This is a genomic window from Cellulomonas chitinilytica, from assembly GCF_016862675.1.
Lineage (GTDB): Bacteria > Actinomycetota > Actinomycetes > Actinomycetales > Cellulomonadaceae > Cellulomonas > Cellulomonas chitinilytica.
In genome coordinates, this window is the sequence record NZ_BONK01000008.1 from 1 (window position 1) to 57671 (window position 57671).

The following is a 57671-nucleotide window of genomic DNA, read 5'->3' on the forward strand; positions in this document are numbered from 1 at the left end:
CCGCACGCCGACCCGCACGCCGACCCGCACGCCGACCCGCACGCCGACCCGCACGCCGACCCGCACGCCGACCCGCACGCCGACGCGCACGACGGCCGCGCCCCGGCTGACCCGCGCGCCGGGCTGCCCGACGTGCTCGACGCCTCCGAGCGCGCGCAGCTGTCCCGGTTGCGCCCGGCACGCGACCGGGCTCGCTACCTGACGGCGCACACGGCGCTGCGGCTCGTGCTCGCGGCCGCGCTGGATGCCGACCCGCGGGCCCTGCGGTTCGGCCGGCAGGCGCACCCGCTGCGCCGCGGTCCGCGCGGCCGGCCCGTCCTCGTCGACGGCGCGGACGGCACGGCCGCTGCCCCGGGTCGGGTGTCAGACCGAGCGCCCGCGGGCTGCGGCCCCGTGGTCGAGTTCTCGCTCTCGCACGGCGGCGGGCTGGTCGCCGTCGCGGTCGCCGGCCGCGGGTTCCCTGTCGGCGTCGACGTCGAGCCGGTCGTCGGGGCGGACGCGCTCGTCGTCGTTCCCCGCCTGCACCCGGCGGAACGACGGCTCGTCGAGCACGCACCTGAGAGCGATCGCCCGGCCGCCTTCACCCGCCTGTGGACCCGCAAGGAGGCCCACGCCAAGGCGGTGGGCACGGGCCTCGACGGCAGGCTCGACGCCGACGACCTGACCGGCGCCCCGCCGGGCTGGACGGTCGTGGACCGGGCGGTCCCCGGTCACATCGTGGCGCTGGCCGTCCGCAGCGGGTCGGCCTCGAGCGCGAGCGACGGCTGATCGGACGACGTCGCGCTCGGGATCAGCAGCACGAGGCTGAACCCGCCGACGCACGTGAACTGCAGCGTCACCTGCTCGAACAGGTGGATCTCGGTCGGGTCCGACCGCATCGCCAGGGCGCTGCACGTGCGCGACACGTTCTGCGTGTCCCACATCTCGGCGAAGTCCACGCACTGCTCCCGCAGCTCGCGGATCAGGTCGCGGACGTCGGGCGCCTCGATGTACCCGGCGGCCTGCGCCTGGAACCGGGCCAGCGTGTTTGCCGCCTCGCTGCGCCAGTCGACGTAGCGGTCCTGGACGGAGCGGTCGGTGAACAGCAGGCGCAGGTAGTTGCCCCCGTCGAGCCGCGGGCCGAAGACCTCGACGGCCGCGTCGTTGGCGCACACCACGTTCCAGCACCGGTCCACGACGTACGCCGGCTGGGGCATGTACCCGAGGGCGACCGTCTCCATCAGCGGGTGGTCGTAGCTCGGCAGCGAGGAGTCCGCCTCCGAGAGGCCGGCGAGGTTCAGCATGTACCGGTGCTGCACCCGGTCGAGCTGGAGGGTCCGGGAGATCGACTCCAGCACCTCCCGGGAGACGTTCCGGGCCCGCCCCTGCTCGATCCACTGGTACCAGGAGGCGCCCACGCCGGCCAGCATCGCGACCTCCTCGCGGCGCAGGCCCGGACGCCGACGGCGTCGTGACGGCAGGCCCACCGCCTCGGGCGAGGCCTCGGCACGGCGCGCGGCGAGGAATCGTCCGAGCTGCAGCGCGGAGGCGGTGGCCTGGGGCGTTCCGTTTGTCATGGTTTGATCCTAGCCAGCGGCCGCCTCGTCCCCTCGGACCGTCGGACGGTCGGCGCGCCCCTGGCCTGCGACGACGAGCACCGTGCCGATCGACCGTCGCCGCACCGTCACCGCGGGACGCCGGGGAGCCGGCGCCAGCCGTGCTGCCGTGCGACCCGGGTGAGCGTGCTGTCCTCGCCGACGACGACCGCGTGCCCGGTCATCCGCAGCATCGGCAGGTCCGTGACGTGGTCGCCGTAGGCCGTGCAGTCCGCCAGGTCGGCGCGGTTCGTCGTCGCGGTCAGCTCGACCGCGGCCGCCTTGCGCTCGCCGAGCATCGGCGGGGCGGACAGCTCGCCGGTGTAGCGCCCGTTCCGGATCTCCGGCGACGTGCACCACACGTCGCCGACGTCGAGCAGGCGGGCGAGCGGGGCCAGGACGGCGGGCAGCGAGCACGACACCAGCGCGATCCGGTGGCCGGCACCCTGGTGCGCCAGCAGCGCGTCGAGCGCGGGGCGGTGGAAGAAGTCGCCTCGCCGCAGCTCGGCCCGGAGCCACGCCTGCCCGAGCCGGGTCACGTCCTCGACGGCCGCCCCGGCGAGGTTGCCGATCAGTGCCGAGGTCTCCTGCGCCCTCGGCCTGCGGTGGGACCGCAGCGTCGCCATGCGCTCCTCGACGTCCGGGTGCCGCGCGGGCTCGGTGGTCGCGACGAGGTAGTAGCCGAGGAAGCCCCACATGGTCGCGCGGGTGACGAGGGTCTCGTCGACGTCGAAGTAGGCGATGCTGCGTGGCGTCCTTGCCATCAGCGGGTGCCTCCGGTGGTTCGTGCGGGTGGGCCGCGACGGGTTTCCCCGACCCGTCGCGGCCCAGCTGTCCCTACGGCCCTCGGTCAGGCGTTGAACGCCTCGTGGATGGCGTAGCTGTCCTCGTAGACGTGGTAGCGCGTGATCTTGCCGTCGGCGACCGAGAAGTGGATCGCCAGGTCGTTCCGGAACGTCTTGCCGGTGGCCTTCACCGCGAAGACGGCGGTCGCGAAAGCGACAGCGTTCGCGCCCTCGGTGATGCGGCTGTGCAGCTCGAACGACTGGAAGTCGAGCGTCTCGCCGAAGCTCCCGAAGAAGGCGGCGACCTCGTCCTTCGTGGCCTTCGCACCGACCCACGGCACGTTCGGCGCGCCGTTGGCACGCAGGTCCGTCGGGCCGGAGAAGAGACCGAGCAGGGTCTCGCTGTCGCCCGAGCCGAACGCCGTGAAGAAGGCGTCGACGACCTCGTCGGTGGACGTCAGGGTCTGGGTGTTCGTCATGATGGGTGTTCCCTCTCGTTGTTTTCCTGTGCCGGATGTGGTCAGGCCTTGGCGAGCGCCTCGCGACCCGCGAGGACGATCTCGGTGAACTCCGCGACGCGGTTGCCGAGGTGCTCGGCCGTGGCGATGTCGGCGGGATGCACCGCGTCGACGGGGAGGTCGGCCGGCGTCGTGGCCGCCGCGCCGTTGAAGTAGCCGAGACGGTTGAGGTCGTCCTCGGTCTCCTTGCTGGTGTGCCAGCCCGGGTGCAGACCCAGGTTCACCCAGTTCATGAGGTGCTGGGCCCCGAGCGTCGCGAAGTACGCGAGCGTCGAGTGCTTGTCGCCGGCCTTGCACGCGGCGTTGGTGAACCCGGAGCCGATCTTGTCCTGCCACGCCTTGGTCGCCCACCGCTTGCTCGTGGACTCCGCGAACACGTGGAACTTGCCCGAGGCGCTGCCCATGTACGTGGGCGAGCCGAAGATGATCGCGTCGGCGCCGTCGAGCGCCGCCCAGTCCTCGTCGGTGATCTGGTCGACCTGGATCAGCGTCACCTCGGCGCCGCCGGACTTCGCTCCGTTCGCGACGGCGTCGGCGAGCACCTGCGTGTGGCCGAAGCCGGAGTAGTAGGCGATCGCGACCTTGGGTGTCGCCATGAGAGCCCCCTTCGTGGTGGTTGGTTGATGGTGGGTCGGACGGTGCTGGTGGACGGCCGTCACACTGCTGCGACCGGCCGGCGGTCCGGCGCGGTCTGCCGCAGCACCTCGCGGACGAGCGGGATCGCGAGGCGCGCCCCGTCCCCGAGGAAGAAGTGGTCGCCGGCGAACCGGTGGAAGCCGACGTACCCGTTGGACGCCTGCACCCACCGCCCGATCCGGTCGGTCCGGGTGAGCGGGTCGTCGTCGCTCCACAGGACGTGCAGCGGGCAGGTGAGCACCGGGGCGTGCCCCGGCGGGTCGTGCGACAGCCGCAGGTCGTCGACGAGGCGGCGCAGCAGCGGTCGTGCGAGGTGAGGCCGTGCGCCGACCTCCGGCGGGATGCCGCCCCACGCGACGGCGTCCGCCAGCAGGTCGTCGACCGAGGTCGCCCCGAGCGGCCGCACGGGACGGTCGCCGGGCGGGCGGCGGCCGGACACCAGCACCACCTGCGGCGCCGTCAGCGCCGGGTCGTGGCAGGCGCGCGCCGCGACGCGGTACGCCACCATCGCGCCCATGCTGTGCCCGAAGACCGCCCACGGGTCGCCCGGCGGCACCTGCCGGGCGACGCAGCGGGCGACGTCCTCCACGACGGCCTCGGGTGACGAGTCGGGAGCCTCGTGCGACCGGACGCCCCGGCCGGCGTAGTCGAGCGGGACCACCTCGTGCTCGGGGGCGAGCTCGGCCTGCCACGACCGGTAGACGGTCGTCGCGACCCCGCCCGCGTGCGAGAGGCAGAACAGCATCGTCACCGCGGCGTCCCGGCGAGCGCGCGCTCGTGCTCGAGACGCTTGTCGATGGCGGCGTAGTCCTCGCGCATCCGCTCGATCGCGTCCTCGACGGACATGACCGGGGTGAGGGAGAACTGCGCGGACAGCTGCTCGAGCCGCTCCTCGATCGAGCCCCGGTACTCGTGCAACGGGATGCCGAGCTCGTGCACGGTGCGCAGCAGCATGTCGTCGCAGTACGTGCGGAACGCCTCGTTCATGGGCCGGTGGCCGTCGTCCGCGATCGGCCGCTCGTTGACGAGGTGCACGACCGCGTCGTAGGTCCCCGCGACGTGCTGCCGGAAGGCGTGGCCGAGCTGGTCGGTGACCTTCTCGAAGAAGAGCATCTCGAGGTCGAGGTCCTCGCGGGCGACGACGTGCCCGGCGCCCGGGTCCATGCCGAAGCGGACGCGTGCGGAGGCGTAGATCCACTCCTGCAGGGACGTGCCGTCCGAGAGGAACGAGTCGCCCAGCCGCGCCTCGGCGGCGACGCGGCCGGCGTGCCGCCGGACCGCGAGCTGCAGGTACTCGGCCGGGGTGACCTCCGCGAGCCGCTTGCCGGGGACGGCCTCCGGCATGATCTCGCGGATGGCCGCGGCCACGGTGCGGGGCACCCCCGTGTAGTAGGACAGCGCCATCACCGTCGAGGTCTTGCCGGACGAGTAGGTGCCGGAGATTGCCAGCTTCATGTCTGCTCCAAGAGGTTGCGGGTCGTCACCGGCTGAGGGCGGCGGCGCCGACCGGGAGGTGGTGGGCGAAGACGCTGCGCTGCCGGACGGGGCCGGTCACCGCGTCGAAGGTGAGGTTGCGCCACGTGCCGTTGGCCAGCTCGATGAGCTCGGACGCCGTGATGTCGACGGTCAGGTCCCGCGCGTCCCGGCGCTCGGGGTCGAGCGTCAGGGTCGTCTGCTGCATCCAGAGCGTGTTCGACTCGGCCCGGCTCAGGCCGTCGAGCTCGTAGAGCAGGATCTGGAAGACCTGCAGCGAGCTGACGAACGCGTCGACGACCGTCACGGGGTCAGGGCGGCCCCCGAGGCCCTCGTCGACCGTCGCGGGCAGCGTCGCGGTCGTGAGGTCGGCGGTCGCGTGCAGGCGGGCCACGTCCACGACGACGTCGCGGATCGCCTGCCGGCTCGCGCGGTACCCCTCGCCCCAGAAGCGCCGCGCCGGGTCGCCGAGGACGTCGAGCACGGTCCGGGAGCCCGCGTCGGCGCCCGGGGCCGCCGCCGGGTGAGCGACGTGGCACCGCAGCCGCATCCGGCCCACCGAGACGTCGACGACGGTCGACGACCGGCCGTCGTCGTCCGTCGTGCTGCGTCGGACCGCGGCACGGACGGGCAGCGCGCCGAGGTCCTCGTCGGGCTCCGTCCCGGCCTGGACGACGATCTTCGTCAGCTCGACCGCTGCACGGCCGGCCTGCGACAGGCCGAGGCGGTTCGTCAGCAGCGCGTCCGTGAGCTGGACGGCGACCAGCAGCCCGTCCACCGTGGACAGGTGAGGGCGCAGGTCGATGCCGACCTTCTTGCGCGACCAGTCCGACGGGTAGCCGACCGCCAGGGTGCCCTCCGCCGTGTCCGGCCCGACCTCGACGTCGCTGAGGTCGAGCTCCGAGCGGCGGTAGCCGGCGCCGAAGAACCGCTCGTCCGCGGGACCGAGGTAGTCGTCGACCGAGCCGAAGGTGAGGAGCGTCATCGGGCCAGCGCGGCGGACTGCTCGTCGCCCGCCACCTCCGCGTACACCGCGACGAGCTCGCGCACGGTGTGCACGTCCACGATCGACCTGTCGCCGGTGAACGGGTCGACCCCGACCTCCGTCTCCAGGGCGATCACCAGCCGTGCCAGCATGAGGGAGTTGAGCCCCACCTCCGCGAAGGTGGCGTCCAGGGGGATGTCGTCGTGCTCGTCGTGCAGGTCACCGAGCAGGTCGATGATCGCGCTGGTGACGATGTCGGTGATGTGTGCGTCGTTCAGCATGTGAGTCCTCCGTCCACCGTGATGGTCTGTCCCGTGATGAAGGCCGCCTCGTCCGAGAGCAGGAACGTGGCGACGCGGGCGATCTCGTCGGTCGTGCCCAGGCGGCCGAGCGGGGTCCGCCGGGTGATCCGCACCCTGTTCTCGTCGGTGACCTGCGAGGTCATCGCCGTCTCGAAGTACCCGGGGACCAGGGAGTTGACCCGGATCCCCGCCGGCCCGAGCTCGCGGGCGAGCGAGCGTGTGAGGCCGTCGAGCCCTGCCTTGGCCGCCGCGTAGGCCGCGACCCCGCGGAAGCCGCGCAGCGAGTTGATGGACGAGACGTTGAGGATGACCCCACGACCTCGCACCGACATCTGCCGCGCGCACGCCTGGGCCAGCCGGGCCGGGCCCGCGAGGTTCACCGCGAGCAGCTCGTCGATCCGCTGCTCCGGCATCGTGAGGAACAGCTCCTGGTGGAGCACCCCGGCGTTGTTCACCAGCGCGTCGACCGGCCCGAACCGCTCCTGGAGCGTGCGCACGTGCTGGCGCATGTCGTCCTTCGCGACGTCGCCCGGCGTCCAGGAGAACGTGTCGGGCCAGTTCTCGAGGACCTTGTCGAGCTCGTCGGTGCTGGAGCGGCTGAACGTGCCCACGGACCAGCCGGCGGCCAGGAGACGCTCCGCCACGGCCAGCCCGAGGCCACGGCTCGCGCCGCTGACGAGCGCGACGCGCGGGGCGGCACCGGTCGTGACGGCGCTCATGCGCGGACCTTCTTGAACCGCTCCGAATGGTGGGCGCCCTCGGTGACGACGATCTTCGCGGGGATCTTGTACGGCTCGAGCCGGTCCCGGCAGTGCGCGTCGACCCGGCGGCGCAGCGCGCGGGGGTCCTCGGGCTCGGCCAGGAGCAGACCCGCCTGGACGACCTGCCCGGTGACCGGGCTGGGCAGGGCCGAGACGGTGACGTCCAGGACGTTGTCGAGCTCCAGGAGCACCGACTCGACCTCGTTCGGGTAGACCTTCTCGCCCGCGACGTTGATGATCTCGGACTTGCGCCCCAGGATCTGCACGTACTCGCCGTCGACCCGGACCGCGTCCTGCGTGTTGAAGTAGCCGTCCTCGTCGAACGGCGCCTCCGCGTTGAGGTACCCGAGCATCGCCATCCGCGACCGGATCCACAGGACGCCGTCGATGATCTTGTAGTCGAAGCCGTCGCCGCCGAGCTTGACCCAGAGGCTGTCGTTCCCCCGGGACTTCGTCGCGAGGATCCCGAGCTCGGACAGGCCGTAGGTCTGCTTGAGCCGCACCTCGGGGAGCGTCTCGGCGAGGCGCCGGAGCGTCTGCGCGGGCATCGGCTCGGTGCCGTACGTGATGTGGGTGAGCGACGACAGGTCGTACCGCTCGACGGCACCGCTGATCAGCAGCATCGTGAGGAACGTCGGCGTCGTCGGCAGCACGTTGACCCGGTGCCGCTCGATCGTCGCGAGCACCTCGTCCGGCGTCCGGTCGGGGACCGTCACCACGGTGCCGCCCTGGCCGAGCGTGTGGAACAGGGTGTTGATGCCGCCGATGTGGTCCAGGTTGAGGAAGGACAGGATCCGCTGGGCGGGTCGGTCGCCGACGTACCGCTCGAGGATGCGGGTCAGGTCCAGCACGGACGCCTTGCTGCGGCCGGTGGTGCCCGAGCTGAACAGGACCAGCCCCGGGACGCCCGCCTCGCGGAGCCGCCCGTACAGCGCGTGGGTCGCACGGACCCCCGTCGGGGCGACCGTGGGAGCCGTCGACGGGTCCGCCGCCACGCCGACCAGCCACTCGACCTCGCCGACGTCGAGGAACTCGCGGGTCTTCTCCTCGGGCAGCCGCGTCATGGGGACGCAGATCGCGCCGAGCTCGGCGAGGGCCAGCAGCGCGGCGCCGGCCTGGGCCGAGTGCTGCGCCTCCACGGCGACGACCGCGCCGGCTGGGATGCCGGCCGCACGGAACGCGTCGCCCAGCCGGGAGATGTCGGCGAGGAGCTCGAGGTAGGTCGTCGTCCCGGCTGCGTCGATCACGGCGTCCTGGGTCGGCCAGGCGGTCATCCGCTCGATGTACTTCTCGATCATGTCGCCCCCCGGGTCAGGTGGGCCCGGCTCTCGTGCCGGGCTCACGACGACGATCCTGGCGGCGGTCCACCCGGGTACCCAGCCTCTGTCGGGACCATTGCTGGTGATACTGGTGGTGGCACCACCACGGTCCGGGCGCGGCGCCCTGACCTGGTGTCCGCCCAGGTCAGGGGGCCGACGGCGACGTCAGGAGGGGCGGCGGCGTCAGCGGGAGCGGCGCCGGGCGAGGCGCGCGTCGAGCCGCGCGAGCGCCGGGATCACGACGTAGACGACCGGCGGCACGACGACCGCGGTGAGGACGAGCGTCTGCAGCACGACCGGGAGGCCGTGGATCAGCGGGCGCAGCAGGAGCAGCGCGACGGTGATCGTGGGGTACACGGCGACCCAGGTCAGGAGGGCGCGACGGTGCACCGACGGCGGCCGCGCGGGGGACGGGCCCGCGGGGGACGGGGACCCGGGCGCGGGTGAGCCGGACGACTGCGAGGCGGGCGCGGCAGGGACGGGCACGGACACGGGTACCTCCGGTACGGGTAGGACGGGCGTCTGGCGGCCGCTCCGCCCCGACGACCGGGGCTCGGACCGTCCGCCCCAACGCGCTGACCTGGGCCGACATTCCGGGGCAGAACGACGGGCCGGTCGTCCTCGTCGAGAGCTCCGACGAGGACGACCGGCCCGGTCGCCGTCAGGACGCCGTGCGGGTCGGCGTCAGGACGCGGTGCAGGTCGCCGTCAGGACGCCGTGCAGGTCGGCGTCAGGGTGCCCGCGGTGCCGGTCGCCTGGAAGCCGAGCTCGGTGGTCTGGCCCGCGGCCACGGTGCCGTTCCAGGCGGCGTTCGACAGCCGGACGGAGCCGCTGGTCCCGCTCGCCGTGGCGTTCCACGCGTTGCTGATCGTCGCGCCCGACGGCAGCGTCAGGCCGACGGACCACCCGCGGACCGCCGACGAGCCTGCCGTGACGCGCACGGTCGCGACGAAGCCGCCCTGCCACTGGTTGACCGACACCGTCGCGCTGCAGCCCCCACCACCCGAGGGGGGTGGGCTCGTCGGCGGGGGAGTGACCGGCGGCGAGGTCGGTGGCGGCGAGGTCGGCGGCGGGTTCCCTTCCGACACGGTGATGTTCGAGCTGCCGGACGACTGGTACCCCTCGGTCGCGAGGATCTGGTAGTTCTGCGTGCCGAGCTGCATGCCGTGGCTGGCCCACGCGTCGAAGAAGTTGCCGACCGTGATCGAGCCGCTCGTGCGCTTGGACTGCCGGACCGCCCAGTACTGGTTGAACGTGGCGGTGCCGATGATCGAGGGCTGGTTGGTGCGGGTCGTCTGGTAGATGTCGTACGTGCCGCCGTCGGACGTGACGGTGCCCTTGAACGTCCCCGTCGGCCGGTAGGTGCCGTAGTTGTCGACGATGTAGTACTCGACGAGCGGGTTGGTGGTCCACCCGTAGAGCGCGAGGTAGGCGTTGCCGCTCGTGCTCCACGTCCCCGAGTAGGTGACGGTGCGCCGCGACCCGGTCTGCCAGCCCTTGCCGGCGACGAAGTTGCCCGCGTTCGTCCAGCTCGTGGAGTAGTTGCCGCCGCCGTTGAGACCCATCGAGACGGCACCGTCGCCCTGGGTCCAGAACGAGTACCAGAGGCCGTCGGTGCCTGTGCCGTTGGACGTGATGGTCGCCGCGGACGCCGAGGTGGCGAGCGCGAGCCCGCCGGCGACGAGCGCCGCCGCCGTGCCGAGGGCCGTGAGGACCCTGCCGCGGCGGCCGAGCCGGCGCCGCCCCTGCCGTTGCCGTGGCCCGAAACTGTCGAACATGTTTCGCACTCCCTTGTGCCGAGGATCGGTCGAAGGTGCTGTGCGGCGACCTGCAGTCGAGGACGCCTTCGGCGGGGGCTGCGGGTGTCGCGTCCGGCATCCGAGGGACCTCGTCGATACCGTTATCGAAGCGAGTGTGCCCACGTCGGGCGCAGGTGCGGAACGACCTGGCGACCCGCCGAACCGATTAACAGGGGCCGCCCCACGGGTGCCGTCGCACCCTCCGGTGGGTCAGGACGCGCGGAGGCCGGCGGTCCGAAACTTGCGAGAGCCGTCGGGGGGTGCCGTGTGGGGCAGGACCGTCACGGCTGGGAAGCCAGTGCCCTCAGCTCGTCGGCGTCGCCGCGGAACACGTTCATGTCGACGAACGGCTCGTCGCCGTCGAACCCGTCGAGGCGTTCCTTCGCCGAGTACTGCCAGAACGTCCACGCGCGGGCGTCCGACATCGACGGCGGCACGTACACCGACCGGATCCAGATCGGGGTGCCCGGGAACGCCCCGGCCACGTAGCGCTCGTACGCAGCCTGGGTCGCGTAGACCACCGGCTCCTCGCCGTGCGCGCGCAGGGTCTCGAGGAGCGCCGTCAGCTCCGCCCGGACGGTCGCCACGTCCGGCGGGTGCGCCTGGAACGCCCCGTAGTGCTCCACGTCGACCGCGACGGGCAGCAGGCCCTCCTCGTCGGGGACCGTCTCGAGCACGTGCTCCGCCTGCGCCTCGCCGCTGCTCTCGAAGCTGAAGAAGTGGTACGCGCCGACCAGCAGCCCCGCCGCGCGGGCCTCCCGGACGTTGTCCTCGAACCGCGCGTCGACGAACGACGACCCCTCCGTCGCCTTGACGTAGGCGAAGTCGACGCCCTGGCGGGCGACCGTCGGCCAGTCGACCTCACCCTGGTGCGCCGAGACGTCGATGCCGCGGACCTCGTACCGGGCGGCGAACGCGCGGTTCGGCCACAGCACCCCCCGCGAGGCGAGCGCGACCGCGGCCCCGAGCAGGACGAGCACGGTCGCGGCGGCGATCACGAGGAGGCGGCGTCGTCGGCGGAGCGGCATCCGGGCAGTGTGGCGCACGGCGGCGCCCTGCTCGAAGAACGCCGCGCGAGGCGAGCACACTGGACACGGCGCACGCCGCGCAGAGCGACCGAGCGGACACGGGGGTGGGACGTGGCGAAGGTGATCATCCTGACCGGCGACGCGGCAGAGACCTTGGAGGTCTTCTACCCGTACCAACGGCTGCGCGAGGCGGGGTACGACGTCCACATCGCGGCACCCGAGAAGAAGAAGCTCCAGTTCGTGGTCCACGACTTCGTCGAGGGGTTCGACACGTACACGGAGAAGCCGGGCCACACGTGGGATGCCGACATCGCGTTCCGCGACGTCGACCCCGCGGACTACGTCGCGGCCGTCGTCCCCGGCGGGCGGGCGCCGGAGTTCATCCGGAACGACGAGGACGCCAAGCGGATCGTCCGGTACTTCTTCGACCACGACGCCCCCGTGGCGGCCCTGTGCCACGGACCGATGCTGCTGGCTGCGGCGGGCGTCCTGCAGGGGCGCACGTCGTCCGCGTACCCCGAGCTCAAGGTCGACGTCGAGCTCGGCGGCGGGATCTTCGAGAACGGCGGTGCCGTGGTCGACGGCAACCTGGTCTCGGGGCGGGCATGGCCGGACCACCCCGAGTGGATGCGCGCCTTCATGGCCGTGCTCGAGGCGCGCGCGTAGCGGGCTCGAGGACTCGCTGGACGAGGCCGCGGAGGCGTCGGTCCAGCGCCGGCCCGGGCGCGCCCTGAAAACGACCGCGCGCCGTGGCGCCACGCCCCACGGGCGAACCCCGGGGCACGGTCGAGCGCGCTCGGGGGCAGCTCGGGGGGACCTTCTGGGCACGGTTCGGTCGTGGAGAGCGCGCGGCGTATCAGGTGCCCGCGCTCCTGCCTCGTCCAAGGTCAGCAGGTTGCGGCAGGCAACCAGCAGACGCCGATCCGGGTCCAGCAGCGCGGCCCGGCAGTCCGCACCGGACGGTCGGTCCTCACCGGCCGTCGCCACGACGGAAACAACGATCGACACCGGCGCGACGGCCCACGGCCGTCGCGCCCACGTGTGGCCGTCCGGGGATCCGGACGAGTCCGAACGGAGGTCCTGATGAGAGTTCCGCGGTTCACGGTCGCTGCCGCCCTCGTCGTCGCCGCCATGGCGATCCCTGCCGCTGCCCGGCCGCTCGACCCGGTGCCGGCCGGCATGGTCGGCATGGGCCACGAAGGGTACGAGATCACCGGCGTGCCCGACGCCCATCGGGGAGCGGACGGCGTCCCGGTGATCACGATCCACCGCGGGGACCGGCTGAGCTTCCAGAACGACTCGCGATGGGTCCACATCATCGGCCCCGGATCGCGTGGCCTGCTCAAGGACCCGGGCCACGGTGCGATGGCCCCGTTGAAGATGCTCGAGGAGAACGACGTGTACACCACGCCGCCGTGGACGACGGCGGGCACGTTCCTCCTCACCTGCACCGTGCACCCGGAGATGAACGCCAAGGTCGTCGTCCTGCCGTGACGGGCGACCGCGACGACGCCGGCCGATCGACCGATCGGCCTGCCGGGATCGTCACCTCGAAGGGAGGGAAAGCCATGAAGTCTCTGCTCAAGAGCGCGAAGCACGTGAAGTACGTGCTGGGTTCGATGTCCGCCGTCATGTTCGCCGTCGGCGCTGGGAACGGCTTCTGACCGTCCACCCAGACCGTCCGCCCGGGTCACCGTCCGGGCGGACGGTCTCCGCCCCGCCTTCACCAGGAAGGAGCACGCCGTGTTCGAGACCGGCGTTCGCCAGCTGCGCATGGCCCTGAGCATGACGTGGGGTCGACCGTTCGACACCGGCTCCCTGACGCGGCTCGTCGCCGATGCGGTCGCGACGGTCGCCGAGTTCGGCGAGCTCGGCCTCGAGGCCCGGGAGGTCATCGAGACGCCCTTCGCGGACGACGCCGACCGGGCCGACCACGCGGACCGCTCCATCCGACGCACCGCACGGCGCCTCGCGGACCTGTCGCCGTTCTACGCCGAGCTGTTCGCCGCGAGCGGCTTCCACGTCGGGACCGCCGACGCCACGACCCTGCTCGGGCTCCCGACCACCACGAAGCACGACCTCATGAGCCGCCCGCGGGACTTCCTGTGCCGCGGCAGCGAGCCGCATCTGGCCACCCGGACCACCGGCACCACCGGTCGCGCCCTGGAGATCTGGCTGTCCCGGTACGAGCTCGAGGTCGCGGCGGCGCTCGGCGCACTGAGCGGCGTCCTGCACGACGAGCTCCACGGCGACGACCTGATGCAGGTGCACGTCAGCTCGCGGGCGACCGCGGCGGTGCAGCTCGCGTCGATGACCTGCCGGCTGGTCGGCGCGCGCTGCCGGGTGCTGGGCATCATCGCCGTCGACGACGCGCTCGACGCCCTGGCCGGCAGCGCCACGACGATGTCGGTCAACGCCAGCTATCTCGCGGAGCTGGTCGTCGCCGCGCAGGCCCGCGGTCTGCGCCCCGACGACTTCCGGCTCCGCCGCATCGACTGCGTGAGCGAGATCCTGTCGCCCGCCGTGCGCGCGGCCGCCGAGCAGACGTTCGGTGCGCCCGTCTCGGACAACTTCGGGATGACCGAGGTCATCCCGGTGACCGCCACCAGCTGCTCGGCGGGGCACCTCCACCACGACCTGACGATGGGGCACGTGGAGGTCCTCGACCTCCGGTCCGGGGACCCGGCCGCGCCGGGGGAGCTCGGCACGCTCGTGGTCTCGCCGTACTTCCCCTACCGGGAGTGCATGCCGGTCCTGCGCTACGACACCCGGGACGTCGTGCGGCCGCTCGCCGGGCCGGCCACCTGCGAGCAGGCGGGCATCCCCGGCACCAGCGCCGTGCTGGGGAAGGCGAGCCAGCTCGTCGAGGTCGCCCCGGGCCACGTCGTGACGCCACGCGAGCTCGTCGAGGCCGTCGAGGACCTGCCCAGCAGGCCGTGGCCCGCGCGCTTCCACGCGGAGCCGGAGGGCGGCCGCGTGCGCATCGACCTGCCGGCCGGCGCGGTGGACGGGATGAGCAGCGCCGGGCTGACCGACCACTTCGCCGAACGGGGCCTCGACGCTCGGGTGCGGGTGCTCGACGACCATCGGGCCCCGAGCCTGCGACGGGTGCGCAGCGACCTGCGGGAGCTCGGTTTCGTCGCCCCCGAGCCGGTGGGAGCCTGAGATGGGCACGCCGACCTCCACCACCCTGCCCACCTTCCTGGCGCTGGGCGTGGCCATCGCGGGGACGCTGCTCACCATGGCGCTCTCCGTCCTGTACCTGCGGCACGTCCGGATGGAGCGTCCCGCGATCGGCACGTTCAACGGCGTGGACGTCGTCGTCGTGTTCGGTTTCATCGTCGTGCTCCCGCTGCTGTACCTGGTCCTGCCGCTCACGCCGTTGCTCGTCGTCCTCGGCCTGACCTTCACCTCCGCCCTGGTGTTCGGGCTGCGGCCCGTCCTCGGTCCCGCCGCGACCTGGATCGTCGTGGGCGTCGTGATCGCCGCCAACATCTGGATGGGCCGGACGATGCTCGGCACGGTGGTGGGCTGGCAGCTGTTCTGGATCGAGAACGACCTGCTGGTCGTCGGCGCCGCCGTCGCGACCGCCAACCTCTACGTGCAGGGCGGGATGAGGCTGCGGCACGTCGCCTGGTTCGGGCTGGTCCTGGCCGTCTACGACGCCGTCTTCACGTTCGTCTGGCCGATCACCAACACCCTCGCCCAACGCTTCATTGGGTGGCCGTTCGACCCGTCCGTGGGATTCCGGATCGGCATCTACAACGCGACGATCGGCCTGGGCGACCTGCTCATCTACAGCCTGTTCGTGATCGCCGCGCTCAAGGCGTACGGGCCGCGGGCGGCGCGCGGTGCGGCGGTCATCTCCGTGCTGTGCGGAGCCGTCGTCCCGGCACTGCTCCCGCTGATCACCGATGTGTTCATCGACGCACGGACCGACGTCATCGTCCCGGCGCAGGCGGCCTTCGGCCCGGCCGCCTTCCTGTACTACCGCTGGCTGCGGCGCACCTACGGCGCCGAGCGCACGATGGCGGGCTTCCTGGGACGTGCGGACGTCGATCGCCAGGCTCCGACGCCGTCGTTCGCGCTGAGCGTGCCGTGACCACGCCCCCGGGCACGTGGTGGGGGCGGCATCGGGCGACGGTCCTGCTGGCCTGCGTGGCGCTCGCCGGGGGACTGACGCTCGGGCTGACCGCTCCCACCACATCGCCCGTGAACGACCCGTGGCCGGCGGCGCCCAGCACGGGTCCGGCGCCATGAGCGCCGACCGCGGAGCGGGCGACGCGGCGCTGCTCAAGGTGCTGGTCGTGCTCGGTGCCCTCCTCGCCGTGTGGCCGGTCCGCGCCTCGGCCGGTGCTCCGGGCGCGGGCATCGACGGCGACGTCGCCGTCGCGCACGTCTCGGGGATGCTCGCCGGGTACGGCGCCGTGGTCCTCGTGGCGTTGATGTCGCGATGGCCCGTGATCGAGCAGGCCGTCGGGGTCGACGAGCTCGCCCGGTGGCACGCGCGCGGCGGCCGCCTGGTCATGGCCCTCATCGCCGTGCACGCGTGCGCCGCGGTCGCGGTGTGGACCAGGGTCCGCGGCATCGACGCCCGGAGCGCCGTCGTGGAGGTGGTGCGGATGCCGGGGTTGGCCGCCGCGGTCCTCGCCGTCGGGCTCCTCGTGGCCGTCGCCGTCACCTCCGCCCGTCGCGCGCGGCGCAGGATCCGGTACGAGACCTGGCACGGCATCCACCTCGTGAGCTACCTGGCCGTCGCCGCCGCGTTCGTCCACCAGCTGGCCGGGCCGGACATGGCCGGTCACCGGGTGGTGCAGGTCGGCTGGTCGCTCCTCTACACCGCGGTGTTCGCGCTCGTCGTGCAGTACCGCGTCCTCGTGCCGGTCCGCGCCGCGATGCGGCACCGGTTGCGCGTCGCGGCCGTCGTGGCGGAAGGCGCGGGCACCGTCTCGATCACCGTGGCCGGCGACGGCCTCGACGAGCTGCGCGCGCAGCCGGGACAGTACTTCCGCTGGCGCTTCCTCACCCCGGACACCTGGCGCAGCGCCCACCCGTTCTCCCTGTCCGCACCGCCGCTGCAGGACTCCTTCCGGCTCACCGTCTCGGCGCGGGGCGACGGGACGCACGCGCTGCAGTCGGTCCGGCCGGGCACCCGGGTCGTCGCCGAGGGCCCGTACGGCATCCTCACCGAGCGGCGGCGCACCCGCCGCGACGTCGTGCTGATCGCCGGTGGCATCGGCATCGCCCCGATGCGGGCGCTGTTCGAGACGCTGTCGATCCCGCCCGGCGGCGACGTCCTCCTGCTGTACCGGACGGCCGACGCCGGGCGTGCCCCGCTCGGGGACGAGCTCGACGGCCTCGCCCGGCGCGCCGGCGCCCGGCTCCACTACCTGACCCGGCCGGGCGGAGGGGAGCTCACCGCGGCCTCGCTGCTCGGCCGCGTGCCCGACCTGGTGAACCGGGACGTCTTCGTCTGCGGGCCGCCCGAGATGACCCGCGCACTCCTGGCGGACCTGACCCGTGCGGGGCTGCCGCGGGCCCAGCTGCACGCCGAGGGCTACCAGCACGGCGGCCGGTAGCCACGGCAGCCGTCGCGGCGGCGAACCCGGCGCGGGAGGAGCGAACCGGGACGAAACGCAGTACAACTGTTCAGGTCCCACAGTCACAGTCCTGGCGGGGAGGGGACCCGGACGACGTCCGGGTCGAGGGGCCGACCGGCTGCAGGAACGTCGAGCGACCGGAGGCACCATGACCGTCGTACGAGCGGCACTCACGCAGACCACGTGGACCGGCGACAAGGAGTCGATGACCGCCAGGCACGAGGGCTTCGTGCGCGAGGCGGCCGACCAGGGCGCCCAGGTGATCTGCTTCCAGGAGCTCTTCTACGGGCCCTACTTCGGGACCGTGCAGGACGCGAGGTACTACGAGTACGCCGAGTCCGTCCCCGGGCCGACGGTCGAGCGGTTCGCGTCGCTCGCCCAGGAGCTCGGCATCGTCGTCGTGCTGCCGGTGTACGAGGAGGAGGCACCGGGCGTCCTCTACAACACGGCCGCGGTGGTCGACGCCGACGGGCGGTACCTCGGCAAGTACCGCAAGACGCACATCCCGCAGCTGCCGAAGTTCTGGGAGAAGTTCTACTTCCGGCCCGGAAACCTCGGCTGGCCGGTGTTCGAGACCGCCGCCGGGAAGGTCGGCGTCAACATCTGCTACGACCGGCACTTCCCGGAGGGCTGGCGCATGCTCGGCCTCGCCGGCGCCGAGATCGTCTTCAACCCGTCGGCGACCGCCCCCAGCTCCAAGCGGCTGTGGGAGCTCGAGCAGCCGGCGTCCGCGGTCGCGAACGGGTACTTCATCGGCGCCAACAACAGGATCGGGCGGGAGTCCGACGAGTTCGGCGAGGACGCCGTGACGTTCTACGGGTCGTCGTACTTCGTCGGCCCGGACGGCAACTACGTGGGCGACGTCGCGAGCACGGACCAGTCCGAGGTCGTGGTCCGCGACCTCGACCTCGACGAGGTCCGCAGGGTCCGCGAGTCGTGGCAGTTCTACCGCGACCGGCGCCCGGACCAGTACGACGCGATCACGGCTCCGTGAGGGAGGACCGATGACGACGCTCATCACCGGCGGCACGGTGGTCAACGCCACCGGTCGCACGCGCGCCGACGTGCTGATCGACGGCGAGACGATCGCCGCGCTCGTCGCCCCCGGGTCCACCGCGCTCGGCCACGACCTCGCCGCGTCCGCGGAGCGCGTCATCGACGCGACCGGCAGGTACGTCATCCCCGGCGGGGTCGACGTGCACACGCACATGGAGCTGCCGTTCGGCGGCACGGCCGCGTCCGACACGTTCGAGACCGGCACGACGGCGGCCGCCTGGGGCGGCACGACGACGATCGTCGACTTCGCCGTCCAGCGGACCGGCGAGCGCGTCCAGGACGGCCTCGCGGCCTGGCACGAGAAGGCCGCCGGGAACTGCGCGATCGACTACGGGTTCCACCAGATCCTCGGCGGGGTCGACGAGGACGCGCTCAAGGCGATGGACGAGCTCGTGAGCGAGGGCGTGACGAGCTTCAAGCTCTTCATGGCCTACCCGGGCGTCTTCTACTCGACCGACGACCAGATCCTCCTGGCCATGCAGCGGGCCCGCGACAACGGCGCGACGATCATGATGCACGCCGAGAACGGCCCGGCGATCGACGCCCTCGTCGCCCAGCACCTGGCCCGCGGCGAGACGTCGCCGTACTTCCACGGCGTGTCACGTCCGTGGCAGCTGGAGGAGGAGGCCACGCACCGGGCGATCATGCTCGCGGACCTCACGGGCGCCCCGCTGTACGTCGTGCACGTCTCCGCGAAGCAGGCGATCGCGCAGATCGCGGCGGCCCGCTCCCGCGGCCTCAACGTGTTCGGGGAGACCTGTCCGCAGTACCTGTACCTCTCGCTCGAGGAGCAGCTCGGCGCACCGGGGTTCGAGGGCGCGAAGTGGGTGTGCTCGACGCCGCTGCGGTCCCGCGAGGAGGGGCACCAGGACGACCTGTGGCGGGCGCTGCGGACCAACGAGGCGCAGGTCGTCTCGACCGACCACTGCCCGTTCTGCCTGAAGGACCAGAAGGAGCTCGGCCTGGGGAACTTCTCGAAGATCCCCAACGGCATCGGCGGCGTCGAGCACCGCATGGACCTGCTCTACCAGGGCGTCGTCGACGGGAAGATCTCGCTCGAGCGCTGGGTGGAGATCTGCTGCACGACGCCCGCCCGGATGTTCGGCCTGCACGGCACGAAGGGGGTGCTCGCCCCGGGAGCGGACGCGGACGTCGTCGTCTACGATCCCGCGGGCCACACGAGCATCGGGTACGGCAAGACGCACCACATGAACATGGACCACTCCGCGTGGGAGGGCTTCGAGATCGACGGGCACGTCGACACGGTGCTCTCCCGGGGGCAGGTCGTGATCGACGGCGGGCAGTTCCACGGCCGGGCCGGGCACGGGCGCTTCCTGCGCCGCGGACTCTCGCAGTACCTGGTCTGAGGGGCGTCGTGGACCTCGGCGTCGTCCTGCAGACCGACCCGCCCGCGGCGCGCACGGTCGCGCTCGCACGGGCGGCGGAGGACGCCGGCTTCAGCCACGTGTGGACGTTCGACTCGCACATCCTGTGGCAGGAGCCGTTCGTCATCTACAGCCAGATCCTGGCGCAGACCAGCCGAGTCATGGTCGGGCCCATGGTCACGAACCCCGCGACGCGCGACTGGACCGTCACGGCGTCGCTGTTCGCGACGCTCAACGAGATGTTCGGCAACCGGACCGTCTGCGGGATCGGGCGCGGCGACTCCGCGGTCCGCGTGCAGGGCGGCAGGCCGACGACGATGGCGGCGCTGCGCGAGTCGATCGAGGTGATCCGGGAGCTGGCGAGCTCGCGCGAGGCGAAGATCACCGACCACCGGGGGGAGCCGGTGACCCTGCGCTTCCCGTGGAGCCACGGGTCCACGCTCGAGGTCTGGGTCGCGGCCTACGGGCCGCAGGCGCTGGCGCTCGCGGGCGAGGTGGGGGACGGCTACATCCTCCAGCTCGCCGACCCCGACGTCGCACGCTGGATGATCGGCACGGTCCGGGAGTCCGCGGAGCGGGCCGGCCGGGACCCGGCGTCGGTGAAGTTCTGCGTCGCGGCGCCCATGTACGTGGGCGAGGACAACTCCTTGTCCCGGGCGCACATGCGTGACCAGTGCCGGTGGTTCGGCGCCATGGTGGGCAACCACGTCGCGGACATCGTCGGCCGGTACGGCGCGGCGGGCGGAGCGGTCCCGTCGGCGCTCACCGACTACATCGCGGGCCGGGAGGGCTACGACTACAGCCAGCACGGGCGGGCGGGGAACACGCACGCGCAGTTCGTGCCCGACGAGATCGTCGAGCGGTTCTGCCTGCTCGGCACGCCCGAGCAGCACCTCGAACGGCTCGCGGAGCTCCGGGAGCTCGGCGTCGACCAGTTCGCCGGCTACCTCCAGCACGACGCCCAGGACGCGACGTTGGCCGCGTACGGCGAGCACGTCGTCCCCGCGGTCCCGCGCACGGCGTGACCGACCGTGCTCCCAGCGACCGAAAGGTGCAGGTCATGACCGTGAACCCCGACGGCGAGCTCACCCGCCGGCTCGACCTCCAGCACGTGTTCCACTCCTGGTCGGCGCAGGCGACGCTCGACCCGCTCGCGATCGCCGGTGGCCTGGGCAGCGAGGTGTGGGACTTCGACGGGAACCGCTACCTCGACTTCTCCAGCCAGCTCGTCAACACCAACATCGGCCACGCCCACCCCGCCGTGGTGAAGGCGATCCAGGAGCAGGCCGCCGTGCTGCCGACGGTCGCGCCGTCGCACGCGGACCTTTCCCGGGGCCGCGCGGCCGCCGCGGTCCTCGCGCACGCCCCGGACACGATGTCGAAGGTCTTCTTCACCAACGGCGGCGCGGACGCGAACGAGAACGCGATCCGCCTGGCCCGGCTGTTCACCGGTCGTGACAAGGTCGTCTCGCACTACCGCTCGTACCACGGCAACACGGGGGCGGCCGTCGTCGCGACGGGCGACTGGCGCCGCGTCCCCAACGAGTTCGCCCGCGGGCACGTGCACGCCTTCGGGCCGTACCTGTACCGCAGCGAGTTCTGGGCGACGACGCCCGAGCAGGAGGCCGAGCGGGCGCTGCACCATTTCGAGCGCGTCATCCAGGCCGAGGGCCCGGCGTCGGTCGCGGCGGTGCTGCTCGAGACGATCCCGGGCACCGCGGGCGTGCTCGTGCCGCCGCCCGGCTACCTGTCAGGAGTCCGGGCGATCTGCGACCGGTACGACGTCGTCCTGATCCTCGACGAGGTGATGGCCGGGTTCGGCCGGGCCGGGTCCTGGTTCGCGTTCGACCGCTTCGACGTGCGACCCGACCTGATCACCTTCGCGAAGGGCGTCAACTCGGGGTACGTGCCCGCCGGAGGCGTCGTCATCCGTGCCGACATCGCGGCGATGTTCGACGAGCGGGTGTTCCCCGGCGGGCTCACGTACTCGGGCCACCCCCTCGCGATGGCGTCGATCGTCGCGGCGCTCGCGGCGATGGCGGACGAGGGGATCGTCGAGCACGCCGACCGGATCGGCGCCGAGGTGCTCGGTCCCGGCCTCGCCCGGCTCCAGGACGCGCACCCGATCATCGGGGAGGTCCGCGGCGTCGGCGTCTTCTGGGCGGTCGAGCTCGTGGCCGACCGGGCGACCCGTGAGCCTGTGCCGGCCGCCGTGATGGGGCGGGTCAAGGCCGAGCTCATGAGGCGCGGTCTGCTGCCGTTCCTCGCCGACAACCGGGTGCACGTCGTGCCGCCGTGCGTCGTCACGGCCGACGAGTGCGCCCGTGCCCTGGCGATCTACGACGAGGCGCTCACCGACGTCGAGGCAGACCTGTGAGCGCGGCGTAGCCTCGGACGGACCCCGGAGATCGACGACGGCGACGACGAAGGCGGCATGCGATGAACGGCACCCCGACCCCGATCCTGCACCGGATCGGCGGCAAGCCCGAGCGCGGCACGAGCGGCCGCACCTCACCGGTGACCAACCCCGCGACCGGCCGTGTCACGGGCGAGGTCGTGCTCGCCGACGCGACGGACGTCGACCAGGCGGTCCGGGCCGCGCTGGGCGCCTTCCCGGCGTGGCGCGACGCCTCGCTCAGCCGCCGGTCGCAGATCCTGTTCGCCTTCCGCGAGCTGCTCAGCGCCCGCAGGGACGAGGTCGCGGCGATCCTCACCGCGGAGCACGGCAAGGTCCTCTCCGACGCCGCCGGCGAGGTCGCGCGCGGGCTCGAGGTCGTCGAGTTCGCGTGCGGTGCCCCGCACCTGCTCAAGGGCGGGTTCAGCGAGAGCGCGTCGAGCCAGGTCGACGTGTACTCGATCCGGCAGCCGCTCGGCGTCGTCGGCGTCATCAGCCCGTTCAACTTCCCGGCGATGGTGCCGCTGTGGTTCGTGCCGATCGCGCTCGCGGCGGGCAACACCGTCGTGCTCAAGCCCAGCGAGAAGGACCCGTCGGCCGCCGGCTGGCTCGCGGACCTGTTCGCCGAGGCCGGTCTGCCGGACGGTGTGCTCAACGTCGTGCACGGCGACAAGGAGGCCGTCGACGCGCTCCTGACGCACCCGGACGTGCAGTCGATCTCGTTCGTCGGGTCGACGCCCGTCGCGAAGTACGTCTACGAGACCGGCACCGCGCACGGCAAGCGCGTGCAGGCGCTCGGCGGAGCGAAGAACCACATGCTCGTCCTGCCCGACGCCGACCTCGACCTCGCCGCGGACGCCGCCGTGAACGCAGGCTTCGGCTCGGCGGGGGAGCGGTGCATGGCGATCTCCGCGCTCGTCGCCGTCGAGCCGATCGGGGACGAGCTCGTCGCGAAGATCGTCGACCGGATGGGCAAGCTGCGCACCGGCGACGGCGCGCGCACGGACGTCCGCCCGGACATGGGACCGCTCGTCACGGGCGCCCACCGCGACCGGGTCGCCGCGTTCGTCGGTGCCGGCGTCGACGAGGGCGCGGAGCTCGTCGTCGACGGCCGCGGAGCACCCGACGACGCCGAGCCCGGCGGCTTCTGGCTGCGACCGACCCTCTTCGACAAGGTCACGCCCACGATGTCGATCTACACCGAGGAGATCTTCGGTCCCGTCCTGTCGGTCGTCCGCGCCGACACCTACGACGAGGGCCTCGCGCTCATCAACGCCAACCGCTACGGCAACGGCACCGCGATCTTCACCAACGACGGAGGCGCCGCCCGGCGGTTCCAGAACGAGGTCACCGTCGGCATGGTCGGCATCAACGTCCCGATCCCCGTGCCGATGGCGTACTACTCGTTCGGCGGGTGGAAGTCGTCGCTGTTCGGGGACGCGCACGCGTACGGCGCCGAGGGGTTCCAGTTCTTCACCCGCGGCAAGGTCGTGACGCAGCGGTGGCTCGACCCGAGCCACGGCGGGATCAACCTGGGGTTCCCGCAGAACGGCTGACGGCGACGTCCGGCGCGACGGTCGGGACGGGAGGAGGGCATCAGATGGGGTCGTGAGCGACCCATCCGGCTGCGCCCACGTCCACCGCCCCGTCGCCGACCAGCGTCACGAGGCTCGCCTCGAGCCGAGCGAGCTCGGCGGCTCCCAGCTTCTCCTCCCACCGCGCGCGCAGGTCCTCGAAGATCGACTCGCCCTCGCGCAGCACGTCGAACCCGCGGGTGGTGACCTGGAGCCGGTTGCGGCGGGCATCGGCGGGGTCCGGGCCGCTCGACACGTAGCCGCGGTCGACGAGGACGGCGATGGTCTTGGCGGCGGCCTGCTTCGAGACGGACAGGCGGCGACCGACGGCGGACGCGCTGTCCGCGCCGGCGATGATCGCGCGCATCGCGAACTCGTGCGTCGGGCGGAAGTCGTCGTACCCCCGTGCGGCCAGCTCGACCGTCGCGGCGTCCACGAGCGTGCGGAAGCCGCTCAGCAGCAGAAGAGCGAGGTCGGCGCCGTGTCGAGGCATGGCCGCAGCCTAGGACCCTGGGATGGACAGCGACAACCTGGTTGTCTATCATGAAAGACAACCCGGTTGTCTAATTGAGGAGGACGACGATGGCGCACGTGAGCCACCACATCGCCCAGGTCAACGGCGCAGAGCTCCACTACGTGTCCGCCGGCGCGCAGGGGTCCCCGATCCTGCTGGTGCACGGGTTCCCCGAGTCCTGGTGGGCGTTCCACAAGGTCATCCCGCTGCTCGCCGAGACCCACCGGGTCGCCGCCGTCGACCTGCGCGGGTTCGGCGACTCGAGCGTCGCCGGGCACGACCACGACAGCGCGACCGCAGCCGAGGACCTGCACGCCCTCATCGACCACCTCGGCCTCGGCCCCGTGCACGTCACCGGGCAGGACATCAGCGGGGGGACCGTCTTCCGGCTCGCCGTGACCCACCCCGAGGACGTGCTCAGCCTCACCGCGATCGAGATGGGTCTGGCCGGATTCGGGCTCGAGGGGCTGGCGGACGTCACGCACGGGGGCTCCTGGCACATCGGTGCCCTGGTCGCTCCCGGGATCCCCGAGCTGCTGTTCGCCGGGCGTGAGCGCGAGCTGCTCGGCCGGTGGGCGTTCCCGAGCATGACCGCCGTCACCGACTCGATCTCCGACGCCGACATCGACGAGTTCGCCCGCACCTACGCACGCCCCGGCGGGTGGCGCGGCGCGGTCGGCCTCTACCGCTCGATGCTTGCCGAGGGCGGCGACATCAGGGCGCTTGCCGAGGCGAGCCCGCTGACCGTCCCCGTCCTGGCCGTGGGCGCCGGCGGGGGAGCGTTCACCGCCGCGACGCTCAGTCAGGTCACGACCGGCCAGATCACGGCGGTGCAGCTCGACGGCGTCGGGCACTACGCCGCGCTGGAAGCCCCCGACGCCCTCGCGGCGCAGATCCTCACCTTCGTCGGCACCGTCGACGCCGCGTGATCGTGCGCGGCGCCCGCTGCTGCCGACGAGCGTCCTCGACGACAGGTCGCACGAGGACACTGGTGCCCGTGCGAGTCGCATTTGTTCACACCGCCCTGGTCGAGGTCGGCCCGGGTGCGGATGTCGCCGCCCCGGGCGCCGCCATCACGCTTGCGCTGTGCGGATCGTGGGAGCACGTTCCCCCGTGTCCGCTGGCCGCGCACCACACCGGCGTCGAAGAACTCGGCGATCAGGTCCGCCTGCGGATCCTGTTCGCCGCGGAGCCGGCCGACGAGCTCGAAGTGCGGGACCGGATCACGAAGGCACTGGCTGCGGGCGTCGTCACCAGACCGGACGGCTCGACCAGCGAGTGGGCCCTGATCAGCACAGGAGCAGCGAGCGTCGAACCGTCGGAAGAGACGCACGCCGTCAGGTTGGCGCGCGGTTGACGGCACGGTGGGGCTATCCCTGAGCCGCGTTCGCCGGACACCGACGGACCAGAACACTCGGTGCGTGAGCTCGTCGCTCGTTGACGAGTAGCGCGTGCGAGGTCGGGTGCATCCGTGCGATCCGTTCGGGGCGAAGGGAGGGCACGGGGGCCGCACCGGTGCCCGCGCGGTGCGGCGCTCGAGCGTCGACCGCGACCGTCGCACGAAGGAGCCCGCCATGAGGATCCGTCGCACGCTGTCCGTCCTGGCCGCCACAAGCGTGGTCGTCGGGGGAGGTCTGGTCCTGGCCCCCTCGGCAAGCGCCTCCGCACCCGCGGGGACGGCCAGCCTGGCCGCCCTGCTCGCCTCGGACGGAGACACGTTCGACCGCAGCTGGCGGGACTTCGACATCCTCGACCAGGCGGTCGGCGCGGTCCTCGCCGCCAAGCCGTCCAGCCCGGTCGCTGTGCTCGCCGACGGCACGGTCCCGCTCACCGCGTTCTTGCCGACCGATCGCGCGTTCCAGTTCTTGGCCAAGGACCTCACGCACCGCTGGTACGGCACCGAGAAGGAGGTGTTCACGGCTCTCGCCGCCGCGGTCGGCATCGACGCCGTGGAGCAGGTGCTGCTCTACCACGTCGTCCCGGGCGCCACGATCGACTCCACCACCGCGCTGGCCAGCGACGGCGCAGTGCTCACCACCGCGCAGGGAGGCACGTTCCATGTGGACGTGATCTCGCGGCGGTTCGGCATCGTGCAGCTGCGCGACCAGGACCGCAACGACCTGAACCCGTTCCTGATCCCCGGCAAGCTCGACCTCAATGCGGGCAACGTCCAGATCGCGCACGCGATCACGTTCGTCCTGCGCCCGGCGGACCTCTGAGAAGTGTCGCCTCAGTTCGTCGGCGCGGCCGGGCGAGACGTCAGCAGCTCGCCCGGCTGTCGCCCACGTCGGGACGAACTCGGTGGCGTTCCGACGAGCTGCTGCATCGCGAGAAGTCGGGACGGCTCGAACGACGCGCCCGGCAGACGGCGCACACCACCCGGGCGCGGTCCGTCCCGGGGTGCGGGCCGCGAGACGGGCAACCTCATGGCTGAGCAGGCGCACGTTCCAGGCCTGACAGGTCATCGAAGCGAGTGCGGCGCCTGATCCCATCGAAGGTGCGTGTCCCGCTTCCGGGTCTGAGCCGGTTGACGTCAGGCCTGAGCGACCGTGTCGGCCCATCGATGGTGCGGGGGGCCCGTCGATCTCAGCAGCCCGACGGCTCCGTCGTGCGCGACGACCCCGTGGTCCGACGTGCGTCGAGCATGCAGCGGCGGGTGGGTCACCTGCTCGCAGCAGGGCCGCCTTCAGTAAATCTGTGGGCGCCTCCGGGTTCTGCGGCGTGTGATGGCAGGGTGGCGATCACCCTGACGACTCCCACCGTCGATGAACTCGGCCACGTCGTCCGAACCCTTCGTGACTGGCAGGACGACGCCTCGCCGATGCAGCTGCATCCGGGCGACCTCGGCTGGTACTCGCGGTTCGGCGTGGACGCGCTGGCGGGAGCGGTTCGCACCTGGAGACGTAGCGGCCGGCTTCTGGCCATCGGGTTGTTGGACGGCGCGAACGTGCTTCGAGCGACCGTGGCGCTCGAGGCATGGCGCGATGAGGAGCTGGCGCACCAGGTCGTGTCGGATGTCTCCGACCCGGAGCGTGGCGTCCTGCCGACGGGCAAGGCGTCCGTCGAGGCACCCAACGGGACGAGAGTCCAAGATCTGCTGTCCGACGTCGGCTGGAGCACCGACGAATCCTGGACTCCGCTTCGCCGCGACCTCACGAAGCCGGTGGAACCATCGGGCCTGCGGGTCGAGGTGATCGGGCTCGGGGAGGAGTCCGAGTTCACGGCAGTTCACCGGTCGGCGTGGGGAAGCGCGCAGTTCACCGACGAGCGCTGGCGTGCGATGGCGGCCGGGTTGCTGGGCCCCGACGTGCGATGCCTCATCGGGCGTGACGCCGCGGGCGTCGCGGTGGCCGGGGTCACGGTGTGGTCGGCCGGCCCGGGGAAGCCGGGACTTCTGGAACCGATGGGCGTCCACGCCCAGCACCGCGGGCAGGGCTACGGCCGGGCAGTGTGCCTAGCCGCGGCGGCCGAGCTCCAGAGGTCGGCGTCGTCCAGTGCGCTGGTCTGCACACCCAGCTCGCTCGGTCCCGCAATCGCCACCTACGCCTCCGCCGGTTTCCAGCGACTTCCCGAGCGGCGGGACCGATCGCGCGATGCCTGACCCAGGGTGCCCGGTGCGGTCTGCCGGGACGTGGAGGACGACGTGCCGCGCGTCGTTGTCATGCGTGCACCGTCACCGCCTCGGCACCGACGACGGCCCTGGGGGCAGCTGGGCGACGGAGGCGACGGCCCAGGCCGGCAGGTCGATGTCGATCTCGAGGACGCCCGACTCGGGAACCGGCACGGTCCACCGGCGCAGGTCGTCCGCGACGGCCTTGAGCTCGGCGGTCTGGGCGCGGGTGAGGTTGACCGGCTCGCCCATCTGGTGCCACGCCTCCGCGGCGTTGCCGTGCTCCCAGTCGAGCAGCTCGACCTGGAAGACGGTCCCCGGCTCGATGCCCGCGACGGTGTGCTGTATCCGCCGGGCCGTCCCGATCTTCTTGTACGCGCGCGCCGCGGCGTAGGAGTCGTGCTGCTCGACGCCACGGGTGCCCATCTCGGCGGGGTAGTTGAGGAACACCGCGGACACGCGGCCGTCGTCGGACGAGCGGGTGATGATGCCCTGCGCGTCCTGGTGCACGACGCGGTCGCCCAGGCGGTTCAGCATCGCGACGGCGTGGAACGTGGGCTTGTGGATGCCCTGCTCGTTGACGAACCCGAAGCCGCCGTGGAACGGGCCGAGCCCGGCGCCGCCCTCCTCGAAGATGTCCGTGAACGTCCAGTAGGAGATCGAGTCCGCCAGCGCGGCGCCCTTCAGGAACGCGCGCGTGATGTACGTGGCGGCGAAGAGGGTGTCGTGCGTGCGGTCCCGGCTCGACGGCGAGCTCGACCACTCGGTGATGTGCAGCTCGGCGTCGGGGTACGGGCTCGCCGCGATGAGCTCCCGCATGAGGTGCAGGTCCTGCTCGGTGGCGTCCACGTGGCGGTGGATGGCCGTGAATCCGCTGCCGGTCCCGTCGGCCGCGTAGTCCGTCGGGTAGAGGTGGGTCGAGAGGAAGTCGAGCGGAAGGTCCCGCTCGGCGCAGTAGTCGATGAGCTCGCGGACCCAGACCGGCTGCCAGTCGAGCGCGTCAGGGTCGGGTGCCTGGCCGGTGGCGAACTCGGCCGCGCGGTCGTAGGTCTCGCCGGCGTAGCGGGCGTCGGGCACGAACACGGACGTCGACGGGCCGCCCACCTTGAGCTGCGGGTCGATCGCCTTGAGCGCTCGCGCGGTGGCCTCGTACAGCTCGAAGTACTCGGTGCGGGTGCCGGTCCAGAAGTGGGGCACCAGGTTGGGCTCGTTCCACACCTCGAACCGCCACTCCCGCACCTCGTCGAGGCCGTACCTCTCGATCCAGTGCCTCACCGTCTCGGTCACGAGCCGGACCCACTCCGCGATGTCGGTGGGCGGGCTGCAGTGCGCCTTCCACCAGAACAGCGTCTCGGTCTGCGTGGCCAGCTCCCGGGGCATGAACCCCAGCTCGACGAACGGGCGTGCGCCCGCGTCGAGGATCGCGTCGAACACCATGTCGACGTAGCTGAAGGTGATCTGCGGTTCGGGCAGCACCTCCGGCGGGGCGAAGCCGCCGCCGTAGGTGGCGCGGTACACGAACATGTCGTCGTGGAACAGGCCGTGGAACCGCACGAAGCGGACCCCCAGCACGTCCACGGCCTCGCGGAAGTGGGCCTGCCAGTCGGCGCGCAGCGCCTCGGCGGCCCGGCCCGCACCCACGCACCGGTTCCACACGTGGTTCAGTGGCGCGTCCGACGGCGGCGCGCCGTCCACTCGCAGCTCGTCGAGCGCATGCGCTTCTTGGGGCATGAAGATCTCCTGTGGCCCACGCGGTGTCTCCGCAGTGGCGGGTGTGCCCAGCCGCTGAGCGAGATCGTCCAGGGTGTCCGACGCGGGCCCGAACCCCACCCAGTCGAGGTGGCCGTGCGGCATGCCCGCCCGGGTCACCTGGACGACGTCGACCCCTGCCGCGCGGAGCCGCGTGCTGAAGAGCTCGCCGCTCGCCCGGAACGCATCGAGCTCACCGTTCTCCACGTAGGTCGGCGGGAAGCCCTCGAGACGGGCCGCGAGGCCGGGGAAGGCCTCGTCGTCGGACTGCTCCGGCTCGCCGCCGAGCACCGTGCGGTTCGTGGCCTCGATCATCCACGCCGGGAGCTGGAGCGCGCGCGGAGCAGCCGCGACCGCCTCGGCGAGCTCGGCCCCGAGCGCCGGCACCCGGGGGTGCAGCATCGGGTACACCAGCAAGGCCTGCCAGGGCGCCCGGCCGTCCTCGACCGTGCGCAGGGTCACGGCAGCCGCGAGGAAGGCCCCTGCGCTCGCGCCACCGATCGCGACCCGAGCCGCGTCGACCCCGAAGCGTGCCGGGTCCGCGCGCACGGCGTCGAGCACGGCGACGCAGTCGTCCTGCGGGACGGGGAACCGGACCGGCTCACCGCGCTCGTCGACGCGGTCGCCGACCGTGCCGCCGAGCTCGGGCATCACCGGGCACAGGCGGTAGTCGACGGACACGACGACGGCGTCCGCACGGCCGGCGACGCCGCGGGCGACCTCGTGCGCCTCCGCCATGTCGAGGTCACCCCACGAGAACGCGCCGCCGTGCATCCAGACCAGGCACGGTCGGCCGGCGTCGGGCGGTGTGCCCACCGGCGTGTAGACGCGCACGGGCACCGGGCCGTGCGGGCCGGGGACCGCCTGGTCGACCACCGTCAGGTCCCATGCCTCGGGCGGCCCGAACGGTGCCTTCCACTGCGCGACGACCGACTCGGGGATCTGCGTGAGCTCCGCGTAGTCCTCGACGAGGTGCCGGCGCGCCTCGAGCTCGGGCACCAGTCGTCTCGTCATGGCCTCGTCCCTTCGATGTCGTCGCCGACGCGGAACCAGTCGACGTCCACGTGCCCGCCGGCCTCGGCCGTGGCGTAGCAGAAGATCGCGAACCGGTACCCGGTGAAGTGGTCGAGGCTGTACTCCATCGCCAGGTCGTCGCCGATCGGCGTCCAGGCGGCACCGTCGAGCGAGTACGCGAACGAGGCGCGGTCGGCGGCGTCCCGGAAGTCCACGTCCACGCGGAGAAGGACCGTCTCGGCCGTCAGCGGCACAGGAGCGCTGGTGAAGGCGACGTTCCCGTGCCGGTCGGCACGGCGCATCACGAGCCGGCGGGCGCCGTCGGCCATCTCGACCCCCACGTACCCGTACTTCTGCTGGTACGCGGACAGGCCGGCGACGTCGCCGTCCACCATCGCGGAGACGTCCAGCGAGATCGCCGCGGCGCTCGCGGGCCCGCACGTGCGCTGGGTGAGCGTGTTGCGGGCGTCGAGGATGCCCGACGCGATGCTGCCCGTGGTCAGCCGCAGGTGGCCGGGCCGGTCGGCGAGCGACCAGAACCGGTTGTCCGGGTTGTGGTTCCACTGCCACGGCAGCCCGAGGCTCGACCCGTTCCAGGCGTTCTCGTCCGATGTCGTCAGGGCACCGGCGTCGGCCGTGTTCCAGTAGCCGGCCGGCGTGGGCTGGTTGTCGAAGTCGTCCGAGACGAGCAGGTCAGTCACTCCCGCCGACGCCCCTGCGGGGACCGTCATCCTGGCGTCGAGCGTGTAGACCGGCCACCCGTCCTCGTCCCAGGTCACGCGCGCCAGCTGCGGTGAGCGCCCGAGCGGCCCCTCGTCCTGGAAGAGCATCGCGTACCACTGCCCGTCAGCCGCCTGGACGACGCCGCCCTGAGCGACGCCGTCGCCCGGGCGCCCCTCGACCGGCACCGCCCGGCTGAGCACGATCCTGCCCTCCCAGGTCCCGCCCTGGGACTGCGGCGTCAGCGACGTCGACCGCCACACGACCTCCTGGCGGATCCCGTCCGTGGGCCACTCGATCATGAAGACGTAGTAGTGCTCGCCGATCTTGTAGGCGTGCGCGCCCTCGGCGTCCAGCCCGCTGGTCTGGTCGACGTTGGCGTCCTCGACGAGCCGCGTCGCCGGGCCGTCCCAGACGAAGGTGCCGTCGTCGTCCCGGCCGAGCCGGCGCAGGTCGATCGCTCCGCCGCCGTAGACGAGGTAGGCGTCCTCGCCGTCGAACAGGAGCGACTGGTCGTGGGCGTAGCCGTCGAGGACCGACCTCGTCCACGGCCCGTGCTCGACGCTCGGCGTCGCGTAGAGGTACGTCTTGCTCGTGGTCAGGCTGCCGACCGAGACGTAGAACGTGCCCTCGTGGTACGTGATGCTCGCGGCCCAGCTGCCCTGCCCGTAGGCGTTCTCCCCGTGGCGCAGGGCGAGAGCGTCCGTGTCGTCGAGGATCGGGCCGGTGTAGCCGGCGATCGACCAGTGCACCAGGTCGCTCGAGCGCATGATCGGCACGCTCGGCGCGAAGTACATGGTCGTGCTGACCATGTAGTAGTGCCGACCGTCGTAGACGACGTCCGGGTCGGGGACGTCCGCGAGGATGACCGGGTTGGCGAAGGTGAGCGCCCGGTCGTCATGTCCCGTCAACGGAGGCCGAGACCGACGGTGACGTAGGAGTGGGCGGGCAGGTCGACCTCGAGCCCGCGCGGGTGGGGCCGCACGCCGCTGTGCGCGGCCGGCGCGACGGCGTCGAGCTGCTCCGGGGTGTTGTGCGCGTCCAGGGCGGGCGCGGTCAGCACCCGCGCCTCGTGCCCGACGACGTCGCGGCCGCGCAGGTCGAGCACGACCGTCCGGTCGGTCTCGGTGTCGAGATTGGACAGGGAGATCAGGGCGGTGCCGTCCTTGACCGACGCGGACGCCGAGACCAGCGGCAGCTCGGTCCCGTCGACGGTCCGGGTCTCCACGCCGCGCAGGTGCACGGCGAGCGCGGCGGCGTCGTGGTGCCCGGCGTTCATCGCGAACACGTGGTACGTCGGGGTGAGCACCAGCGCGCCCGTGCCAGGGTCCGTCAGGATCATCGCCTGCAGCACGTTGACCGTCTGCGCGATGTTCGCCATCACGACCCGCTCGGCATGCCGGTGGAACGCATCGAGGTGCACGGACGCGACCAGCGCGTCGCGCAGCGTGTTCTGCTGGTACAGGAACCCCGGGTTCGTGCCCTTCTCCACGTTCCACCAGGTGCCCCACTCGTCGACGACCAGCCCCACCTTGCGGTGCGGGTCGTACCGGTCCATCACCGTCGAGTGGCGGGTGAGCAGCTCCTCCATGCGGAGAGCCCTGGCCATCGTCGTGTACCACTCGTCCGTGCCGAAGCCGGTGGCGTCGCCCTTGTCGCCCCACGAGCCCGACATCGTGTAGTAGTGCAGCGACACGGCCTGGAACGGCCGGGCCGGCTCGGCCGGGTCGGCGGCCAGGTCGTCGAACGAACGCATCAGCGTCTCGGTCCAGTGCAGGTCCGACTCGTTCGCGCCGGCGGCGATCCGGTACAGAGCGTTGCCGCCGTGGTTGCGCGAGTACGTGGCGTACTGCCGGGCCAACGACGCGAACTGCTCCGCACGCAGGTGCCCGCCGCACCCCCACGCCTCGTTCCCCAACCCCCAGAACGGCACCCGCCAGGGCGCGTCGCGCCCGTTCGCCCGGCGCAGCGCCGCCATCGGCGAGTCGTCCGCCCGGGTCAGGTACTCGACCCAGTCCGACATCTCCGCCACGCTGCCGGACCCGACGTTCCCCGACACGTACGGGTCCGCCCCGAGCAGCTCGCACAGGTCCATGAACTCGTGGGTACCGAACGCGTTGTCCTCCACGCCGTCACCCCAGTGCGAGTTGACCATCCGGGGCCGCTGGTCGCGCGGGCCGATCCCGTCACGCCAGTGGTAGTCGTCGGCGAAGCAGCCGCCCGGCCAGCGCAGGTTCGGGATCTGCAGGGCCCGCAGGGCCGCCACGACGTCGGACCGGATGCCACGCACGTTCGGGACGGGCGAGTCCTCTCCCACCCAGAACCCGCCATAGATGCACCGGCCCAGATGCTCGGCGAAGTGCCCGTACACGTGCCGGCTGATCGTCGCACCAGGCAGGTCGAGGTCGATGATCGCTGTCGTGGTGGTCGTCATTGTCTTCCCGTCGGTCGGATGATCGGCAGAACCGGGTCAGCAGGGGCATCGGGGCGTCGAGGCCGTCCGCGGCGCGCGTCGTCCCGCACCGCAGGCGAGCGCGCCGCGCTCGACCGACACGGCTCCCGCAACGCGTCGGCGCGATGGTGGGCGGTGGGGAGCCGCGGTGTCAGGTCGAGCTCGAGCCCGTCACGATCGGCAGCGGTCGGTGCCGCGTGGCGGCGATCGGCGACGCGGGGACTGCCCTGCGGGCAGGTGAAGGCACAGAGGTGCTCACGGGGCTGGTCTCCTTTGACCGGGTAGCGACGTGGGTGACGCGGAGAGCCGCTCGCTCGCGCGTGGCTAGGCGCCGCCGCGGGTGGATCCACGCACCACGAGGCGGACGGGTGCGACGACGTGCTCGGCAGGACCGGTCCAGCCCGACATCTGGCGGTGCAGCAGTCCGACCGCCGCCTCGGCCACGCCCTCGTGGTTGGCGTCGACCGACGTGATGCCCGGAGGGATGAAGCGTGACATGTCGAGGTTGTCGAACCCGGCGAGCTGGACGTCGACGGGGACGCGCAGCCCACTGTCCGCCAGGGCGGACAGCGCCCCGAGGGCGACGATGTCGGTGACGGCGAAGACGCCGTCGAAGGGCAGCCCCGAGGCGATGACCTCGAGCATCGCCTCGCGAGCACCGAGAGACGTGTAGTCGCTGACGGGCACGACGTAGGCCGGATCGGCGGCGAGGCCGGCTTCGCGACACGCGTGCTCCCACCCGGCGCGGCGGTCCGTGGTCATCATGTGTGCGGCGTCGAACGAGCATCCGAGCGCGAGGATGCGGCGCGATCCGCGTTCGATCATGTGTGCCGTGGCAAGGCGGGCACCTGACTCGTTCGCCAGGCGCACGTGGTTGAGGTGGTCGGGAACGTCGCGCTCGCCCAGCAGCACGATCGGCTTCGCGGTGCGAACCCGCCCCAGCTGCTCCAGGTCGAGACCGGCGACGGACAGCAGGACGCCGTCGTACATCTGGAGCCGCGCGACGCTCAGCGCCTCCATCTCCTGTTCCGCGTCGGCGCTCGTCCGTTCGAGGACGAGGTGACGCCCTTCCGCCTCGATCAGCGGGGCGACCTGGTCGGCGAGCTCGCCGAAGTAGTCGTGGAAGCTCGGGACGACGAAGGCGACGGTGTCGGTCCGTCCGGCCCGCAGGTGCCGCGCAGTCAGGTTGACCTCGTACCCGAGGGCTTCGACGGCCGCCATGACGCGGGCGCGCGTCGGCTCGTTGACGGGAAGGCGCTCGTTGAGGACGTTCGACACGGTCATGACCGAGACGCCGGCCGCGCGGGCCACGTCCGCCATCCTCACCATGCGCATCCTCCTTCCCGCGAGATTCTGCCAGTCCAGCGTGCGCTCGTCTGACCCGGAGGCCTGGCCACGCCGCCGGGGCAGCGCACAATATATCGATAAAAAGTAGGACGGCAAGGCCCCTGCCCCGTGACCATCTTGAGATCTGCGGGGGCTTGACGGCTCGGGACGGCGTGCCTACTTTAACGCTAAAATCCCGCTCGGGATGAGGACGCCAAGCCCCCAACTTGCGTCCGATCGCGCGGGTTCCAGTCAAGGACGACCGGAACCGTTCTCAAGGGAGAGACCTCGGTGCGTACCGCAAGAACGAAGTTGTCAGCTCTTGTCCTGGTGGCGGCAGTGTCCGTGGGACTTGTCGGATGCACCTCTGACGGCGACCCCCAAGAGGGCTCCTCGAAGGCTGCCGTCATCCCCGAGGGTGATCTCGCGGACAAGTCGGGGACGCTGACCCCCAGCAACCCGACGACGCTCACGACCTGGATCACGTCGGCCCAGCAGGCCCCGGCACCGGACAACAAGATCACCAAGCTGCTCAAGGACCAGCTCGGTGTCACCCTGAAGTACGAGATCGTCACTCCGGACAACGTGGACCAGAAGATCGGTGTCATGCTCGCGGGCGGCGAGTACCCCGACCTGGTCGGCACCACCGACCTGAAGCTGCGCCTCCTGGAGGGCGGCGCTCTCCTGCGTCTGGACGACATGCTGGACACCGGGGACTACCCGAACCTCGCCGAGTACGTCAAGGACGACATCAAGAAGATGAGCTACTCGGGCGACGAGGTCGACCCGGGCCTGTACATCTTCCCGAACTACAACCGCTTCTACGGCGAGCCCACGGGCGGCACCTACTACGGTCCCGCGTTCTGGATCCAGAAGCGTGTGCTCGAGGACGCCGGCTACCCGGACCTCAGCACCATGACGCTCGACCGCTACTTCCAGCTCATCGCGGACTACAAGGCGAAGCACCCCCAGACCGACGGCGCCCCGACCGTCGGCTTCGAGGTCCTGGCCTCCACGGGCCGCGAGTGGGGCATGACCAACCCGCCGGCGCTGCTGTCGGGCTCCCCGAACAACGGTGGCGTCATCGTCGACGACAAGAACCACGCGTCGATCTACGCCGACAAGGACGTCGCGAAGGACTTCTACAAGGTCCTCAACGAGCAGTACGACGCGGGTCTCGTCGACCGCGAGTCCTTCACCCTGACGTACGACCAGTACACCGCGAAGCTGGCGACCGGCGCCGTCCTCGGCATGCACGACCAGGGCTGGGACTTCCAGACCGCCACCCAGTCCCTGCAGAGCGCCGGCAAGGACGAGTACACCTACGTGCCCCTCATGCCCGTCTACGACGGGAAGAAGCCGTGGTACGCCGACCGCCCCGTCATGAACACCAATCAGGGGTTCGGCGTCTCCGTCTCCAGCAAGCAGCCGGAGAAGGCACTGAAGTTCCTCGACGTCATGATGAGCGAGCCCTGGCAGAAGGCGCTCTCGTGGGGCGTCGAGGGCGAGGACTACCAGGTCGGCGACGACGGCATGTTCACCCGCACGGACCAGCAGCGGATCAACTACAAGGACATCACCTGGCGTGCCTCCAACCGTCTCGACGCGCTGCTCGACGTGCTGCCCAAGCACAACGGCCAGTTCTCCGACGGCAACGCCTTCAGCCCGGACGACCAGCCCGCCGAGTTCTTCGCGACGCTGACCGACTACGACCGCAACGTCATGGAGAAGTACGGCAAGAAGACCTGGCTCGAGTTCATGAACCCGCAGCCGGAGAACCCCAAGTACTACCCGGCGTGGAACATCGGGCTCTCCGACGACGCCAACCAGGTCAACCAGCAGCTGACCGACGCCAACGTGCAGAACCTGCCGAAGATCATCGCCGGTGATCCTGCCGACTTCGATGCGAGCTGGAAGGCCTACGTCGACGCCATCCACAAGATCGACGTGAAGGTGTACGAGGACGCCGTCAACGCCGGCATCAAGGACCGTCTGGCCAACTGGTAACAGTCCGCGAGCACTCGTGGTGGGGGGCGTGCGCCCCCCACCACGACGCGTTCTCGACGACCACCCACTGCTCCTGACGACGAGGTTGGACAGATGACGGACGCACCGGTCAGCACCCTGGTGACCGCCACCGGGATCGAACCGGTCCTGGAGCCCGCGAGCAGCTCGCCGGCCCCGGACCGCAAGGCCCGAAAGAAGGCAGTGAAGGAGCCCAAGCGCAAGATCACCTGGGACAGGGTCTGGGCGCAGCGAGCCCTGCTCGCGATGGCGGTGCCGCTGCTGATGTACCAGATCCTGTTCAAGTACGTCCCGGTCTACGGCTGGGCGATCGCCTTCCAGGACTACAAGCCGGGTCGCGGCAGCATCTTCAACCAGAAGTGGGTCGGCTTCGAGAACTTCGGCGACCTGTTCACCGGTGTCAACGGTGAACGGTTCCGCCGGGTCGTGATCAACACGCTGGGACAGTCGATCCTGACCCTGGTCGTCGGGACGGTCGGGGCGATCGTCCTGGCGCTGCTGCTGAACGAGGTCAAGAACCTGCCGTTCAAGCGGGTCATGCAGAACATCACGTACATGCCCCACTTCCTCAGCTGGGTGATCGTGGCGAGCCTGGCATCGGTGGCACTCTCGCTGCCCTCCTCCGGCGGGTTCATCAACCAGGGCCTCATGAGCCTGGGCCTCGTCCACGAACCGGTCCTGTTCCTGACCGAGCCGAACCAGTTCTGGGGGATCGTCGCCGGGACGAGCCTGTGGAAGGAGCTGGGCTGGAACACGATCCTCTACCTGGCCGCGATCACCGCGATCGACCCGAGCCTGTACGAGGCCGCCGAGGTCGACGGAGCAGGCCGCTATCGCAAGATGTTCAACATCACGCTCCCGGGGATCAGGCCCACGATCGTCGTGCTGCTCATCATCAACAGCGGCTGGATCCTGTCCACGAACTTCGAGCTGCCGTACTTCCTCGGCAACGGCCTGATCTCCGAGAGGGCCGAGACGATCGACGTCTTCGTGCTGCGCTACGGCTACCAGCTGGGGAACTACAGCCTCGCCGTCGTCGCGGGCATCTTCAAGACCGTCGTCGCCATCATCCTGGTGGGCTCGGCGAACCTGGCGGCCAAGCGCCTGAACCAAGAGACGCTGGTCTAGGAGGACCTCATGTCAAGCACCTCTGTCGCGAAGCCTCTGGCGCGGCGCGCCTCACGAGGCAGGTCACCGCGTCGCACGTGGACGACCGAGCGGATCGTCTTCACGACGCTCAACACGACCTTCCTCGTGGCGCTCGCGGCGCTCATGATCTACCCGCTGCTGAACACGCTCGCCGTCTCCCTGAACGACGGCCAGGACGCCGTGCGTGGCGGGATCGGCATCTGGCCCCGGGTCTTCTCGCTGCGGAACTACGAGGTCGTGCTCAACATGAACACGATCTACCAGGCGTTCTTCATGAGCGTCCTGAAGACCGTCGTGGTGGTGGTGACGAACCTGCTGTTCACCTCGATGCTCGCCTACGCGCTCAGCCGCAAGGAGTTCATCTTCCGCCGCCCGATCACCCTGATCTTCGTGCTGACGCTGTACTTCGACGCCGGGCTGATCCCCAACTACCTGCTCATCAAGGACCTGGGCATGCTGAACAGCTTCCAGGCCTACTGGGTGCCGACGATCATCAGCGCGTTCAACCTGATCATCCTGCGCACCTACATGAAGTCGATCCCCGACGAGATCACCGAGTCGGCACGGATCGACGGCGCGGGCGAGTTCCGCACGTGGTGGCAGATCGTGATGCCGCTGTGCAAGCCCACGCTGGCCGTGGTGGGTCTGTTCGTGGCCGTCGGCAGCTGGAACGCCTGGCTGGACACCCTGCTGTACAACTCGGGCGACCAGGCGTTGTCCACCCTGCAGTACGAGCTGCAGAAGCTCCTGGCGAGCTCGATGAACGCCGGCGCGAACTCCGCGAACGTCGCGGGCAACGCGGCCTCGGTGGGGAGCGGCGGGCAGCTCACCACACCGATCGCGCTGCGGTCGGCGATCACCATGGTGGCGGCCGTCCCCATCCTGTTCGTCTACCCGTTCCTGCAGAAGCACTTCGTGTCCGGTCTCACGATCGGCTCCGTGAAGGGCTGAGGGCGTCGGCCTCCCGCACACCGCGGGAGGCCGGCCCCGTCCTCGCCGACCGCAGCTCCACAGCTCCGCACACCGAAAGGCCCGGACCATCTTCCGTTTCAACCCCGCGTCGCGACTGTGGCGGGCCATGGACTCGCTCGGCTCCGTCATCCTGATCAGCCTGTTCTGGCTCGTGAGCCTCGGCCTCGTCGTGACGGCGGGAGCGGGAACGGTCGTCGCCTACGAGGTGTGCCGCCGGTACGTCCTCGGCAAGGACGCCGGCCTCTGGGCCGTCGGCGCATTGGCGTGGCAGCAGAGCTGGAGGCAGGCGACCGTCGTCGGCCTGCTCACCGTCCCGGTCGCGGCCGTCGGCATCCTCACGTTCTCCTACCTGCCCACGCTCGGGCTGCCCGGCGTCCTGGTGCCGCTCATGGTCGTCGGGCTCTTCCTCCTGCTCCTGGTCTTCTGGTGCCTTCCGCTCGTCGCCCGCTTCACCAACCCCACCTGGCGCCAGGTGCGCAACGGGCTCACCTTGGGGCTGACGACGCCCAGCCTGACGTTCCTGCTCGGGATCGCCGTGGTCCTCGGGGGCGTCGCCATCTGGAACTTCATGCCCGCGGTGTTCGTGGCACCCGGCCTGATCCTCCTGTGGTGGTGCTACCTGCTCGAGCGGTTCTTCGTCGCCCGGGGATTGGTGCAGCCGGAACCGGAGGAGGCGCTGTCGTGACCATCCTGCACGTCACCACCACCGGCTCCGACCGTGCCGACGGGTCGGCCGACGCCCCGTTCCGGACCATCAACCGGGCCGCTCGGGCTGCCATGCCGGGAGACACCGTCACCGTGCACGAGGGCGTGTACCGGGAGTGGGTGAACCCACCGCGCGGCGGGACGGTCGACGCGCCGATCACCTACCAGGCCGCGGTCGGCCCGGACGGGCGCTTCGAGCCCGTCACGATCTCCGGTGCCGAGGTGGTCACCGACTGGCGCCCCCACCCCGGCGCCGACGGCGGCGTCTGGGTCACGGAGGTGCCGAACGCCCTGTTCGGGGCGCGCAACCCGTACGCGGAGCGCATCGGCGGGGACTGGTTCTTCGACCGGGTCAACACCTGGCACACGGGCGAGGTGTACCTCGACGGCAGGTCGATGTACGAGTCGCAGACGCTCGGCGGCGTCGAGCACCCCGAGGTCACCCCGGACTCGTTCGACCCGGAGGGCTCGCTGCTGACCTGGTACTGCGAGGTGGGCGACGACGTCACGACGATCTGGGCGAACTTCGGGGGCGCAGACCCGGCCGAGCACGAGGTCGAGATCAATGCGCGCACCTTCGTCCTCTGGCCCACGGCGACGGGCATCGACCACGTCACGGTGCGCGGGTTCACCCTGACGAAGGCCGCCACGCAGTGGGCCCCGCCCACCGCGCTGCAGGAGGGCCTGATCGGCCCGCACTGGTCGAAGGGCTGGGTGATCGAGGACAACACGATCACCGACTCGAAGAACGTCGGCGTCTCGCTCGGCAAGGAGGCCAGCACCGGGCAGAACGAGGCGGCCGCGGGGCCGGACGGCGCCAAGGGCGGCACGCAGCGCGAGCGCGAGGTGATCCAGCGGGCGCTCGTCCTGGGCGGGCCCGGCGCAGGCGAGCCGCACCCGTGGCACCGGGACCACGTCGGCTCCCACACCGTGCGCCGCAACACCATCCGGGACTGCGAGCAGGCCGGCGTCGTCGGACACCTGGGGGCGGCGTTCTCGACCATCGCCGACAACCACATCTCGCGCATCCACGTGAAGCGGCAGTGGCACGGCGCCGAGGTGGCCGGGATCAAGCTGCACGCCGCCATCGACACCGTGATCAGCGGAAACACGATCCATCACACGCACCGCGCGCTGTGGCTCGACTGGCAGGCCCAGGGCACCCTGGTGCGGCGCAACGTGTTCTACGCCTCGACCGCCGAGGACTTCATGGTCGAGGTCTGCCACGGCCCGTACCTCGTGGACTCGAACCTCTTCCTGTCGCCGTGGGCGGTCAAGGACATGTCGACTGGTGGCGCCTACGTCCACAACTACATCGCGGGTCGCATCGCGAACTGCACCGAGCACCAGCGGTACACCCCGTACCACGTCCCGCACTCCACGGCCGTCTACGGCGTCTCGAACGTCCTCGGCGGCGACAACCGGTTCTACAACAACGTCTTCGTCGGTGACCGCGCCACCAGCGAACGCACCGAGTCGGACCCACCGGCGGAACCGGCGCTCGCCAGCTTCTGGTCAGGCGCGGTCGACATGGACGGCGTGCCCGGCCAGGCGACCTTCGTGCCGACCCCCGTGGGCACCTCGCAGTACGACGCCTACCCGACGTCGCAGGAGTACCCGAACGAGCACGGCAGCGACCTGGCCGGGCCACGGCTCCCGGTCTGGATCGAGGGCAACCTCTACGCGGACGGCGCCGAGCCGTTCCGCGCGGAGCCCACGGCCCTGGTGCTCGGCACGTCACCGGTGCGCGTCGAGGTGGTCGACGCCGAAGCCGGGTCCGTCCGCGTCGATGTGGACCACTCGGGCGGCATCGACGTCGTCGCCCCGGTGACGACCGCGCGCCTCGGGACGAGCTACCAGGCGGAGATGCCCTACACCAATCCCGACGGGACCGATCTGGACCTCGGCGCCGATGTCTTCGGGATCCCACGGGACCAGGTCGTGCCCGGGCCGTTCGCCGCATCGGCACCCGTGACTCGGATTCTTGCCGCACCGGGCCCGGCTGGTCGGCGGTAGACGAGGTGGCGTGACCGCTCGTCGTTGAGCTGGGTATCAGACAGCCCACAAGGAGCCCGGTGATCTCGCAGAGGTCGGAGCGGACGACGGAAATCGAACCCGCGTAGCCAGTGTGGAAGCCTCGACACGACGATGCTCTGATCTGCGGCGGAGGTTCCGATCCGTCGCCAGTCAGAACTGATTGGGAACCGAAAACCCCCGGGATGTGCGTCGCGTCACGCGAGCATGGCGTCCACGCTGGCGCCCGAGGTCGACATCCTCGAGCTCGAGCTCGGGGCTCGCATCGTCATCGAACACCGCTCCGCGACCTCAAGCGGTGGCGAGGAATGACAAACCCGGTACGACAGAGCGCAATCGTCTATCGCGCCGCCGTGGTCCTCGACGCCTTGAATGCGAGGACTCGACTCGAATCGGGCCGGTACGCCCTGGGCGGGGGCTGGCGAACCGAGGACACCTCTCGCTCCGGTGAGCCGCATTGTCCGCGCCGACGACACCCGCCGGCCCCTTCTCGATCAGGCAGGACCGTAGCGAGCCCGACCTCTCCAGGCCCTGTTGGACGGTCCAGATGATACCGAAGCCGGAGGAGCGCACCCTCGTCTGACGCGACGAGTCGATCACGTGGTGTCCCGGCCGTCCCGCAGGTCGAGACGACCGGGCGAGCCCCTTGCGCGGCTGGACGCCGCTGCTACCTTCCGCCGCAGGTCACGAGACCGGCGCGAGGGCCCTGGCTCGCCGGTCGGCAACCCTCCGCGCGGTGGGTGCCTCCAGGTGCAGACCTGGCCGGGCGGACGGCGTCCGGCAAGTGCGAGGTGGGGCGCTGCGGTGCCCCCGAGAGGATGCTCCATGTCCGACACCCCCCAGCTCCACCTCGGCGTCGCCCTCGACGGCGCGGGCTGGCACCCGGCCGCGTGGCGCGAGCCGAACGCCCGTCCCGACGAGCTCTTCACGGCCGGCTACTGGCTGGACCTGGTCCGGACGGCGCAGGACGCGGTCGCCGACCTGGTCACCATCGAGGACACGCTGGCGCTTCAGTCGAGCCGCTTCGAGGGCCCCGACGAGCGGACGGACCAGGTGCGCGGCCGCCTCGACGCAGAGCTCGTCGCCGCACGACTCGCGCCCGTGACGCAGGGCATCGGCCTGGTGCCCGTGGTGACGGTGACGCACACCGAGCCGTTCCACGTCTCCAAGGCCCTGGCGACGCTGGACTACACCAGCCACGGACGAGCGGGCTGGCAGGTCCGGGCCTCGGCCGGCGCGTCGCACGCGGCCCTGTTCGGGCGTCGTGAGGTCCCCGAGCTGGTGCCCCCGTTCGACATCGAGGACCTGAAGATCGCGCCCTTCATCCAGGACGTGTTCGACGAGGCCGCCGACGCGGTCGAGGTGGTCCGGCGGCTCTGGGACAGCTGGGAGGACGACGCCGAGATCCGCGACGTCGCGACCGACCGGTTCATCGACCGGGACAAGCTGCACTACGTGGACTTCGAGGGCAAGCACTTCTCGGTCCGCGGCCCGTCGATCACGCCACGTCCGCCGCAGGGACAGCCAGTGGTCACCGTCCTGGCGCACGCGCGTGTCCCGTACGAGCTGGCCGCCCGGTCCGCGGACGTCGTGTTCGTGACGCCGCACGACCACGCCGGTGCGGAGGCGATCCTGCGCGAGGTGCGGGACGCGGAGGACCGCGTCGGCCGGACCGGGCTGCCGCTGCAGGTCTGGGCCGACCTCGCCGTCGTGCTCGACACACCCGAGGAGTCCGGCGCAGACCGCAAGGCCCGCCTCGACGCTCTGGCCGGGGACCCCTGGTTCACCGACGCGGTGGTCGTCGCGGGAAGCGCCGGCGCGGTCGCCGACCAGATCGCCGCCTGGCACGAGCTCGGCTACGCCGGCGTCCGTCTGCGGCCGGCCGTCCTGCCGGACGACCTCGCGCTCATCGCCCGGGACCTTGCGCCGGAGCTCCGCCGGCGCGGTCTGACGCGGTCCGCCTACGACGCCGACTCGCTGCGGGGCCTGCTCGGCCTGCCGACCGACGTGCCCAACCGCTACGCGACCGCCCGCTGAGACGAGGAAAGACGACATGACGCACAAGAAGCAGATCATCCTCGGCGCCTACCTGGGCGGCGTGAACAACCAGACGCTCTGGGGCCTGCCGGAGGCGGGCAGCCAGATCGAGTTCTCGAGCTTCGAGCACACCGCGCGGACCGCGGAGCGGGGGAAGTTCGACTTCTTCTTCCTGGCCGAGGGCCTCGCGCTGCGCGAGCGCGGCGGCAAGATCTTCGACCAGGACATCATCGGGCGTCCCGACACGTTCACCGTGCTCGCCTCGCTGGCGGCTGTGACCGAGCACCTCGGCCTGGCCGGCACCATCAACGTCACGTTCAACGAGCCGTACGAGCTGGCCCGCCAGTTCGCCTCGCTGGACCACCTGTCCGGCGGCCGCGCCGCCTGGAACATCGTGACGTCGTTCGACGCCTTCACCGGGCAGAACTTCCGTCGTGGCGGGTTCCTGCCCCGGTCGCAGCGCTACGAGCGGGCCGCCGAGTCGCTGGCCTTGGTCCGTGAGCTGTGGGACTCGTGGGCCGAGGACGAGGTCGTCGCCGACAAGGGGACCGGGCAGTTCGTGCGCTCGGGCGACGTCGGTGCGTTCCAGCACACCGGCTCGCAGTTCGACGTGCACGGCCGGTTCACGCTGCCACGCTCGCCCCAGGGCCAGCCCGTGATCCTGCAGGCGGGCGTCTCGGAGCAGGGCCGGGACTTCGCGGCTGCGAACTCCGACGCGATCTTCTCGCCGTTCAACCACCTGCCCGAGGCGCAGGAGTACTACTCCGACATCCGGCGGCGCGCGGTGGCCGCCGGCCGCGACGCCGACGACGTCAAGCTGCTGCCGGGCGGCGCCTTCGTGCTCGGCGACACCGACCAGGAGGCCCAGGACAAGGCTCGCTGGGTGCGCGACCAGCAGGTCACCCCCCAGACCGCGCGAGTCCTGCTCGAGACGGTCTGGAACCGTGACCTGTCGGACTTCGACCCCGACGGCCCGCTGCCGACGTTCGAACCTGCGGTCGACGCGCCGTCGTTCATCCAGGGCCGAGCGCGCCTCGACTCCGACCTGCAGGGCTGGGCCGACCGCCTCCGGGCCGTCCAGGCCGAGAAGAAGCTCACGGCGCGGGAGGTCGTGGTCGACCAGTTCACGCGCACGGAGTTCGTCGGCACGCCCGAACGAGTCGCCGGTCAGCTCGACGACTTCGTGCAGAGCGGCGGGTCAGACGGCTTCATCATCGGTTCGCACCTCGTGCCGACCGGGCTCGACGAGTTCGTCGACCGGGTGGTGCCCCTGCTGCAGGAGCGCGGTTCGCTGCGGGCCGAGTACCAGGGCAGCACGCTGCGGGACAACCTCGGGCTGCCGGTGCCCGAGCGCCGGCACGTGCGCGCGTCGGCGACGGTCTGATCGTCATGAGCGACGTCACCACCCGATCCCCGTCCACGGCGACGGTCACCGTGCGCGCTGTGCCCTGGGACGCGCCGGTCGCGTCCGCGCTGCGCGACGAGTTCGTCGCTGAGATGGGGGTGCGCTACGCCGACCTTCTCGCCGACCACCCGGAGCTGGAGGACGGGCCGCCCGACATCGACCCGGCACGCATCGTGCACACCGTCGTCGCCGAGGTGGACGGCCTGGTCGCGGGCCACGCCGCGCTCCTGGACGTGGGCCACGACTGGGAGGTCAAGCGGGTCTACACCCGCCCCGAGGCCCGCCGCCGTGGCGTGTCCCAGGCGCTCCTCGCGGCCCTGGAGCAGTACGCGCGCGAGCAGGGGCGCGAGCGGCTGGTCCTGGGCACCGGGCCGCTGCAGACCGAGGCGATCGCGCTCTACGCGCGCGAGGGCTGGACACGGATCCCGGGCTTCGGGCCCGAGGCGTTCCACGACTTCGGCCTGTACTTCGAGAAGCCGCTCGGACGGAGCGGCCGATGACGATCTCGACCTCGTCGTGCGTGCGCTCCACCGCCCCGTCCGTGGGTGGGTGTCGACCCCGATGTCGGTGCCGACCGAAGAAGTGACCCCGCGCGGAGGCTGTGCCCCGCCCGGATGAGCTCTGCCCGCTCCCGGCTCAACCCCACCCGTCTGGAGCGCGCCTTCGCGCGCCCCGGAACGTCCCCCGTGCCCGCCCCGCCCTCCTGTCCGCATGCCCGCGCCCGTGCCGGCGACGCCGCACCCGCGCTCAGAACCCCTGGAGCCCATCGATGTCCCTGACGTCCAACCGCCGTCCGAGGCGTGGCGCGTTCACCGCGACGACCCTCGCGCTCACCTCCGCGTTCGTCCTCGCGGCCTGCTCCGCCGGCTCGGGCTCCGGCTCCGCCACGTCGTCCGGGGCGTCGGGGACCCCGCAGTCCGGCGGGACGCTCACCTGGGGCGTCGAGACCGAACCGGTGACCCTGAACCCGCAGCTCAACGGGCAGGACAAGACGAAGCTGCTGCTGCGCAACTCGTACGAGCAGCTGCTCGCCCGCCAGGACGACGGCACCTTCGTGCCGTGGCTCGCGAGCGCGTACAAGGTGTCCGACGACGAGCTGACCTACACGTTCACCGTGCGTGACGGTGTGACGTTCTGGGACGGCAAGGCGCTCGACGCGTCGGCCGTGGTCACGAACATCAACCAGCAGATCGACCCGGAGTACAACCCGTACGGCGCCGGTGGTCCGCTGTCGCACCTGGCCTCGGCGACGGCGACGGACGCGACGACCGTCACCCTGGTGCTGAAGGAGAAGTACGCACCGTTCCTCGACTACATCGGCAGCCTGCCGCTGATCTCCCCGGACGCCTTCGGCAAGGCGGACGTGCAGGCGGGTGGCCCGGACGTCGCCGGCACGGGTCCCTTCGTGCTGGAGAGCTACAGCAAGGGCCAGTCGCTCGACTTCACCAAGAACCCTGACTACGACTGGGCGCCCGCCACCGCGACGCACCAGGGCGCGCCCTACCTCGACGCGCTGACCTACCGGTTCCTGCCGGAGTCGTCGGTGCGCCTCGGCGCGCTGCAGTCCGGTCAGGTCGACGTCATCGAGGGTGTGCCCGGAACGCAGGCCGCCCAGTTCCAGAAGACCGACAAGTTCACCTACCTGACGGCGCTGAACACGGGCACCCCGTACTCGCTGTACTTCAACACGCTCGCGTCACCGACGTCCGACCAGAAGGTCCGCGAAGCGTTCCGCGACGCCGTCGACCTGGACGCGATCCTCCAGTCGGTCTACGCGGGACAGCGCACACGGGCTTGGAGTGCCGTCTCGCCGCAGGACCCCAACTTCTACGACAAGAGCCTCGAGGGCTCCTACGGCAACGACGTCAAGAAGGCCAACGCGCTCCTCGACGAGGCCGGCTGGACGGGCAGGGACGCCGACGGGTACCGCACCAAGGACGGCAAGCGCCTCACGATCAGCGACTACCAGGCGCAGCCGTACGTCCGCGACCAGCGAGACACGCTCCTGCAGGCCATCCAGGCGCAGGTGAAGCAGAACGCCGGAATCGACTTCGACGTCCAGCTGGTCGACACGGGGGTGGCCGGCCAGCACCAGAAGGCCAAGGACTACGGCACCTACGACAACTCGAACACCAACCCCGACGGCGTCGACATCGAGTACCACTGGCTGCCCAACGACAAGGGCGGGTTCATCAACCTGTCCAACGCGTCCGACCCGCAGCTGCTGACGTGGCTCACCGCGGCGCAGCAGACGACCGACGTCGCCGCGCGGAGCGAGAGCTACAGCGACCTGCAGAAGTTCGTCATCACGGAGAAGGCGTACAGCTTCCCGCTCTACGAGCCGGCCGACCAGATCGCGGCCCAGGCGAAGGTCCACGGCGTCGGGTTCCGCACGTACTACCAGCTCCCCGAGAGCGCGTACGACGTGTGGCTGAGCAGGTGATCCCGCGATGACAGCGCTCGACACCCAGGCGGCCCCGACCGTCGACGCGCCACTCGCCCCGACCGTCGACGCCGCGCCCTCCAGGGCTCGCGTCGGTGGCCGGACGGGCACGCCCGGGGTCGTGGGCCGGCGCCTGCTGGGTACGGTCCTCGTCCTGTGGGCGAGCGTGACAGTCGCGTTCGTCGCGCTCCAGCTCGCACCGGGCTCAGCGGTTGACGCGCTCGTCCCACCCACGGTGCGCACGCCGGAGGCGCTGGCGGCAGTCACCGCCGAGTGGGGGCTCGACCGTCCGCTGGTGCAGCAGTACGGGGACTACGTCGTGCGCCTGTTGCACGGCGACCTCGGCACCTCTTACCAGCTGCACCGCCCGGTGATCGACGTGATCGGCTCGCAGATGGGCCCGACCGTCCAGCTCGCCACGGCGGGTCTGGGCGTCGCGGTCTTGCTCGCCGTGATCCTCGCCGTCAGCACCGCCGGCCGACCGTGGGCGAGCAGGATCGCCGGCGGCGCCGAGCTCGCAATCGTCTCCATCCCCGAGTTCTGGCTCGGCATCGTCCTGCTGTTCGTGTTCAGCTTTTCGCTCGGCTGGTTCCCCGTGGCCGGTGCGGGCGGCGTGAGCTCGCTCGTGCTGCCGGCAGTCGCGCTCGGACTCGGGCTGGTCGGCCTGATCTCCCAGGTGCTGCGCGAGGGGGTCGAGCGTTCGCTCGAGCAGCCCTACACGCTGAGCGTCCGGGCGCGCGGGGTCTCCGAGACCGGCCTGCGGCTGCGGCACAGCCTCCGGCACGCGTCCCTGCCCGTCGTGACGCTGCTCGGCTGGCTCGTCGGGGGTCTGCTCGGCGGCGTCATCATCGTCGAGCAGGTCTTCGGCCGGCCAGGCATCGGCGTCGTCGCACTGCAGGCCGCGCAGGCGCGGGACCTGCCCGTCGTGCTCGGCATCGCACTGCTCAGCGCCCTTGTGTACGTGACGGTCAACACCGCGGTGGACCTGCTGGCCCTGCTCATCGACCCGCGCCTGCGGAGCAGGTCGTGACGGCCGCCGCCGCACGGCCAGCGGTCGTGCGGGGGCCACGGTCGGGCAGGACGCGGCTACGGACGGTGCCGTGGGGCGTCGTCGCAGCGTCCGCCGTGCTCGTCCTGGTGCTGCTCGTCGTCGCGTTCCCCGGCCTGTTCACCTCGCGCGGCCCGCTTGAGGCGGACCCGCTGCAGGCGTTCCTGCCGCCCGGGCAGGGTGGGCTGCTCGGCACGGACCAGCTCGGCCGCAGCGTCTGGTCGCGCGTCGCGTACGGTGCGCGCTACTCGATCTTCATCGCCGTGGCGGCCACGGTCGTCGGGGTCCTCGTCGGGGTCGCCATCGGTCTCGCCGCCGGGCTGGGTGGCCGGGTCACCGACGAGGTCACCACCCGCGGGCTGGACGTCGTCGCGGCTTTCCCTGCGATCTTGCTGGCGATCGTCCTCGTGACGATCGTCGGGCCCGGCATCCCCACCGTCATCGTCGCGCTCGGCATCGCGTCCGTGCCGCGGTACGCACGGATCGTGCGAGCCGAGACCCACGTCGTGCGCCGGTCCGGCTACGTCGAGCAGTCGGTGACGTTCGGGCTGCGTCGGTCCACGCTCGTGGTCCGGCACGTCCTGCCGCACGCCGTCGTGTCGGTGCCGATCCTGGCGACCATCGGTCTGGGCACCTGCATCCTCGCCGCGTCGTCGCTCAGCTTCATCGGCCTCGGCCCCAAGCCGCCGTCGCCGGAGTGGGGCGCGATGCTCTCCGACGGCCGCAACTACCTGCAGCTCGCGTGGTGGATCTCGGTCTTCCCGGGGGTCGCGATCGTTGCCGTGGTGGTCGCGGTGTCCGTGGTCGGGCGCCGGCTGCAGCGGCACTTCGAGCACCGGGAGCAGTCATGACCAGCACCGCCTCGGGCCACGACGCGCCGGTCGTCAGTGTGCGCAACTTGCGCATCGCGTTCCCGGGCACGGACGGACCGGTACCGGCCGTGCACGGGCTGGACCTGGACGTCGAGCCCGGCACGTGCGTCGCGATCGTCGGGGAGTCGGGCTCGGGCAAGACCGTGACCGCGCGGGCGCTGGCCGGGCTGCTGCCGGCGACCGCCGCGTGGTCTGCCGACCGGTTCGACGTCGCGGGCCAGGACGTGCGGTCCGCGGGCGAACGCACGTGGCGGCGACTGCGTGGTCGCACCGTCGGGTTCGTGCTGCAGGACGCGCTGGTTTCGCTCGACCCGCTGCGGCCGCTCGGCGCAGAGATCGGCGAGACCCTGCGCACCCACCGGATCGTGCGCGGCCGCGGCGCCGTGCGCGAGCGTGTGCACGAGCTGCTGGCGTCCGTAGGGGTCCCTCAGCCCGAGGTCCGGGCGCGCCAGTACCCGCACCAGCTGTCGGGCGGCCTGCGTCAGCGCGGGCTCATCGCCGCAGGCCTGGCCGGTTCGCCGGCGCTGCTCGTCGCGGACGAGCCGACCACCGCGCTCGATGTCACCGTGCAGGCGCAGATCCTCGACCTGCTGGCCCTGGAGAAGACCCGGGGCGTGACGATCCTGCTGATCAGCCACGACCTGGCCGTCGTCGCGCGCATCGCGGACCGCGTCCTGGTGATGCGGCACGGGGAGGTCGTCGAGCAGGGCGCCGCCCAGGACGTCCTGCGGCGGCCCGCCCACGCGTACACGCGCGAGCTCCTGCACGCCGTGCCGTCCGCGGCGTCGAGGGGCTTCCGGCTCGGCAGCGAGGCGACGTCCAGCACGAGCGTGACCGCCCGGGTCCCGCTCGTGCGGCCGGCGCCGGACCGATCGGCGGTCGTCCTGTCCGCCGACCACCTGCACAAGACCTTCCGGTCGCACGGCCGTGCGCCCCGAGCGAGGCAGGACGCCGAGCGCCGGCACGGCGAGATCGTCGCCGTCGACGACGTGAGCCTCCAGGTCGTGCGCGGCGAGACGGTCGGGATCGTGGGGGAGTCGGGCTCCGGGAAGACGACGGTCGCGCGCATCGTCCTCGGGCTCGTGGAGCCCGACGCGGGGACCGTGACGGTGAACGGGCAGCCCTGGACGGGCGTGCCCGAATCGCGGCGGCGGCGGCTGCGCAAGGACGTCCAGCTCATCGCCCAGGACCCGCTCAGCTCGTTCGACCCGCGGTACACGGTCGGGCGGATCGTCGCCGAGAGCCTGGACGCGGTCGGGGTCCGGGGAGACGAGCGCCGCCGGCGGGTGCTCGAGGTGCTCGACCGGGTGCAGCTTGGCGCGTCCTACGTCGGTCGGCACCCGCGAACGTTGTCCGGCGGTCAGCGCCAACGGGTCTCGATCGCCCGCGCGCTCGCCCCGCACCCGGCCCTGCTCGTCGCCGACGAGCCCGTCTCGGCGCTGGACGTCTCGGTGCAGGCGGGGATCCTCGATCTGCTCGCCGAGCTGCAGACCGAGACCGGCACCTCGGTGCTGTTCATCTCGCACGACCTCGGCGTCGTCCACCACGTGGCCGACCGTGTGCTCGTCATGACCGGCGGGCGCGTGGTCGAGCAGGGCGGCGTCGACGACGTGTTCCACCGGCCGACGCACGAGTACACCCGCACCCTCGTCGGCGCGCTGCCCGCACTGGGCGCCTAGCCCTCCGACGTCCCTCGCACGAAAGGACCACCCGTGGTCGCCATCATCGGTCTCGACCTCATCGACGCCGCACAAGACGCCTCACCCGCCCAGATCAGCGAACGGCTCCAGGAGGTCGTGAACAACGCGGTCCTGTTCGAGGAACTCGGCTTCGACGGCTTCTCGGTGGGCGAGCGGCACCACGCGCCCTTCGTGTCGAGCTCGCCCCCGGTCGTCCTGTCCTACATCGCGGCGCGCACCTCGCGCATCCGGCTGCTCACCGGTGTGACGCTGCTGTCGGTGCTCGACCCGGTGCGCGTCGCCGAGGACTACGCGACCCTCGACCACCTCGCGGGCGGGCGGCTCGAGCTCATCATCGGCAAGGGCAACGGCCCCGAGCAGGCCGAGCTGTTCGGCATCGGCCGCACCGAGGCGTGGGACACGCTCGACGCCAACTACCGACTGCTCCGCCGGCTCTGGTCCGGCGAGCCCGTGACATGGGACCCGCCCGAGGGACTTCCGACCATCCGCCGGTCACCGCTGCGCGACGTCACCGTCTTCCCGGCGCCGGTCCAGCGCCGCATCCGCGTGTGGCACGGATCCGCGACCGCCGAGCGTTCGGTCGAGCTCGCGGCCGAGTTCGGCGACCCGATCTTCTCGGCGAACGGCTTCAACCCGCTCGAGTACTACGCGCGGCTCGTCCGGCACTACCGCGGGGCGTGGTCGGCACGCGGCCGGGACCCGCAGGATGCGCTCGTCGGGGCCGGCCACGGGTTCGTGTACGTCGCCGAGCGGTCGCAGGACGCCGTCGAGGCGTTCCGTCCCGTGTACGAGTCGCTGACGGCCCGTCTGCGGGGCGCCAACACGAACCTGCCCGGCACGGTGACGGACTGGGACTCGTACGAGGACTTCCTCGCGCGCGGCTCGTGGCTGATCGGCAGCCCGCAGCAGGTGATCGACAAGGTCGCCACCTACCACGAGGCCTTCGGCCACCGGGTGATCAACATCAACGGCAACCGCGGCGGGCTCGAGCAGCAGCAGTGGGAGGCCAGCCTCCGCCTGTTCCGGTCCGCGGTCGTACCCGAGCTCGACCGCTTCATCCCCGACCCGCCCACGCCCGAGCGCAGCGCCGAGGTCAGCGCCGCCGTCCTCGTCTGATCCAGGAGCTCAGCCATGCCCAAGCACATCCCCCTCTCGATCCTCGACCTGGCACCGGTCAGCGTCGGCCAGTCCGGCGCTGAGGCGATCCGCGCCTCGCTCGAACTGGCCCGTGTCGCCGACGACGCCGGGTACCAGCGGATCTGGTTCGCCCAGCACCACCTGTCGCCCGGTGTCGCGTCCGCCCAGCCCGCAGTCCTCGCGGCCCTCGCCGCCGAGCGCACGAGCCGCATCCGCGTCGGGTCGGGCGCCGTGCTCCTCGGCAGCACGACGCCGCTGGTCGGCGCCGAGCAGTTCGGCACCATCGCCGCCGCCCACCCGGGTCGCGTCGACCTCGGCGTCGGCCGGGCGTTCAACCCGAGCACCGACGGCGTGCCCCGCGAGCGCGTGCCCGGTGACAGCGAGCCCGCGACGCGTGTCCTCGACGGCCTCGTCGTCCCGAAGCCCTCACGCTTCGACCTGTCGAACCCGGTGCTCAAGCGGCGGCTTCTGGCCCACCGCGAGGTCGTCGGTTCCCGCGAGGGTGGCGACTTCCGCGCCGAGCTCGAGCAGATCCTCGCGCTGCGCGACGGCACGTACGCCTTCGACGGCCTCGCGTTCACCAGCCCGCCGGTCGATGCGGCGGCGTTCGACCTGTGGGTGCTCGCCTCCACCGGGGGAGAGAGCGCACGAGTGGCCGGTGAGCTCGGACTGCCGCTCGCAGCGAACTACCACGTGGCACCCGGCAACGTGCTCGACACCGTGGCCACGTACCGGGCGGCGTTCCGGCCCGGTGTGCTCGCCGAGCCCTACGTGGTGGTCTCCGCCGACGTCCTGGTGGCCGAGACCGGCGACCGCGCGCGCGAGCTGGGTGAGCCCTTCGCCGACTGGGTGCGCTCCATCCGCAGCGGGGTGGACGGCGCCATCGCGTTCCCGGCGCCGGGGACCACGACGCCGTACGCGCAGTGGTCCGACGAAGACCGCGAGCTCGTGGCAGACCGCGTCGACACCCGGTTCGTCGGCTCGCCCGACGAGGTCGTCGCCCGGCTCGAGGCGCTCGTCCGAGTGACCGGCGCCGACGAGCTCCTGATCACGACCGAGGTGCACGCTCCCGCCGACCGGGAGCGATCCTTCACCCTGCTCGCGGAGGCATGGAACGACCGGGCGCCCGTGCTGTCCGCCCCCGAGGCCGGCGCCCGGGTCGAGGCAGGCGCGCTCCTGATCGACGTCCGCAGTGCGGGCGGCCGGGCGTCGGCGGGAGAGATCCCGGGCGCGCGCGCCACGGACCGCGTCCTGCTGGAGTCCCTGGTCGACGCCACCGGCGTCGCACTCGTCCCGCTCGACACCCCGGTCATCGTCGTGTGTGGGTCGGTCAACGGCTCAGGTCCGGTCGCGCGCGAGCTGCGTCGTCGCGGGTTCACGGACGTCGCCCACGTGGACGGCGGGTTCCCGGCGTGGGCTGAGGCCGGGCTGCCGACCGTCGCCCCACAGGTCGTCTCGGCCGAGTGAAGAGGGCGGCGTCGAGCGCGGCTCAGCCGCGCAATGTCCGCGTCATCCCCTGGAGGCTCGCGTCACAGCCTGCAGGCCATGTGAGACCAGCCGTCACACAGCAGGCTGTCGCGGACGAAGTGGTTGCGTCGAGCGTGACCATGCGTTCGTCGGGTACGGCTTTCGGTGAACAGGAATCGACGGCCTGAAATGAGGGGCGCATCGGCGCTGGCAGAGCCGAACGTACTCGTTGCCGAACGTGCGACAGGCACCGCACAAGGGGCGGTGACCTAGCAAGATGCCGGAGGGTGGTTCCGGAAAGGGTCTGACCTGCTGAGACTGTGACATCCGGCGAGGTCCTCCACACCCAGGGTGTCACGCCCTCCACACATGACCTTTGACCTGCGGGTATGGTCCGTCGAACGGGCCACGACGTCGCCTGTGCTCTGGGCGCCCTCGCCGCTGGCCTGACCGCGATTGGCCGGTCTGGGGCGTGCGCGTGCGAAGCGCGGAGGCGGCGAACCCTCAACAGGCTCTCGCTGCCCGCCGATGAACGGAGCGGGACGACTACCGGCAGGTTGGTACCCGGACCGCCGAGCGCTCCGCACGAAGGAGGAAGCCATGCAGCACGCATCGGTCCCGACAGGCGGGCCTGACGACAATGTCAACGGCGTGGCCGACTCGGAAGTCGTCGACGGTCGGGCACCTGATCCGGACGCTGACCCAGAGCCCTCGACCACGCTCGTTGAGGTGCTTCCTGGGGTCGTAGTGGTCTTCGGCGAGGTCCCAGAGGCCCTCAAGCTGGATCTGATCGACTTCGGCATCGTTCCCGAGCGCGACCGCGCACTGCTGACCACGAATCTCATGTCGATCGTGGGGAACTCGGCCACAATCGGAGGCAACCTCGCCACTGCGATCGGCGGCGCCCAGGGTCTCTACCGGGTGAGTTCCGCGACCCAAGCGTTGCTCAACAACGGCGCCGTACTCGCGGTCAAGGACGGCGCGAACCTGGGCTCGATGTGGATCAATGGCGACCTCGTCGCCCAGGCCCGGTTCATTCCAGTGACCGCGCTCAGCGCAGCCGCGTTGGCAGCCGCGATCGGGCCAGCGGTGGCGATGGTCGCCATGCAGATGCAACTGCAGCAGATCGCCGGCCTCGTCAGGACGAACATCGCGCTGACCACCCAGGTCCTCACTACCGTCCGCAAAGAGCAGTGGGCCGAGCTGACGGGCCACCTCAACGCTATCGAGGGCGTTCTTAACGAGGCTCGCGAGGTCCAGTCGGTCCCTTCGTCGCTGTGGGAGAACATCTCCGGAAGCGAGGGAGTCCTCCAGAAGCAGCTCGACCTCTACCGCCGCCACGTCGACGGCCACATCGGCCAACTCGACCGACTCGGCAGGCGGCAGCGCCGCGAGTACCTCGATACGAACGCCGAGGCGATCATCTTCGACTCGTGGTCACTCTTGTCCTCGCTCAAGGCGTGGACTGGCTACCAGGCGCTACGAGCGAGTAGAGCGCGAACTGCCGGAAGCGATGATCCCGATGAGGCACGACTTGTCGAGATCATCGCTCGCACGACGCGCGAGAAGTTCGAACCGGCACTCGCCGAGACGACCAGACTCGTGGACGCCCTCGCGCGCGAGCTTCACATCTTGGCCGACCTGCCGGGGCCGAAGACTCTGGGCCGAACACGCAAGGACACGCGGCTGACCCGCAGCCGCAGTGCCGATTTGCTCACGCAGATCGAGCCGCTTGCCGACGCGCTGCGCCCGCCGGTCGAGAAGCTGGAGGCGCCCGAACTGGTCTGCGCACCCGAGGGCACGGAACTCCAGCCGTACCTTGATGCCCTGCGATGGATCATCGGGAGTGGCGAGACCCTTCGGAGCATCGCCGTCGGTTACGGGCGCGACACAGCGATCGCCGATCGCGTGCGCAAAGACGTGCTGAGTCGGATCGACGCAGAGAAGTGGGCGACCGTGGTCGCAGTCACGGATCGCCGCATCTTCGTGTCCGGGGCGAACGACCTCGTTCGGGAAGCGGCGATCGATCGACGGTTCCCGCTCGAGGATGTGCGCTACGTGCGGGCCAAGTCGGCTCGAGGTGAGCTCGATCTCATCACCCGCACCACCGACCTCCATTGGGTCTTCCCGACTGAGATCAAGGCGGCCCAGGTCGACGCGCTTGCCGCGGTCCTGGCCGAATCGATGGGAATCCCAGACAACGAACGCGATGCCTTCGTCCAAAGCCCGCGTCCCCAGGTCGAGGCGGCAGCCACAGACTGACACGGTTCGTGGGCAGCGACTCAGCCAGGTGGGTGCGCGGTCCTCGTCCGACCTTTTGGCACGGTCGCGCAGATCCTCGGCGCTGAGTCGCTGGACCGTTCGGGTGGCCGTCGTCGCAGCCGACGGGGGGTCACGGCTACGGTCGCAGCATGGACCGCTACGACCCGCTTGACCGGCTCGTCTACGGCGCGATGGACGACAACGAGATGGATACGATCCTCGATGCCCTCGAGCGTGCCAGCGCCGAGGATGAGACCCCATCGCGATGAGCGCAGACGCCGAGGCGGTCCGCGTCCGCGCCGAGGCGCAGCTGCCGGATCGTTCGGGATGGACGGACCCCGCCGGCTACCGCGACTCACTCGCGATGTGCGTGCTCGACTCGATCTTCTCGCTCCGAGCCTCGTATGCGTCCACCGTGCACGTGCTCGCCCGATACCGGGGAGTCAGACGAGCGGCGGGAGCTGACCCGAACCGTGACGGGCTCGCCGACCTGATCGCCGCAGTCGAGGTCGCGGGTGGGGTCGACGCCGCGGCCGGCTCCGCGCTGTTCGACAACCGTGCGTACACACCTGGCACCGCGAAACGTGGGCAGACCGGCGTGCTGAAGGCCGCAGCAGTGTACGAGGTGGCAACTAAGCTCCATGGGGTCGGCATCGACACCATCGCCGACCTGCAGGACGACACGGACAGCGCCAAGGCGGAGTGGCTGAGCGTGCGCGGCCTGGGCCGCGTCTCCTGGGCCTACGTCCTCATGCTTACGGGTGCGGACGGTGTGAAGGCTGACGTGATGGTGCGGCGCTTCGTCGCCACTGCGATCGGTGAGCAGGCAGTGACTGATGAGCGAGCTCGCCTGGCAGTTGAAGGCGCGGCTGAGCTCATGGGCGTGGGTGCGCGCCTGCTCGACCACGCAATCTGGCGCTACCAGCGCGAGCAGTAGCCACGCCGGCAATGTCGTCCGTTCGGTGTGCGCCGTCCCCGTGGCGGTGGACAGGGGGACAGCGTAGGGGCGTCAGAAACCGCCCCGGCCGGGTTCACTGTTGGCCACGGCCACTGATCGACCCACTTCGCGGCTGCCACGGTGGAAGCGCGCATGAATGGCAGCGGTTCACGAGAGACTGCTCGGCGTGAGTACCGGCGACGACACGCGGCCCGACGGACGTGCGTCGACGCCGGAGACATTGCGGCTGCGCGCCGCGACGCGGGCTTTGCGGCTCCACCTCGACGAGCTGCCGATCGACTACAGCGATGCGGTTCCGCCAGACCGATTCCTCGCCGGGATGGCGTTCATGTTCGCAAGGAATCGGTACGCATGTGCTGAGTCGATGATTGGTGCGGGCTTCGGCGGTACGGTCATCGGGGCGATCGCGCGGAGCATCCTGACCGAAGGACTTCGGTGGCTCTGGATTGCGAAGGATCCAGCCAGCAGACGTCGATGCATCCTCGGCGACCTTCTCGAGGAACGGAGCCGCGTCGCCGCAGTCCTGGACACCGACGCTTCGACGATGACCCGCTGGCTCATGCCCGTTCCGCCGGTCGCCGATCTCACCGGCGCCTCCCGAAGCTGGCTCGATGCAGATTGCCTGCCTGGTGAGGACGCACTGCTCGACGAGTTCCTCACCATCCAGTACGAGGGCGCTTCATCGGCGACCGACGACGATCCTTCGCCCTTTCTCAAGCAGGCCCAGGAGTTGCTCGACTTCGCAGGCCTCCGGGGCGCAGCCATGGTGCTCGCCCACGCCGGTCACGGTAACTACCTCGGCCAGCGCAGCACCTTGACCCAAGACGGAACTCCGGGCTTTGACCTGCGAGCAGACCATGAAGCTCTCTTCATGCACGCTGC

Annotated in this window: 50 protein-coding genes and 1 riboswitch (1 of these 51 running past the window's edge); of the genes, 32 read left to right on the forward strand and 18 right to left on the reverse strand. The window is 71.3% G+C overall.

Annotation, left to right across the window (positions count from 1 at the left end; genetic code table 11):
• Positions 1-768, forward strand: a 768-nt coding sequence (locus Cch01nite_RS12155) for a 4'-phosphopantetheinyl transferase family protein (protein WP_203754457.1), incomplete at its 5' end; no start/stop codon positions are given.
• Here Cch01nite_RS12155 and Cch01nite_RS12160 read toward each other — a convergent pair.
• The 13 genes from Cch01nite_RS12160 to Cch01nite_RS12220 form a co-directional block, all read right to left on the reverse strand.
• Complete coding sequence (locus tag Cch01nite_RS12160; RefSeq protein WP_203754461.1) at positions 711-1556, reverse strand: helix-turn-helix transcriptional regulator; 846 nt, start codon at positions 1554-1556, stop codon at positions 711-713. The genes Cch01nite_RS12155 and Cch01nite_RS12160 overlap by 58 nt on opposite strands.
• 107 nt (positions 1557-1663) lie before the next feature.
• Positions 1664-2338: an HAD family hydrolase gene (locus tag Cch01nite_RS12165; RefSeq protein WP_203754463.1), complete on the reverse strand. Its 675-nt coding sequence runs from the start codon at positions 2336-2338 to the stop codon at positions 1664-1666.
• 86 nt (positions 2339-2424) lie between these two features.
• Complete coding sequence (locus Cch01nite_RS12170) at positions 2425-2838, reverse strand: nuclear transport factor 2 family protein (RefSeq protein WP_203754465.1); 414 nt, start codon at positions 2836-2838, stop codon at positions 2425-2427.
• Between the two features lie 41 nt (positions 2839-2879).
• Complete coding sequence (locus Cch01nite_RS12175) at positions 2880-3473, reverse strand: flavodoxin family protein (RefSeq protein WP_203754466.1); 594 nt, start codon at positions 3471-3473, stop codon at positions 2880-2882.
• A gap of 59 nt (positions 3474-3532) precedes the next feature.
• Positions 3533-4258 carry a thioesterase II family protein gene (locus tag Cch01nite_RS12180; RefSeq protein ID WP_239070486.1) on the reverse strand — a complete coding sequence of 242 codons (726 nt, stop codon included), beginning with the start codon at positions 4256-4258 and terminating at the stop codon, positions 3533-3535.
• A 2-nt stretch (positions 4259-4260) separates the two neighbouring features.
• Positions 4261-4968 (reverse strand): AAA family ATPase, encoded by a 708-nt coding sequence (locus Cch01nite_RS12185; protein WP_203754470.1) that lies wholly within the window; start codon positions 4966-4968, stop codon positions 4261-4263.
• Between the two features lie 25 nt (positions 4969-4993).
• Positions 4994-5971 carry an AvrD family protein gene (locus Cch01nite_RS12190; RefSeq protein WP_203754472.1) on the reverse strand — a complete coding sequence of 326 codons (978 nt, stop codon included), beginning with the start codon at positions 5969-5971 and terminating at the stop codon, positions 4994-4996.
• Positions 5968-6252: an acyl carrier protein gene (locus tag Cch01nite_RS12195; protein ID WP_203754474.1), complete on the reverse strand. Its 285-nt coding sequence runs from the start codon at positions 6250-6252 to the stop codon at positions 5968-5970. Before Cch01nite_RS12195 ends, Cch01nite_RS12190 begins: the two co-directional genes overlap by 4 nt.
• On the reverse strand, positions 6246-6992 hold the full coding sequence (locus tag Cch01nite_RS12200; RefSeq protein ID WP_203754476.1) for an SDR family NAD(P)-dependent oxidoreductase: 747 nt from the start codon (positions 6990-6992) through the stop codon (positions 6246-6248). The genes Cch01nite_RS12195 and Cch01nite_RS12200 overlap by 7 nt, the downstream gene beginning before the upstream one ends.
• Complete coding sequence (locus tag Cch01nite_RS12205) at positions 6989-8377, reverse strand: ANL family adenylate-forming protein (protein WP_203754479.1); 1389 nt, start codon at positions 8375-8377, stop codon at positions 6989-6991. Before Cch01nite_RS12205 ends, Cch01nite_RS12200 begins: the two co-directional genes overlap by 4 nt.
• A 159-nt stretch (positions 8378-8536) precedes the next feature.
• Entirely contained in the window at positions 8537-8845 is a 309-nt protein-coding gene (locus Cch01nite_RS12210) for a putative antibiotic biosynthesis monooxygenase (protein WP_203754481.1), read from the reverse strand.
• 215 nt (positions 8846-9060) lie between these two features.
• A complete protein-coding gene (locus Cch01nite_RS22930) occupies positions 9061-10131 on the reverse strand; it encodes a glycoside hydrolase family 11 protein (RefSeq protein ID WP_203754484.1) in 1071 nt (356 codons plus the stop codon).
• Positions 10132-10433: 302 nt separating this feature from the next.
• Complete coding sequence (locus tag Cch01nite_RS12220) at positions 10434-11180, reverse strand: GH25 family lysozyme (RefSeq protein WP_239070404.1); 747 nt, start codon at positions 11178-11180, stop codon at positions 10434-10436.
• Between the two features lie 120 nt (positions 11181-11300).
• Between Cch01nite_RS12220 and Cch01nite_RS12225 the strand changes: the two genes are divergently transcribed.
• The 10 genes from Cch01nite_RS12225 (at position 11301) to Cch01nite_RS12270 (ending at position 23172) form a co-directional block, all read left to right on the forward strand.
• Positions 11301-11846, forward strand: coding sequence for a DJ-1/PfpI family protein (locus Cch01nite_RS12225; RefSeq protein WP_239070406.1), 546 nt, complete (start codon positions 11301-11303; stop codon positions 11844-11846).
• A 417-nt stretch (positions 11847-12263) separates the two neighbouring features.
• On the forward strand, positions 12264-12674 hold the full coding sequence (locus tag Cch01nite_RS12230; protein ID WP_203754489.1) for a PH domain-containing protein: 411 nt from the start codon (positions 12264-12266) through the stop codon (positions 12672-12674).
• A gap of 249 nt (positions 12675-12923) precedes the next feature.
• A complete protein-coding gene (locus tag Cch01nite_RS12235; RefSeq protein ID WP_203754491.1) occupies positions 12924-14345 on the forward strand; it encodes a phenylacetate--CoA ligase family protein in 1422 nt (473 codons plus the stop codon).
• A 1-nt stretch (position 14346) separates the two neighbouring features.
• Positions 14347-15282 (forward strand): hypothetical protein, encoded by a 936-nt coding sequence (locus tag Cch01nite_RS12240; RefSeq protein ID WP_203754493.1) that lies wholly within the window; start codon positions 14347-14349, stop codon positions 15280-15282.
• A gap of 154 nt (positions 15283-15436) precedes the next feature.
• Positions 15437-16759 carry a ferredoxin reductase family protein gene (locus tag Cch01nite_RS12245; RefSeq protein ID WP_203754507.1) on the forward strand — a complete coding sequence of 441 codons (1323 nt, stop codon included), beginning with the start codon at positions 15437-15439 and terminating at the stop codon, positions 16757-16759.
• A 169-nt stretch (positions 16760-16928) separates the two neighbouring features.
• The gene (locus Cch01nite_RS12250) at positions 16929-17774 is read left to right on the forward strand and encodes a nitrilase-related carbon-nitrogen hydrolase (protein WP_203754510.1); all 846 of its coding nucleotides are present in this window, start codon (positions 16929-16931) and stop codon (positions 17772-17774) included.
• Between the two features lie 10 nt (positions 17775-17784).
• Positions 17785-19203, forward strand: coding sequence for a dihydropyrimidinase (hydA, locus tag Cch01nite_RS12255; RefSeq protein ID WP_203754513.1), 1419 nt, complete (start codon positions 17785-17787; stop codon positions 19201-19203).
• 8 nt (positions 19204-19211) lie between these two features.
• Positions 19212-20246, forward strand: a complete 1035-nt coding sequence (locus Cch01nite_RS12260; protein WP_203754516.1) for a TIGR03842 family LLM class F420-dependent oxidoreductase — start codon at positions 19212-19214, stop codon at positions 20244-20246.
• 35 nt (positions 20247-20281) lie between these two features.
• Entirely contained in the window at positions 20282-21598 is a 1317-nt protein-coding gene (locus Cch01nite_RS12265) for an aspartate aminotransferase family protein (RefSeq protein ID WP_203754519.1), read from the forward strand.
• Between the two features lie 62 nt (positions 21599-21660).
• On the forward strand, positions 21661-23172 hold the full coding sequence (locus tag Cch01nite_RS12270) for a CoA-acylating methylmalonate-semialdehyde dehydrogenase (RefSeq protein ID WP_203754522.1): 1512 nt from the start codon (positions 21661-21663) through the stop codon (positions 23170-23172).
• Positions 23173-23212: 40 nt separating this feature from the next.
• Here Cch01nite_RS12270 and Cch01nite_RS12275 read toward each other — a convergent pair whose 3' ends face one another.
• On the reverse strand, positions 23213-23683 hold the full coding sequence (locus Cch01nite_RS12275) for a MarR family winged helix-turn-helix transcriptional regulator (protein ID WP_203754525.1): 471 nt from the start codon (positions 23681-23683) through the stop codon (positions 23213-23215).
• An 89-nt stretch (positions 23684-23772) separates the two neighbouring features.
• Here Cch01nite_RS12275 and Cch01nite_RS12280 point away from each other — a divergent pair, with 89 nt between their 5' ends.
• From Cch01nite_RS12280 to Cch01nite_RS12295, 4 genes are all read left to right on the forward strand, one after another.
• A complete protein-coding gene (locus Cch01nite_RS12280; protein ID WP_203754528.1) occupies positions 23773-24633 on the forward strand; it encodes an alpha/beta fold hydrolase in 861 nt (286 codons plus the stop codon).
• 68 nt (positions 24634-24701) lie between these two features.
• Complete coding sequence (locus tag Cch01nite_RS12285; protein ID WP_203754531.1) at positions 24702-25061, forward strand: hypothetical protein; 360 nt, start codon at positions 24702-24704, stop codon at positions 25059-25061.
• Positions 25062-25278: 217 nt separating this feature from the next.
• On the forward strand, positions 25279-25923 hold the full coding sequence (locus Cch01nite_RS12290; RefSeq protein WP_203754534.1) for a fasciclin domain-containing protein: 645 nt from the start codon (positions 25279-25281) through the stop codon (positions 25921-25923).
• 515 nt (positions 25924-26438) lie between these two features.
• Entirely contained in the window at positions 26439-27305 is an 867-nt protein-coding gene (locus Cch01nite_RS12295; RefSeq protein ID WP_203754537.1) for a GNAT family N-acetyltransferase, read from the forward strand.
• 72 nt (positions 27306-27377) lie between these two features.
• Here the strand turns inward: Cch01nite_RS12295 and Cch01nite_RS12300 are convergent, their stop codons facing one another.
• The 4 genes from Cch01nite_RS12300 to Cch01nite_RS12315 all read right to left on the reverse strand — a co-directional run bounded on the left by Cch01nite_RS12300 (position 27378) and on the right by Cch01nite_RS12315 (position 34578).
• Positions 27378-30077, reverse strand: a complete 2700-nt coding sequence (locus Cch01nite_RS12300; RefSeq protein ID WP_203754540.1) for a GH39 family glycosyl hydrolase — start codon at positions 30075-30077, stop codon at positions 27378-27380.
• On the reverse strand, positions 30074-31708 hold the full coding sequence (locus Cch01nite_RS12305; RefSeq protein ID WP_203754543.1) for a glycoside hydrolase family 43 protein: 1635 nt from the start codon (positions 31706-31708) through the stop codon (positions 30074-30076). Before Cch01nite_RS12305 ends, Cch01nite_RS12300 begins: the two co-directional genes overlap by 4 nt.
• Positions 31705-33231, reverse strand: coding sequence for an alpha-N-arabinofuranosidase (locus Cch01nite_RS12310; RefSeq protein ID WP_203754546.1), 1527 nt, complete (start codon positions 33229-33231; stop codon positions 31705-31707). Before Cch01nite_RS12310 ends, Cch01nite_RS12305 begins: the two co-directional genes overlap by 4 nt.
• 342 nt (positions 33232-33573) lie before the next feature.
• Positions 33574-34578, reverse strand: a complete 1005-nt coding sequence (locus tag Cch01nite_RS12315) for a LacI family DNA-binding transcriptional regulator (RefSeq protein WP_203754548.1) — start codon at positions 34576-34578, stop codon at positions 33574-33576.
• A gap of 342 nt (positions 34579-34920) precedes the next feature.
• Here Cch01nite_RS12315 and Cch01nite_RS12320 point away from each other — a divergent pair, with 342 nt between their 5' ends.
• From Cch01nite_RS12320 to Cch01nite_RS12400, 17 genes are all read left to right on the forward strand, one after another.
• Complete coding sequence (locus Cch01nite_RS12320) at positions 34921-36582, forward strand: type 2 periplasmic-binding domain-containing protein (protein ID WP_239070413.1); 1662 nt, start codon at positions 34921-34923, stop codon at positions 36580-36582.
• 93 nt (positions 36583-36675) lie between these two features.
• On the forward strand, positions 36676-37728 hold the full coding sequence (locus Cch01nite_RS12325) for an ABC transporter permease (protein ID WP_203754553.1): 1053 nt from the start codon (positions 36676-36678) through the stop codon (positions 37726-37728).
• A gap of 9 nt (positions 37729-37737) precedes the next feature.
• The gene (locus tag Cch01nite_RS12330; protein ID WP_203754556.1) at positions 37738-38700 is read left to right on the forward strand and encodes a carbohydrate ABC transporter permease; all 963 of its coding nucleotides are present in this window, start codon (positions 37738-37740) and stop codon (positions 38698-38700) included.
• Between the two features lie 127 nt (positions 38701-38827).
• Positions 38828-39406, forward strand: coding sequence for a YesL family protein (locus Cch01nite_RS12335; protein WP_239070415.1), 579 nt, complete (start codon positions 38828-38830; stop codon positions 39404-39406).
• Positions 39403-41442 (forward strand): right-handed parallel beta-helix repeat-containing protein, encoded by a 2040-nt coding sequence (locus tag Cch01nite_RS12340; RefSeq protein WP_203754559.1) that lies wholly within the window; start codon positions 39403-39405, stop codon positions 41440-41442. Before Cch01nite_RS12335 ends, Cch01nite_RS12340 begins: the two co-directional genes overlap by 4 nt.
• Positions 41443-42142: 700 nt before the next feature.
• Positions 42143-42253: riboswitch (SAM riboswitch) on the forward strand.
• A 32-nt stretch (positions 42254-42285) separates the two neighbouring features.
• Entirely contained in the window at positions 42286-43497 is a 1212-nt protein-coding gene (locus tag Cch01nite_RS12345; RefSeq protein ID WP_203754562.1) for an LLM class flavin-dependent oxidoreductase, read from the forward strand.
• A 16-nt stretch (positions 43498-43513) separates the two neighbouring features.
• Positions 43514-44881, forward strand: coding sequence for an NtaA/DmoA family FMN-dependent monooxygenase (locus tag Cch01nite_RS12350; RefSeq protein ID WP_203754579.1), 1368 nt, complete (start codon positions 43514-43516; stop codon positions 44879-44881).
• Positions 44882-44886: 5 nt separating this feature from the next.
• Positions 44887-45402: a GNAT family N-acetyltransferase gene (locus tag Cch01nite_RS12355; RefSeq protein ID WP_203754582.1), complete on the forward strand. Its 516-nt coding sequence runs from the start codon at positions 44887-44889 to the stop codon at positions 45400-45402.
• Between the two features lie 269 nt (positions 45403-45671).
• A complete protein-coding gene (locus tag Cch01nite_RS12360) occupies positions 45672-47345 on the forward strand; it encodes an ABC transporter substrate-binding protein (RefSeq protein ID WP_203754585.1) in 1674 nt (557 codons plus the stop codon).
• 7 nt (positions 47346-47352) lie between these two features.
• Positions 47353-48375, forward strand: coding sequence for an ABC transporter permease (locus Cch01nite_RS12365; RefSeq protein WP_203754588.1), 1023 nt, complete (start codon positions 47353-47355; stop codon positions 48373-48375).
• A 65-nt stretch (positions 48376-48440) separates the two neighbouring features.
• On the forward strand, positions 48441-49244 hold the full coding sequence (locus tag Cch01nite_RS12370) for an ABC transporter permease (protein ID WP_203754591.1): 804 nt from the start codon (positions 48441-48443) through the stop codon (positions 49242-49244).
• Positions 49241-50944: a dipeptide ABC transporter ATP-binding protein gene (locus Cch01nite_RS12375; RefSeq protein ID WP_203754594.1), complete on the forward strand. Its 1704-nt coding sequence runs from the start codon at positions 49241-49243 to the stop codon at positions 50942-50944. The genes Cch01nite_RS12370 and Cch01nite_RS12375 overlap by 4 nt, the downstream gene beginning before the upstream one ends.
• A gap of 33 nt (positions 50945-50977) precedes the next feature.
• Positions 50978-52081, forward strand: a complete 1104-nt coding sequence (locus tag Cch01nite_RS12380) for an LLM class flavin-dependent oxidoreductase (RefSeq protein ID WP_203754596.1) — start codon at positions 50978-50980, stop codon at positions 52079-52081.
• 15 nt (positions 52082-52096) lie between these two features.
• A complete protein-coding gene (locus Cch01nite_RS12385) occupies positions 52097-53569 on the forward strand; it encodes an LLM class flavin-dependent oxidoreductase (RefSeq protein ID WP_203754599.1) in 1473 nt (490 codons plus the stop codon).
• 600 nt (positions 53570-54169) lie between these two features.
• On the forward strand, positions 54170-55831 hold the full coding sequence (locus Cch01nite_RS12390; protein ID WP_203754602.1) for a hypothetical protein: 1662 nt from the start codon (positions 54170-54172) through the stop codon (positions 55829-55831).
• 265 nt (positions 55832-56096) lie between these two features.
• The gene (locus Cch01nite_RS12395; RefSeq protein ID WP_203754605.1) at positions 56097-56768 is read left to right on the forward strand and encodes a DUF8548 family protein; all 672 of its coding nucleotides are present in this window, start codon (positions 56097-56099) and stop codon (positions 56766-56768) included.
• A 187-nt stretch (positions 56769-56955) separates the two neighbouring features.
• On the forward strand, positions 56956-57671 hold the beginning of the coding sequence (locus Cch01nite_RS12400; RefSeq protein WP_203754608.1) for a hypothetical protein. It continues 1060 nt past the right edge of the window; the window shows 716 of its 1776 coding nt (coding positions 1-716); its start codon is at positions 56956-56958; the stop codon falls past the right edge of the window.

Coding starts and splice junctions, on each gene's coding strand:
- Cch01nite_RS12360 (WP_203754585.1), top strand. CDS start 45,672: ATGTCCCTGACGTCCAACCGCCGTCCGAGGCGTGGCGCGTTCACCGCG.
- Cch01nite_RS22930 (WP_203754484.1), bottom strand. CDS start 10,131: ATGTTCGACAGTTTCGGGCCACGGCAACGGCAGGGGCGGCGCCGGCTC.
- Cch01nite_RS12190 (WP_203754472.1), bottom strand. CDS start 5,971: ATGACGCTCCTCACCTTCGGCTCGGTCGACGACTACCTCGGTCCCGCG.
- Cch01nite_RS12290 (WP_203754534.1), top strand. CDS start 25,279: ATGAGGATCCGTCGCACGCTGTCCGTCCTGGCCGCCACAAGCGTGGTC.
- Cch01nite_RS12350 (WP_203754579.1), top strand. CDS start 43,514: ATGACGCACAAGAAGCAGATCATCCTCGGCGCCTACCTGGGCGGCGTG.
- Cch01nite_RS12315 (WP_203754548.1), bottom strand. CDS start 34,578: ATGGTGAGGATGGCGGACGTGGCCCGCGCGGCCGGCGTCTCGGTCATG.
- Cch01nite_RS12165 (WP_203754463.1), bottom strand. CDS start 2,338: ATGGCAAGGACGCCACGCAGCATCGCCTACTTCGACGTCGACGAGACC.
- Cch01nite_RS12355 (WP_203754582.1), top strand. CDS start 44,887: ATGAGCGACGTCACCACCCGATCCCCGTCCACGGCGACGGTCACCGTG.
- Cch01nite_RS12245 (WP_203754507.1), top strand. CDS start 15,437: ATGAGCGCCGACCGCGGAGCGGGCGACGCGGCGCTGCTCAAGGTGCTG.
- Cch01nite_RS12175 (WP_203754466.1), bottom strand. CDS start 3,473: ATGGCGACACCCAAGGTCGCGATCGCCTACTACTCCGGCTTCGGCCAC.
- Cch01nite_RS12200 (WP_203754476.1), bottom strand. CDS start 6,992: ATGAGCGCCGTCACGACCGGTGCCGCCCCGCGCGTCGCGCTCGTCAGC.
- Cch01nite_RS12280 (WP_203754528.1), top strand. CDS start 23,773: ATGGCGCACGTGAGCCACCACATCGCCCAGGTCAACGGCGCAGAGCTC.
- Cch01nite_RS12300 (WP_203754540.1), bottom strand. CDS start 30,077: ATGACGAGACGACTGGTGCCCGAGCTCGAGGCGCGCCGGCACCTCGTC.
- Cch01nite_RS12335 (WP_239070415.1), top strand. CDS start 38,828: ATGGACTCGCTCGGCTCCGTCATCCTGATCAGCCTGTTCTGGCTCGTG.
- Cch01nite_RS12160 (WP_203754461.1), bottom strand. CDS start 1,556: ATGACAAACGGAACGCCCCAGGCCACCGCCTCCGCGCTGCAGCTCGGA.
- Cch01nite_RS12310 (WP_203754546.1), bottom strand. CDS start 33,231: ATGACGACCACCACGACAGCGATCATCGACCTCGACCTGCCTGGTGCG.
- Cch01nite_RS12230 (WP_203754489.1), top strand. CDS start 12,264: ATGAGAGTTCCGCGGTTCACGGTCGCTGCCGCCCTCGTCGTCGCCGCC.
- Cch01nite_RS12250 (WP_203754510.1), top strand. CDS start 16,929: ATGACCGTCGTACGAGCGGCACTCACGCAGACCACGTGGACCGGCGAC.
- Cch01nite_RS12265 (WP_203754519.1), top strand. CDS start 20,282: ATGACCGTGAACCCCGACGGCGAGCTCACCCGCCGGCTCGACCTCCAG.
- Cch01nite_RS12365 (WP_203754588.1), top strand. CDS start 47,353: ATGACAGCGCTCGACACCCAGGCGGCCCCGACCGTCGACGCGCCACTC.
- Cch01nite_RS12180 (WP_239070486.1), bottom strand. CDS start 4,258: ATGCTGTTCTGCCTCTCGCACGCGGGCGGGGTCGCGACGACCGTCTAC.
- Cch01nite_RS12195 (WP_203754474.1), bottom strand. CDS start 6,252: ATGCTGAACGACGCACACATCACCGACATCGTCACCAGCGCGATCATC.
- Cch01nite_RS12395 (WP_203754605.1), top strand. CDS start 56,097: ATGAGCGCAGACGCCGAGGCGGTCCGCGTCCGCGCCGAGGCGCAGCTG.
- Cch01nite_RS12330 (WP_203754556.1), top strand. CDS start 37,738: ATGTCAAGCACCTCTGTCGCGAAGCCTCTGGCGCGGCGCGCCTCACGA.
- Cch01nite_RS12270 (WP_203754522.1), top strand. CDS start 21,661: ATGAACGGCACCCCGACCCCGATCCTGCACCGGATCGGCGGCAAGCCC.
- Cch01nite_RS12185 (WP_203754470.1), bottom strand. CDS start 4,968: ATGAAGCTGGCAATCTCCGGCACCTACTCGTCCGGCAAGACCTCGACG.
- Cch01nite_RS12220 (WP_239070404.1), bottom strand. CDS start 11,180: ATGCCGCTCCGCCGACGACGCCGCCTCCTCGTGATCGCCGCCGCGACC.
- Cch01nite_RS12390 (WP_203754602.1), top strand. CDS start 54,170: ATGCAGCACGCATCGGTCCCGACAGGCGGGCCTGACGACAATGTCAAC.
- Cch01nite_RS12385 (WP_203754599.1), top strand. CDS start 52,097: ATGCCCAAGCACATCCCCCTCTCGATCCTCGACCTGGCACCGGTCAGC.
- hydA (WP_203754513.1), top strand. CDS start 17,785: ATGACGACGCTCATCACCGGCGGCACGGTGGTCAACGCCACCGGTCGC.
- Cch01nite_RS12345 (WP_203754562.1), top strand. CDS start 42,286: ATGTCCGACACCCCCCAGCTCCACCTCGGCGTCGCCCTCGACGGCGCG.
- Cch01nite_RS12375 (WP_203754594.1), top strand. CDS start 49,241: ATGACCAGCACCGCCTCGGGCCACGACGCGCCGGTCGTCAGTGTGCGC.
- Cch01nite_RS12240 (WP_203754493.1), top strand. CDS start 14,347: ATGGGCACGCCGACCTCCACCACCCTGCCCACCTTCCTGGCGCTGGGC.
- Cch01nite_RS12275 (WP_203754525.1), bottom strand. CDS start 23,683: ATGCCTCGACACGGCGCCGACCTCGCTCTTCTGCTGCTGAGCGGCTTC.
- Cch01nite_RS12325 (WP_203754553.1), top strand. CDS start 36,676: ATGACGGACGCACCGGTCAGCACCCTGGTGACCGCCACCGGGATCGAA.
- Cch01nite_RS12170 (WP_203754465.1), bottom strand. CDS start 2,838: ATGACGAACACCCAGACCCTGACGTCCACCGACGAGGTCGTCGACGCC.